The 57671-nt window shown below is 28.4% G+C and carries 56 protein-coding genes and 1 other RNA gene (1 of these 57 running past the window's edge); 9 read left to right on the top strand and 48 right to left on the bottom strand.

Annotation, left to right across the window (positions count from 1 at the left end; all coding sequences use genetic code 11):
* The 7 genes from oraE to glyA form a co-directional block, all read right to left on the bottom strand.
* Positions 1–34: the 5' portion of a D-ornithine 4,5-aminomutase subunit OraE gene (oraE, locus tag ACYUE0_RS00285; protein WP_460269115.1), read on the bottom strand. It extends 2147 nt beyond the left edge of the window; 34 of the gene's 2181 nt are visible here — the first part of the coding sequence; it begins with the start codon at positions 32–34; its stop codon lies beyond the left edge, outside the window.
* On the bottom strand, positions 28–396 hold the full coding sequence (locus ACYUE0_RS00280) for an ornithine aminomutase subunit alpha (protein ID WP_460269114.1): 369 nt from the start codon (positions 394–396) through the stop codon (positions 28–30). Before ACYUE0_RS00280 ends, oraE begins: the two co-directional genes overlap by 7 nt.
* Positions 397–453: 57 nt before the next feature.
* On the bottom strand, positions 454–1875 hold the full coding sequence (ortB, locus tag ACYUE0_RS00275; protein WP_460269113.1) for a 2-amino-4-oxopentanoate thiolase subunit OrtB: 1422 nt from the start codon (positions 1873–1875) through the stop codon (positions 454–456).
* Positions 1876–1884: 9 nt separating this feature from the next.
* On the bottom strand, positions 1885–2178 hold the full coding sequence (ortA, locus tag ACYUE0_RS00270; RefSeq protein WP_061993971.1) for a 2-amino-4-oxopentanoate thiolase subunit OrtA: 294 nt from the start codon (positions 2176–2178) through the stop codon (positions 1885–1887).
* 16 nt (positions 2179–2194) lie between these two features.
* Positions 2195–3241 (bottom strand): 2,4-diaminopentanoate dehydrogenase, encoded by a 1047-nt coding sequence (ord, locus tag ACYUE0_RS00265; protein WP_460269112.1) that lies wholly within the window; start codon positions 3239–3241, stop codon positions 2195–2197.
* A gap of 332 nt (positions 3242–3573) precedes the next feature.
* Entirely contained in the window at positions 3574–4935 is a 1362-nt protein-coding gene (locus ACYUE0_RS00260; RefSeq protein ID WP_061993969.1) for a sigma-54 interaction domain-containing protein, read from the bottom strand.
* Positions 4936–4947: 12 nt separating this feature from the next.
* The gene (gene glyA, locus ACYUE0_RS00255; protein ID WP_010292934.1) at positions 4948–6183 is read right to left on the bottom strand and encodes a serine hydroxymethyltransferase; all 1236 of its coding nucleotides are present in this window, start codon (positions 6181–6183) and stop codon (positions 4948–4950) included.
* A gap of 503 nt (positions 6184–6686) precedes the next feature.
* On the opposite strand from glyA, the gene ACYUE0_RS00250 reads away from it, so the two are divergent.
* The 4 genes from ACYUE0_RS00250 to ACYUE0_RS00235 all read left to right on the top strand — a co-directional run bounded on the left by ACYUE0_RS00250 (position 6687) and on the right by ACYUE0_RS00235 (position 9437).
* Complete coding sequence (locus ACYUE0_RS00250) at positions 6687–7457, top strand: threonine/serine exporter family protein (RefSeq protein ID WP_199869182.1); 771 nt, start codon at positions 6687–6689, stop codon at positions 7455–7457.
* Entirely contained in the window at positions 7457–7924 is a 468-nt protein-coding gene (locus ACYUE0_RS00245) for a threonine/serine exporter family protein (protein ID WP_199869183.1), read from the top strand. The genes ACYUE0_RS00250 and ACYUE0_RS00245 overlap by 1 nt, the downstream gene beginning before the upstream one ends.
* A gap of 296 nt (positions 7925–8220) precedes the next feature.
* Positions 8221–8988 (top strand): threonine/serine exporter family protein, encoded by a 768-nt coding sequence (locus ACYUE0_RS00240; RefSeq protein ID WP_061993966.1) that lies wholly within the window; start codon positions 8221–8223, stop codon positions 8986–8988.
* Positions 8988–9437 (top strand): threonine/serine exporter family protein, encoded by a 450-nt coding sequence (locus ACYUE0_RS00235; protein ID WP_061993965.1) that lies wholly within the window; start codon positions 8988–8990, stop codon positions 9435–9437. The genes ACYUE0_RS00240 and ACYUE0_RS00235 overlap by 1 nt, the downstream gene beginning before the upstream one ends.
* A 108-nt stretch (positions 9438–9545) precedes the next feature.
* Here ACYUE0_RS00235 and ACYUE0_RS00230 read toward each other — a convergent pair whose 3' ends face one another.
* From ACYUE0_RS00230 to ACYUE0_RS00130, 21 genes are all read right to left on the bottom strand, one after another.
* Complete coding sequence (locus tag ACYUE0_RS00230; protein ID WP_061993964.1) at positions 9546–10115, bottom strand: DUF3867 domain-containing protein; 570 nt, start codon at positions 10113–10115, stop codon at positions 9546–9548.
* A gap of 434 nt (positions 10116–10549) precedes the next feature.
* Positions 10550–10730, bottom strand: a non-coding RNA gene (gene ssrS / locus ACYUE0_RS00225) — 6S RNA.
* Positions 10731–10869: 139 nt separating this feature from the next.
* Complete coding sequence (gene aspS / locus ACYUE0_RS00220) at positions 10870–12660, bottom strand: aspartate--tRNA ligase (RefSeq protein WP_460269110.1); 1791 nt, start codon at positions 12658–12660, stop codon at positions 10870–10872.
* 253 nt (positions 12661–12913) lie between these two features.
* On the bottom strand, positions 12914–14167 hold the full coding sequence (hisS, locus tag ACYUE0_RS00215) for a histidine--tRNA ligase (protein WP_460269109.1): 1254 nt from the start codon (positions 14165–14167) through the stop codon (positions 12914–12916).
* A gap of 12 nt (positions 14168–14179) precedes the next feature.
* Positions 14180–15628 (bottom strand): coproporphyrinogen III oxidase, encoded by a 1449-nt coding sequence (locus tag ACYUE0_RS00210; protein WP_460269108.1) that lies wholly within the window; start codon positions 15626–15628, stop codon positions 14180–14182.
* Between the two features lie 27 nt (positions 15629–15655).
* Positions 15656–16261 carry an MBL fold metallo-hydrolase gene (locus ACYUE0_RS00205; protein WP_061993960.1) on the bottom strand — a complete coding sequence of 202 codons (606 nt, stop codon included), beginning with the start codon at positions 16259–16261 and terminating at the stop codon, positions 15656–15658.
* 19 nt (positions 16262–16280) lie between these two features.
* Complete coding sequence (dtd, locus tag ACYUE0_RS00200) at positions 16281–16736, bottom strand: D-aminoacyl-tRNA deacylase (RefSeq protein WP_061993959.1); 456 nt, start codon at positions 16734–16736, stop codon at positions 16281–16283.
* A gap of 19 nt (positions 16737–16755) precedes the next feature.
* On the bottom strand, positions 16756–18933 hold the full coding sequence (locus tag ACYUE0_RS00195) for a RelA/SpoT family protein (RefSeq protein WP_061993958.1): 2178 nt from the start codon (positions 18931–18933) through the stop codon (positions 16756–16758).
* A gap of 351 nt (positions 18934–19284) precedes the next feature.
* Complete coding sequence (locus tag ACYUE0_RS00190; protein ID WP_061993957.1) at positions 19285–19803, bottom strand: adenine phosphoribosyltransferase; 519 nt, start codon at positions 19801–19803, stop codon at positions 19285–19287.
* 331 nt (positions 19804–20134) lie between these two features.
* Positions 20135–21010, bottom strand: a complete 876-nt coding sequence (locus ACYUE0_RS00185) for a DHH family phosphoesterase (RefSeq protein ID WP_460269106.1) — start codon at positions 21008–21010, stop codon at positions 20135–20137.
* A gap of 156 nt (positions 21011–21166) precedes the next feature.
* Positions 21167–22036, bottom strand: coding sequence for a protein translocase subunit SecF (gene secF, locus ACYUE0_RS00180; protein WP_199869188.1), 870 nt, complete (start codon positions 22034–22036; stop codon positions 21167–21169).
* 1 nt (position 22037) lies between these two features.
* Complete coding sequence (gene secD, locus ACYUE0_RS00175) at positions 22038–23282, bottom strand: protein translocase subunit SecD (protein WP_061993954.1); 1245 nt, start codon at positions 23280–23282, stop codon at positions 22038–22040.
* Positions 23283–23375: 93 nt separating this feature from the next.
* A complete protein-coding gene (scfB, locus tag ACYUE0_RS00170; protein WP_460269105.1) occupies positions 23376–24749 on the bottom strand; it encodes a thioether cross-link-forming SCIFF peptide maturase in 1374 nt (457 codons plus the stop codon).
* Positions 24750–24812: 63 nt separating this feature from the next.
* Complete coding sequence (gene scfA, locus ACYUE0_RS00165) at positions 24813–24950, bottom strand: six-cysteine ranthipeptide SCIFF (protein ID WP_010292964.1); 138 nt, start codon at positions 24948–24950, stop codon at positions 24813–24815.
* Positions 24951–25104: 154 nt separating this feature from the next.
* A complete protein-coding gene (locus tag ACYUE0_RS00160; protein ID WP_061993952.1) occupies positions 25105–25473 on the bottom strand; it encodes a TIGR04086 family membrane protein in 369 nt (122 codons plus the stop codon).
* A gap of 56 nt (positions 25474–25529) precedes the next feature.
* The gene (yajC, locus tag ACYUE0_RS00155) at positions 25530–25823 is read right to left on the bottom strand and encodes a preprotein translocase subunit YajC (RefSeq protein WP_061993951.1); all 294 of its coding nucleotides are present in this window, start codon (positions 25821–25823) and stop codon (positions 25530–25532) included.
* A 223-nt stretch (positions 25824–26046) separates the two neighbouring features.
* The gene (gene tgt / locus ACYUE0_RS00150) at positions 26047–27174 is read right to left on the bottom strand and encodes a tRNA guanosine(34) transglycosylase Tgt (RefSeq protein ID WP_460269103.1); all 1128 of its coding nucleotides are present in this window, start codon (positions 27172–27174) and stop codon (positions 26047–26049) included.
* A gap of 62 nt (positions 27175–27236) precedes the next feature.
* Complete coding sequence (gene queA / locus ACYUE0_RS00145) at positions 27237–28262, bottom strand: tRNA preQ1(34) S-adenosylmethionine ribosyltransferase-isomerase QueA (RefSeq protein WP_061993949.1); 1026 nt, start codon at positions 28260–28262, stop codon at positions 27237–27239.
* A 320-nt stretch (positions 28263–28582) separates the two neighbouring features.
* The gene (ruvB, locus tag ACYUE0_RS00140; RefSeq protein ID WP_460269102.1) at positions 28583–29584 is read right to left on the bottom strand and encodes a Holliday junction branch migration DNA helicase RuvB; all 1002 of its coding nucleotides are present in this window, start codon (positions 29582–29584) and stop codon (positions 28583–28585) included.
* Positions 29585–29641: 57 nt separating this feature from the next.
* Positions 29642–30232: a Holliday junction branch migration protein RuvA gene (gene ruvA, locus ACYUE0_RS00135; protein WP_061993947.1), complete on the bottom strand. Its 591-nt coding sequence runs from the start codon at positions 30230–30232 to the stop codon at positions 29642–29644.
* Positions 30233–30452: 220 nt separating this feature from the next.
* Positions 30453–31073: a hypothetical protein gene (locus ACYUE0_RS00130; RefSeq protein ID WP_061993946.1), complete on the bottom strand. Its 621-nt coding sequence runs from the start codon at positions 31071–31073 to the stop codon at positions 30453–30455.
* 213 nt (positions 31074–31286) lie between these two features.
* On the opposite strand from ACYUE0_RS00130, the gene ACYUE0_RS00125 reads away from it, so the two are divergent.
* The 3 genes from ACYUE0_RS00125 (at position 31287) to ACYUE0_RS00115 (ending at position 34944) form a co-directional block, all read left to right on the top strand.
* Positions 31287–32570 carry an ATP-binding protein gene (locus tag ACYUE0_RS00125; RefSeq protein WP_460269099.1) on the top strand — a complete coding sequence of 428 codons (1284 nt, stop codon included), beginning with the start codon at positions 31287–31289 and terminating at the stop codon, positions 32568–32570.
* 2 nt (positions 32571–32572) lie between these two features.
* Positions 32573–33433 carry a response regulator gene (locus ACYUE0_RS00120; protein ID WP_460269098.1) on the top strand — a complete coding sequence of 287 codons (861 nt, stop codon included), beginning with the start codon at positions 32573–32575 and terminating at the stop codon, positions 33431–33433.
* A gap of 482 nt (positions 33434–33915) precedes the next feature.
* A complete protein-coding gene (locus tag ACYUE0_RS00115) occupies positions 33916–34944 on the top strand; it encodes a PTS sugar transporter subunit IIC (RefSeq protein WP_460269097.1) in 1029 nt (342 codons plus the stop codon).
* A 218-nt stretch (positions 34945–35162) separates the two neighbouring features.
* Here ACYUE0_RS00115 and ACYUE0_RS00110 read toward each other — a convergent pair whose 3' ends face one another.
* The 6 genes from ACYUE0_RS00110 to hflX form a co-directional block, all read right to left on the bottom strand.
* Positions 35163–35324, bottom strand: a complete 162-nt coding sequence (locus tag ACYUE0_RS00110) for a hypothetical protein (RefSeq protein ID WP_157450810.1) — start codon at positions 35322–35324, stop codon at positions 35163–35165.
* Between the two features lie 236 nt (positions 35325–35560).
* On the bottom strand, positions 35561–36082 hold the full coding sequence (locus tag ACYUE0_RS00105; protein ID WP_460269096.1) for a hypothetical protein: 522 nt from the start codon (positions 36080–36082) through the stop codon (positions 35561–35563).
* A 164-nt stretch (positions 36083–36246) separates the two neighbouring features.
* Entirely contained in the window at positions 36247–36987 is a 741-nt protein-coding gene (locus tag ACYUE0_RS00100; protein WP_061993940.1) for a YebC/PmpR family DNA-binding transcriptional regulator, read from the bottom strand.
* Between the two features lie 129 nt (positions 36988–37116).
* A complete protein-coding gene (locus tag ACYUE0_RS00095; protein WP_061993939.1) occupies positions 37117–37770 on the bottom strand; it encodes a YigZ family protein in 654 nt (217 codons plus the stop codon).
* 14 nt (positions 37771–37784) lie between these two features.
* A complete protein-coding gene (locus ACYUE0_RS00090) occupies positions 37785–38432 on the bottom strand; it encodes a HEAT repeat domain-containing protein (RefSeq protein ID WP_061993980.1) in 648 nt (215 codons plus the stop codon).
* Positions 38433–38558: 126 nt separating this feature from the next.
* Entirely contained in the window at positions 38559–40352 is a 1794-nt protein-coding gene (gene hflX, locus ACYUE0_RS00085; RefSeq protein ID WP_460269095.1) for a GTPase HflX, read from the bottom strand.
* Between the two features lie 470 nt (positions 40353–40822).
* Here hflX and hpt point away from each other — a divergent pair, with 470 nt between their 5' ends.
* Positions 40823–41347, top strand: coding sequence for a hypoxanthine phosphoribosyltransferase (gene hpt / locus ACYUE0_RS00080; RefSeq protein ID WP_460269094.1), 525 nt, complete (start codon positions 40823–40825; stop codon positions 41345–41347).
* A 50-nt stretch (positions 41348–41397) separates the two neighbouring features.
* On the opposite strand, the gene yunB is transcribed toward hpt, so the two are convergent.
* Complete coding sequence (gene yunB, locus ACYUE0_RS00075) at positions 41398–42030, bottom strand: sporulation protein YunB (protein WP_460269093.1); 633 nt, start codon at positions 42028–42030, stop codon at positions 41398–41400.
* A 183-nt stretch (positions 42031–42213) separates the two neighbouring features.
* Here yunB and ACYUE0_RS00070 point away from each other — a divergent pair, with 183 nt between their 5' ends.
* Positions 42214–44628: a transglycosylase domain-containing protein gene (locus ACYUE0_RS00070; protein ID WP_460269092.1), complete on the top strand. Its 2415-nt coding sequence runs from the start codon at positions 42214–42216 to the stop codon at positions 44626–44628.
* A 30-nt stretch (positions 44629–44658) separates the two neighbouring features.
* On the opposite strand, the gene spoVAE is transcribed toward ACYUE0_RS00070, so the two are convergent.
* The 13 genes from spoVAE to ACYUE0_RS00005 all read right to left on the bottom strand — a co-directional run bounded on the left by spoVAE (position 44659) and on the right by ACYUE0_RS00005 (position 57475).
* Positions 44659–45015, bottom strand: coding sequence for a stage V sporulation protein AE (gene spoVAE, locus ACYUE0_RS00065; RefSeq protein ID WP_061993934.1), 357 nt, complete (start codon positions 45013–45015; stop codon positions 44659–44661).
* Positions 45016–46038, bottom strand: a complete 1023-nt coding sequence (spoVAD, locus tag ACYUE0_RS00060; protein ID WP_460269091.1) for a stage V sporulation protein AD — start codon at positions 46036–46038, stop codon at positions 45016–45018.
* A 4-nt stretch (positions 46039–46042) separates the two neighbouring features.
* Positions 46043–46504, bottom strand: a complete 462-nt coding sequence (gene spoVAC, locus ACYUE0_RS00055) for a stage V sporulation protein AC (RefSeq protein WP_061993933.1) — start codon at positions 46502–46504, stop codon at positions 46043–46045.
* 109 nt (positions 46505–46613) lie between these two features.
* Positions 46614–47369 carry an RNA polymerase sporulation sigma factor SigF gene (gene sigF, locus ACYUE0_RS00050; protein WP_061993932.1) on the bottom strand — a complete coding sequence of 252 codons (756 nt, stop codon included), beginning with the start codon at positions 47367–47369 and terminating at the stop codon, positions 46614–46616.
* Positions 47370–47378: 9 nt separating this feature from the next.
* Positions 47379–47810 carry an anti-sigma F factor gene (gene spoIIAB, locus ACYUE0_RS00045; protein ID WP_061993931.1) on the bottom strand — a complete coding sequence of 144 codons (432 nt, stop codon included), beginning with the start codon at positions 47808–47810 and terminating at the stop codon, positions 47379–47381.
* Between the two features lie 13 nt (positions 47811–47823).
* Positions 47824–48159 carry an anti-sigma F factor antagonist gene (gene spoIIAA / locus ACYUE0_RS00040; protein WP_010293002.1) on the bottom strand — a complete coding sequence of 112 codons (336 nt, stop codon included), beginning with the start codon at positions 48157–48159 and terminating at the stop codon, positions 47824–47826.
* A gap of 520 nt (positions 48160–48679) precedes the next feature.
* Positions 48680–50431 carry an Eco57I restriction-modification methylase domain-containing protein gene (locus ACYUE0_RS00035; RefSeq protein WP_061993930.1) on the bottom strand — a complete coding sequence of 584 codons (1752 nt, stop codon included), beginning with the start codon at positions 50429–50431 and terminating at the stop codon, positions 48680–48682.
* 196 nt (positions 50432–50627) lie between these two features.
* Entirely contained in the window at positions 50628–51263 is a 636-nt protein-coding gene (locus ACYUE0_RS00030; protein WP_061993929.1) for a cyclodeaminase/cyclohydrolase family protein, read from the bottom strand.
* 16 nt (positions 51264–51279) lie between these two features.
* Positions 51280–52521, bottom strand: a complete 1242-nt coding sequence (gene hutI, locus ACYUE0_RS00025; RefSeq protein WP_345968942.1) for an imidazolonepropionase — start codon at positions 52519–52521, stop codon at positions 51280–51282.
* Between the two features lie 275 nt (positions 52522–52796).
* On the bottom strand, positions 52797–53693 hold the full coding sequence (gene ftcD / locus ACYUE0_RS00020) for a glutamate formimidoyltransferase (protein WP_199869201.1): 897 nt from the start codon (positions 53691–53693) through the stop codon (positions 52797–52799).
* Positions 53694–53722: 29 nt separating this feature from the next.
* Complete coding sequence (hutH, locus tag ACYUE0_RS00015; protein ID WP_061993927.1) at positions 53723–55294, bottom strand: histidine ammonia-lyase; 1572 nt, start codon at positions 55292–55294, stop codon at positions 53723–53725.
* Positions 55295–55554: 260 nt separating this feature from the next.
* On the bottom strand, positions 55555–56985 hold the full coding sequence (locus ACYUE0_RS00010; protein ID WP_061993926.1) for an MFS transporter: 1431 nt from the start codon (positions 56983–56985) through the stop codon (positions 55555–55557).
* Positions 56986–57037: 52 nt separating this feature from the next.
* Positions 57038–57475: a MarR family winged helix-turn-helix transcriptional regulator gene (locus ACYUE0_RS00005; RefSeq protein WP_460269090.1), complete on the bottom strand. Its 438-nt coding sequence runs from the start codon at positions 57473–57475 to the stop codon at positions 57038–57040.
* Positions 57476–57671 lie beyond the last annotated feature (196 nt).

Raw genomic sequence — 57671 nt, 5'->3', positions numbered from 1 at the left:
CTTCCACATTGATTTTTTTATCCTTTTCTAACAATTTTTATCCCCCCTAAACATTTCAACAGCTTCACTCCAACCATTACCCTCTGCCAAAATTCTACCTGCTTCTATATACCCTATATCCTTTTTATTTGCATATTTTAAAACTACATTTCCAATACCCTTTTGCAATAAATTTAATTTATTGCCTTCTGCTACTATTTTTCCAGCTTCTATACTAGAAAATCCCATTCTCAAAAGAACAGACCTTTCAATTGATGGTGAGGTATTTTTGTATGATAAATCCACAAGTGGTTTTACTATTTCCTCTGTTAAGCTCCAAAATTTTTCGTAAAGCTCTTCATCACTTAAATTTTGCAAATGCTTTCTTCTTAATTGAAAATCATCTTCTCTTTTCATTGTCCATCCCCCCATTTTAATAAAAATTAAGCTTAAATACTATTATGAATTATTAGTTTATTTCACATATACCTTAAATTCTTTAAGAATATCTAACAAATCCAGTTTTGACAATTTAGTCTCTTCACATAAAAAGTCTAAATCTATCATGGCTATAGTTTTATCCTGTAAGTTTTTAACACTATTTTTTATAAGAGACTTTCTATAACGATTTAAATCTTTTTCTGATATAGATATTTTAGATGGATTTTCTGGAAGAATAATATTCTTACCTGGAATTTCTTCTTTAGGATTACCAACTATAATATCTATTCCATTTTCTTTTGCAAAGGTTAATTGTGGTAAGATATGCTTTCCAGCACCAGTATATTCTGTTTCCTGAACAACTAGAATATCATCATCTTCCATCTCTTGAGCTATTACAAATGCCGCTGCTAATGACGTATTTCCTGCTGGTCCTCTTTCTAAACCTTCTATTTTTGATAATAATTCAGTAACATAAAAAACCTCTCCTTGACTCAAGGTAACATATCTATCTAAATACCTTAATGGTCTAGCAGCACTTCTTGGTACATCACTTCTATCTGGCCACACCATAAATGGTATTCCAAAACCAGTATGTCCAGTAGTAAAAGATTTTCTATTAAAATCAGTATCACTTGCCATATGAAGTCCTTCCAAATCAACAGAAGCTCCTATGACTTTAGTATCAACTGCACCTGCCTTTATAAGCCCTCTTGCTGTACCAGTGACATTACCACCACCAGCATGTGTTGAAATAACAGCTACAGGATCTTTACCAAACCTTTCTCTACACTCAGTAGCTATTTCATAACCTAAAGTTTCAATTCCTGCTACTCCATAAGATGAATATAATGAAGCATTATAAAACCCTGTTTCCTCTAAGACTTCTAAGAATGTATAAAATAATTCTGGTCCTGCTGTAAGTTGTATAACTTCAGCACCTAAACAATCACATTTTCTTCCTTTTTCTATTATTTCAGGTTGTCCTACCTTCTTTGAATCATAACATTCCTGAACTATTATAGATTTCAGTCCTTGCATAGATGCTTGAGAAGCAACTGCTGCACCATAATTTCCAGATGTTGCTGATACAACGCCCTTATACCCTCTTATTTTTGCATCATAAACAGATACGGATGCTCTTCTATCTTTAAAACTTCCTGATGGATTACAACTTTCATCTTTTATAAAAATTCTAGCCGCTTTTCCCGTCTTAGATACTTTACGTGCTAAATTAGTTATATTTTTCAATTCTAATAAAGGTGTATTTCCTACTCCTACTCTGCTCTGAATCTTCATTACTTCTCCTAATGAATATCCTATATCTCTCATCATTCCTTCATAATCAAAGGCAATTTTTCCAATTTCATACTTTGAAAAATCTATACCTACTGATTTAATCATTATTTCATTCTTTCTAGACATTAGCTCTTCATATTTGTTCAAAATTTTCACCTCCTAAAACTAATTTTCAAATAAAATTTCTTTAGCTTGCTTTCCTATATAGTCAATTTCACTTATATGTTTACCAAAACTATGATTATAGTTAGGATTTTCTTCAACTAATACACCTCGTATCTTTCTTCCTATAATAGTTTCAATTTCAACTTCCTCCCCAATATTGCAATCCATAAGAACATGTCCTCTTACCCACATTTTCAGTGGAGTCGATTTTGTATCTTCCGGTATATTTTTAGCTCTATCCTCACTAGATAATACTATCTTTGATATTTCAACATAACTTCCTTTTTTTATCATATTTCTCCTCCTTAATTTATTTTAAATAATAATTTAATTGATCTACAAAATTATTCTCTATAACATGAGGGATTTGCATATCTATCATCGTTTTTAAACCACTCTTACTTGCTAAAACCTGTGGAATCATATTAATTGTAATAGCTGCTGTTCCTATATTACCTGGAGTCTCCGGTGTTATATGAAGATGTAAATTCCCCTCTCCATAAATATCTATATAATCACCAGTTTCAAAACCTTCACATTGAGGATATATTTGCTGTGTATGCTCTAAAACTATTATTTTTTTATTATTTTTATAAGCTATAGCTAAATGGTTACACCCTGCAACCATTCCTGGGTGTACTATAACGGTGTCTGTTTCTCTATAAGTATTTGATATAATAGGTTCTTTACTTTCAACTATCTCATCATATTTTAGTCCTAATGTATTAGCTATCATAGGTATGGATTGAGCAAAACCTATATGTCCCTTTATAGTCCCTATTTCTGTGCCTTTTTCAAATTCCTGAATTGTAGTACCTACCCCTTGACTTTTTATAATTGTTCTTCCAAGTTTTGATAAATCACTAACTCTACTGGCTCTTATTGATTTTATATTTTTACAAGAAGCAGTGAGCATTATAATAAGAGAATCTAGTATAAATCCTGGGTTAATACCTGTGCCAAGTATTGTAACATTATTTATTTTTGCCAAATTATCAATTTGTTTAGATATATTTGGTTCTATTGAATAAGGATATGTCATCTCTTCAGCAATTGTTATGCAATTTATTTTATTTTCTATTATCAGTTCTATTTCTGGAAATATAGATTTTACAAATGAATCAATAGATAATACAACAATATCTGCCTTTACACTTCTAATTATTTCTATAGGATTATCACTAATAACAACATCACTATTACCATAATTTAAATATTCGCTCAATTTTAACCCAACTTTTAATTTATCCTTATCTATAGCTCCTACTATTTCTAAACCCACCTTATCTAATGTCATTTTTACCATTTCACTGCCTATAACCCCTAATCCCCAGAAAATTATTTTTATGCTTTCCATGCTCATTCCCCCAATTAATGGAAATATAATTTTTAGCTATTTTATATTTAAATGTTTATATTTAAATTAATGTAAATTATTATAATCTACTAAATTATTAAAGCAATTTCAATGCCATATTTAATAGTAATATATGTTAGTTTTTCTATTAAAATCTCTATTTTGTTTTAACAAACTTTAAACTTTCTTTGAATAATGACCATTTTTTTGCACTAAATGCAAATTTTTTTCACTTATTAAAGATTAAAATACCATTTTTTATTAAGCAAACATAAAAAAACTAGAATAAATGCAAAAATATATGCACTCATTCTAGTTCATAAACATATTTACTAATTTATAGAATATTTTTTTAGTTTATATTGAAGATTTTGCCTAGATATCTTAAGTTCTTTTGCTGTCCTAGTGATATTTCTTCCATTTTTCGAAAAAATTCTTTCTATAATTTCTTTCTCCAAGTTATCTAAATAATCACTAATTGAAATATTTCCTTCCCAAAAACAAAGTTTTTCACTTTTATTGTTAAATATAGCTTTATTTTCAAAGTATTCCTTACTTAATATTTCACCTTCATCTATCATATTCATTGCTGCTTCTATGACATTTTTAAGTTCTCTTATATTTCCATGCCATTCATAATTTAAAAAATCTTCTATAACCTTTTCGTCTATTAACTTAATATTTTTATTCAAAATATTATTATAATAATCCAAAAAGTAAATAGCTATTTTTTCAATATCCTCTTTACGTTCTCTTAGTGGCGGTATGTTAATTCTTATAACACTTAACCTATAGTAAAAATCTTTTCTAAGTTTACCACTATCAATAAGTTTTTCAGGCTCCTCATTTAATGTTGCTATGATTCTAACGTCTATATCTACTATTTTGTTACTCCCTATTGGTCTTATATATCCATCTTGAAGAACTCTTAAAAGTTTAGATTGAAGATAAGGTTCCATAGAATTAACTTCATCTAAAAGTATTGTTCCTCCATTAGCTTCTTCAAATAAGCCTTTTTTATTTTCCGCTCCAGTAAAACTTCCTTTTACAGTTCCAAACAACATAGCTTCTAATAGAGCACTAGGTATAGCCGCACAGTTTATAGGAATAAATGGCTTGTCTTTTCTAGCTCCACCATAATGTATACTTTGAGCAAAAACCTCTTTACCAGTTCCAGTTTCTCCATATATTAAAACCGATGAACTACTCAAACTAGCCCTTAAAGATTTATTTACTTCATTTTTAAGAATTAAATTATCTCCTATTATATCTTTAAATTCATAATGATTTCTTTTAGCTTTTTTATTATTTTTCTCTAAATCACATAATTTTTCATTTAAACTTTTTATTTGAGTCATATCTTTTGCAATCTCTATAGCTGCTATAACCTTATCATTCGCAATTACTGGAACTGTTGTATTTATAGATGTTATTTTTCTGCCTTCTTTATTAAAATAATTCTGTAATACATCCTTATATTCTTTTTTCTCTTTAAGTGCTTTCATAAGTGTAGAGCCATTTTCCATTGCTTTTAAGTATTCATAAACTTTTTTACCTAATACTTCTTCTTTTTTCAAGCCTTCTATTTTTTCCATTGCACAATTATAATAAATAGTTTTCCCCTTATTATCTACAATGTGTATTCCCTCGTTAATATTGTTTATTAAATACTGTAAAATATGCTCACTTTTCATTTTAACTCACCACTACATATATAATGGATGTTTATTACAAAGTATAGCTACTCTTTCTTTTATTCCTTCTAAATCTTTTCCTCTATTTTCTACTACATCATTTATTAAAGAAGCTATTTCTTTCATATCTTCTTCCTTAAATCCCCTTGTTGTTACTGCTGCAGTACCAACTCTTATTCCACTTGTTATAAATGGACTTTTTGTTTCAAATGGTATAGTGTTTTTATTTACTGTAATTCTTACCTCATCTAACATAGCTTCTAATTCTTTACCTGTTAAATCCTTACTTGTTAAATCCACAAGCATAACATGGTTATCTGTACCACCAGAAACTATTCTAAATCCATAGTTTTCAAGTTCTTCACCTAAAACTTTTGCATTTTTTACAACTTGGTCTATATATGTTTTAAAATCATCTTCCATTGCTTCTTTAAAACAAACAGCTTTTGCTGCTATACAATGCATTAAAGGTCCACCTTGCATTCCTGGGAATATAGATTTATCTAATTTTTTAGCAAATTCTTCTTTACAAAGTACAGCTCCACCTCTTGGTCCTCTTAAAGTTTTATGAGTTGTAGTTGTTACAAAATCTGCATATGGAACTGGTGATGGATGATGTCCTGTAGCAACTAATCCTGCTATATGAGCCATATCTACCATAAAATATGCTCCTATTTCATCAGCTATTTCTCTAAACTTTTTAAAATCTATAACTCTTGAATAAGCACTTGCCCCAGCAACTATTAATTTTGGCTTATATTCTAATGCTTTTGCTCTAACATCTTCATAATCTATAGTTTCTGTTTCCTTATCTACACCATAAGATACAAATTTATATAATTTTCCTGAAAAATTAACTGGACTACCATGGGTCAAATGCCCACCATGACTTAAATCCATTCCAAGTACTGTATCTCCTGGATTTAAAACTGTTAAATATACAGCCATATTCGCTTGAGAACCTGAATGTGGTTGAACATTTGCATGATCTGCATTAAATAATTTTGTCATTCTATCTCTTGCTAAATCTTCTACCTTATCTACAGCAAAGCATCCACCATAATATCTTTTTCCTGGATAACCTTCTGCATATTTATTAGTTAGTACTGAACCTAATGCTCTTATAACTCCTTCTGATACAAAGTTTTCTGATGCAATTAGTTCAATATGATCTTCTTGACGTTGTGTTTCCTCATTAATAAATTCTAGTAACTCTTTGTCATTAAGTTGTAAATTATTTAAATTCATTCTTTTGCCCCCCTAAATATATTGAATATTAAATTTTTAATTATGCAAAATAATAATGTTTTTAAAATCTTATTAATTTTAGCATTATTTTATTAACATTGTAACAAATTCTTCTATATTTCACAAACTTTAAATTTAAATTTTTTTTTATAATTTACATACAAATTTAAATAAATTATGTAATCGATATAATTAATAATTCATTTAAAAAATACATAGTTTATTACATATTTTATTTTTAAATATACAATAAATATTAATCTATATTTTTCCAAATGAAAACGAATACCATTCTATTTTTTTACATTTATTAAAATATTATTCAATTTTTTAGTAAAAATATGGAATCCCAAAAAACTTGTTAAAAAATTATTAATAAATTTTAAATTTAAAATTAACAGAAAAATAAATTTTAATTCTTAAATATTTTCATATCCTATTGAATTTTGCAAATTTTTATATATAATTGAATAAGCATAATTTTTTCATCGAAAGGAGTAGCCATGTATACTGATAATATTATTCATATAGCAGCAGATGCTGGTAAAATAATGCTTGAAAATGGTGGCGAGACTTATAGAGTTGAACAGACTATTTCTATGATATGTCAAGCTTTTGGATTTAAAGATGTAGAGAACTTTGTTACTCCAACAGTTATAGTTCTTTCTATAACAAATAAAAATTCTGAAACTATAACTACGGTTAGGCGTTTAAAAAATAGAACAGTAAATCTTAAAAAAGTTGCCCTTATAAATGATTTGTCTAGAAATCTCTATACGAATACTTTATCTATGGATGATATAAGAAAAGAATTACATTACATAAATAATATCCCTGCATATAGTTCCGACGCAAGTTTAATAAGTTCTACTCTTACAGCAGGATTCTTTACATTACTATTTGGAGGAAATTTAAAAGACTTCTTTATTTCTTGCTTTATTGGACTTCTCATAACTTTTATAGCAAGGCTTTTTGATAAATATGAAGTAAATAATTTTTTTAGTAATGTTTGTGGTGGGTTAATCTCTTCTTCTATTGCAGTTATTATAAATCATATTAATCCATCTTTTAATGTAGATACTATAATAATAGGTTCTATAATGCTCTTGGTTCCTGGATTAGTTATTACTAATGCTATTCGCGATACTTTATCTGGAGATTTACTTTCTGGTATTTCTCGTTCTGTAGAAGCTTTAATAATAGCTGCTAGCATAGCAATCGGAACTGCAATTGGATTTAAAGTCTGGATATTTATCTTAGGAGGTACATTATAGTGAAAGTATTGATATTAGCCTTTATATATGCATTTATAAGTTCTTTAGGATTTGGAATATTATTTAATGTTAGAGGTAAAGATTTATTTTTTGCCTCTCTCGGTGGCGGTCTGTCGTGGTTTGTGTATAAATTAGCTATTCTAAATGGACTTTCAGATGTATTAGCTTTGTTTTTAGGAACATTAATGGTTAGTATTGTTGCTGAAATATGTGCTCGTGTGTTTAAAAATCCAGTAACTGTATACCTTATTTGTGGATTAATTCCTCTTGTTCCCGGAAGTGGAATGTATTATACAACCTTTGAGGCTGTTAAAGGAAATTATTCAGCCGCTCTTACAAAAGGTATACAAACTTTGTTTAATGCTGGTTCAATTTCTGTATCAGTTATGTTTGTTTCTACATTAAGTAGACTTTTAACAAAAATAATTTTAAAATCCAAATTTAAAAAAGCGGAGAGTCAGCGGTAATCTTTATTAATAAACTAAATAACTTCTTATACCAACATATTTGGAGAATATATAATTGAATTTCTTCAAAATGTTGGTTTTTTTATTAAAAATTCAAAAAAATGAAGGATTTTGAAGTTCGCATTTTTTATATACTATATTTTTTTAACTACTATAAAATTTTAATAATACAATATATACAAAATATATTGTATTATTAAAATTTTGCAATTTTTTTATATCCTATTGAACTTTCTTTATATTTCTAGCTATAATTATGAGGAGCATTGTTAAATTTATAATAGAAAGGAGCATAAATGGATACTGATAATATTATTCACATAGCTGCAGATGCTGGTAAGCTGATGCTTGAAAATGGTGGAGAAACTTATAGAGTTGAACAAACAATTTCCACAATATGCAAAACATTTGAAATACATAACGTAAACAGTTTTATAACACCAACAACTATTGTAATTTCTATTAACAATAATGGTGAAACTGTTTCTACTGTGAGAAGATTAACAGGAACAACAGTGAATTTAAAAAAGGTTTCATTAGTGGCTGATTTATCAGAGCGAATATCTAATAAATCTATTCCAACAAGTGAAATTAAAAGAGAATTAAGATACATATCTACCCTTCCGCCTTATAGTGATGATACTGTTTTAATAAGCTCAATGTTTGCTGCAGGATTCTTCGCATTACTATTTGGAGGTGCTTTCAGAGATTTTTTCATTTCTTTTTTTATAGGAATGTTAATTACATTAAACGGTAGAATTTTCAAAAAATATAATGTTAACAGTTTTTTTGCAAATGTATGTGGAGGATTTACAGCTTCTTCAATTGCTGTTATTGCACATCATTTTAATCCGAACTTTAACATCGATAAAATAATTATAGGAGCTATAATGCTTCTTGTCCCTGGACTTTTAGTTACTAATGCTATTAGGGATACTCTTAATGGAGATTTAATTTCAGGTATCTCTAGGGCTGTCGAAGCTTTAATTATAGCAGTAAGCATTGCTATAGGAACTGCAATTGGATTCAAGTTATTCATATTTATTTTAGGAGGTACTCTATAATGCCTCAATTATTATTAGATTTTATATATGCATTTATGAGCACAGTATGTTTTGGTGTTATATTTAATATCAGAGAAAAGCATTTATTCTTTACTGCTTTTGGTGGCGCATTGTCTTGGGTAGTGTATAAATATTTATTATTTTTAGGCTACTCAGCTGTAGTTTCCATGTTTTTTGGTACAATAGCTGTAAGTATGGTATCAGAAATTTGTGCAAAAATTTTTAACAAACCAGTGACCTTGTACTTAATTTGCGGATTAATTCCTTTAGTTCCTGGAAGTGGAATGTATTATACTACTTTCGAAACTGTAAAAGGAAATTATGCGCTATCTTTAATCAAAGGATTAGACACATTATCTTACGCTGGTTCAATAGCTGTAGCTGTAATTCTTACCTCTACAGTAGCAAATCTTTTAACTAGTATATTTTCAAAAAAACGCACTTATTAAATTTTTTAATATAAAAACGTCCCCAACTTACAAATTGGGGACGTCCATAAATTTGAACATATGCTCAAATTTCAAGCCTTTAAAGATAGATTTTGTTATATTTTGGTTTTAATATTCATACTCTTTCGCATTTTCACATATAGAGATTTTAAGTACTTTTCCTTCTAACAATTTTTTATAGGAGCACAAAAACTCATTTAACTCTATATCTTGAATATCTATTTTATTAGAGCTTCTTAATATAACATTTTCTTGTTCTAATAAAATATCTAAATCATTAATATCATTAGTTATTTTATATATCATAACAGCAGAACTTTGGGTTTTACCTTGATATTTTTCTTGAAAACTAATAGTTTTTCTTAAATTTTCATATTCTTCGGTTATATTTCCAAGACCCATAGAATTTAAATCAACACCAAAATCTTTCATTTGATTTTGTAAATCCTCAGTATCAAATCCATACCTCTCCATAAGTTTCTTTTGGATATTCATTAATTTTTCATTAGATATAGAATTTTTATCCATATATTCTTTTAAACTCTTTGTAAAATCACTTATATTCATTTTTCCTTGTGACATTGAATAATACAACTCATATATATAATTTTCAAATTTATCGATATCTTTATCACTTGCTTTAGTTTTTAACTCATTAAAATTAATTATATCACTCATATACTTGTTAACTAATTATTTAAACTAGTTAGTCCTCCTTTTTTATACTTATATGTATTGTAACATGATATTAAGCCTCACAGCCGTAAAAATCCATTATGTTTCAGCTATATTAAAATATATAATAAATTTTTTAACCATTATAAAACTTAAATACCAAATCACCATTTACATTCTATTATGGTTAGTAGAATGCTCCATTCTAATTTTGAACTTATTTCATTTCAAACATAATGCACTACATTACCTCTTATTAGCTTGTAGCTTCACAAAACACTCTTAGCCAACCTAATATAGTATTAATAATTTTCATGTCAAAAATACGTTGTTTTAGCTAACCCCTAGCAATAAACTATTCTTAAATTTTCATATAACGAACGCTTTTTATTTAGTATAAAAAAAAGGTTACATAAATGCAACCTTTAATTCTTTAAATTAACCCCACTATGCCGTCTCCAAGGCGTATTTGAACCCGTGCTACCACGGGTGGAATCCTCCTTTATTTTTCTGGTACTTAAGCCGTACTCAAGTCAACACTCCAAATAAAGAGCAGTGATTCCTATTGTTAAAATGTTGGCTCAATATAGGCCTTTTCCACGCACACAGTAGGAAAATTAATTCAACTTATAATTCTATTATATACTAACAGTAATATTTTTTCAAATATTTATTAATACTTTTTAACAAAGTTTATTATACTTTTATTTTGTCCATAATTTTGAAATATATGCTCAACATATAATTTCTTTTAATATTAATTTTCTTCTTTTTTTACATCAGTTTTAATACATAATTCTTGCAATTGTTTATCATCAACAAGATTTGGAGCCTCACTCATTGGACAATACGCATTTTGATTTTTAGGGAATGCTATAACATCTTTTATGTTATCTGTTCCAGCTAAGAACATAACCATTCTATCAAAACCATATGCAAGTCCGCCATGTGGAGGTGGTCCATATTTGAATGCTTCTAATAAAAATCCAAATCTCTCCCATGCACTTTCTTTACTAAATCCTAAAAGTTCAAACATTTTTTGTTGAAGTTTAGTATCATGAATTCTTATACTACCTCCACCAAGCTCTTCTCCATTTAAAACTATATCATATGCTTTAGCTCTAACACTTAAAGGATCTACCTCTAAAAGTTCTAAATCTTCATCCATAGGACATGTGAACGGATGATGTAATGCTACATGTCTTTTTTCTTCTTCATCATATTCTAATAATGGGAACTCTGTTATCCACACAAAATTAAATTCATTATTATCTTTTAATATTTCAAGCTGTTTTGCAATCTCTAATCTTAATGCTCCTAATGATTGTAATACTATATTATCTACATCTGCAACTATTAATACTAAATCTCCAACTTTAGCTCCTGCAGCATTTAATAAATTTTGCATTTCTTCTTCACTAAAGAATTTAGCTATTGGTGATTTAATTTCTTCTTCTTTACATGCTATCCATGCTAATCCTTTTGCTTTATATGTTTTAACAAATTCTCCAAGTTTATCTATTTTTTTTCTTCCCATATCTGAAGCACCTTCTACTGTTAAGGCTCTTACAGAACCACCATTTGCTATTGCATTTTTAAATACTGCAAACTCACTACCTTTGACAGCATCTGTGATATTCTTAATTTCCATACCAAATCTTAAATCAGGTTTATCAGAACCGTATTTTTCCATAGCTTCCTTAAATGGCATTCTTTTTATTGGAAGTTGTACATCTATTCCTTTTATTTCTTTAAATACTTTTTTAATCAGTCCTTCATTTAATGCTATTACATCATCAACTTCTACAAATGACATCTCTAAGTCTATTTGTGTAAATTCAGGTTGTCTATTTGCTCTTAAATCTTCGTCTCTAAAACATTTTACTATTTGATAGTACTTATCAAAACCTGAAACCATAAGCAATTGCTTAAATATTTGTGGTGATTGTGGTAATGCATAAAACATTCCAGGATAATTCCTACTAGGAACCAAATAATCTCTAGCTCCTTCTGGAGTACTCTTAGTTAACATAGGTGTTTCCATCTCTAAGAAACCATTTTCATCTAAATAATCCCTTACAATTTTATTTGCTTTATTTCTTATCATAAAGATATTTTGCATATCTGGTCTTCTTAAATCTAAATATCTATATTTTAATCTTATATTTTCTGCTGCATCTAAATTTTCCTTTATATATATTGGAGGAGTTTCTGATTCAGATAATATTTTTATACTTTCTCCCTTTAACTCTACCATTCCAGTTGGAATATTATTGTTTGGAGATTCTCTTCTTACCATTTCACCAGTTACAGCTATACAATACTCTGATTTAGCCAAATCAGCTTTTTCAAAAGCCTCTTTATTTATTTCCTCTCCAAACATTACTTGTAGTATGCCAGTTCTATCTCTTAAATCTATAAAAACTAGACCACCTAAGTTTCTTTTTCTTTGGACCCATCCCATTACAGTAACCTTTTGAGAAACATGTTCCTCTCTAAGTTCACCGCACATCATGGTTCTTTTAAGCCCATTTAATGCTTCTCCCATATTTGTACCTCCTAAAAATTACTTATCCTTTATGTATAGATATACAAAAAATTATTAAATATTTATAACATAAATTTTATTCCGATTGTAGCAATAGTAGCTACAACTTCATTATATGGGTTTCACATCTAAAGTAAAATCTGTTTAGATATGAAACCCAATTAAAACAAAAACTTAAAATTATATTAGTTTTATAGTACTCAAAATCTTCAAATTATAAATTAAGAAGTAGTTTTTCATTCCTATAGTAAAACTAATTATTTTTAATTACATCTGATATTTCATCTATACTATCTAAACTAAGTTCGAATTGATTTCCATCATCCATTCTTTTTAGTTTGAATATTCTATTATTTATTTCTTCTTCCCCTAAAACTGCTGTAAAACTTGCTCCCATTTTATTAGCAAACTTCATCTGAGCTTTAACACTTCTTCCAATATGATCACAATCAGCTTTTATTCCTAAGTGTCTTAAGGCATTAACAAGTTTAACAGCTTCTATCTTAGAACTTTCACCCATTGATACAATATAAGCATCAATGTAATTTGGCTTCGGTATTTCTATACCTTTTTCTTCAAGAGTTAATAATAATCTCTCCATTCCCATACCGAAACCTACAGCAGGTATATCTTGACCACCAATTTCTTTAATTAAGCCATCATATCTACCACCGCCACAAAGGGTGAATCCATTATCCATAACTTCGAATATAGTTTTAGTATAATAGTCTAGGCCTCTAACAACCATCGGATCTATAACATAGCTAATTCCTATAGCCTCTAAATATGTTTTTAAATTTTCAAAGTGATTTTTACAATCATCACATACATAATCTAGTGTTATAGGCGCATCTTTTACAATTTCTTTACATGCTTCAACTTTACAGTCTAATATTCTTAATGGATTCTTTTCTAACCTACTATGGCAAGTTGGACATAATCCTTCTTTTTTTAACTCTAAATATTCTTTTAATGCATTATTATATTTTTGTCTACAATTTGGACATCCTAAATTATTTATATGAAGCTCTAATCCTTCTATTCCAAAGTGTTTATAAACATCCATAATTATACTTATTATTTCAGCATCTACGGAAGCCTGTTGCGAACCAAAAACTTCAACACCAAATTGATGATGTTGTCTTAATCTACCTTTTTGCATTTTTTCATATCTAAATGCTGGTGTAAAATAATATAACTTTGTTGGTTGCGCATCTGCATAAAGTGCATTTTCAACAAATGCTCTAACAGCCGGTGCTGTGCCTTCAGGTTTTAATGTTATACTTCTTCCACCTTTGTCTTCAAAAGTATACATTTCCTTTTGCACTATATCTGTTGTTTCACCAACACCTCTTTTAAACAAATCTGTACTTTCAAACATTGGAGTTCTTACTTCTAAACAACCGTATTTAGCAGCTATATCTCTCATTAAGTTTTCTACATAATGCCACTTATACACCTCTGATGGTAATATATCCTTAGTTCCTTTCGGCGCTTTAAAGTTCATGAAATTCCTCCTTTATACTCCATAAAGAGATTCTAATAAATTTATTTTCTTTTCTATCATCTCATCTATTCTTTTTATATATTCTCTTACATCTTTTACATTTCCAAAACGTTCAATTCTATTATCATTTAGAAAAACAACTTTTGAAACAGCATCTGCTCCTAATGCTACAATTGTTTGTTTTTCTTCTATCATCTGTATATTATATATGCCTTCTTTATCATTTTTTGAATACCCTATATTCTCCATATTTCCTACCATATTTTTTTGTCTATACATATAATATGGATTCATATCAAGTTCCTTTGATAATTCAACAGTCTTTGCATACATATCATTAAGCTCATCTTGGCTAGGTATTTCAAACTTCTTATTATTTATTAAATTCTCATAAAGTTTAGATGCTCTTTTAATAGACATACCGTGCACTGTCAAACTTTGAGGATTTAACCTTTTAATAGCTTCACAAGTTTTATTTATATTGTTTAAATTTTCTCCTGGAAGCCCTACTATTATATCCATATTTATATTGTCAAAGCCTAATTCACAAGCTAAATTGAACTTTTCAACTACAGATTCAACGTTATGATTTCTTCCTATAAGTTTTAGTGTTGAATCATTCATTGTTTGAGGGTTTATGCTTATTCTTTGAACTTTATATTTTTGCATCGTTAAAAGCTTTTCTTTTGTAATGCTATCTGGTCTACCACATTCAACGGTAAACTCTTTTATATTTTTATTCTCTATAAAAGAACTATATATATGTCCCATTATATACTCAAACTCTTCATTATTTACAGCAGTTGGAGTACCCCCTCCAAAATAAACGCACTCTATTTTAAGCTCTTTTTTTGTTATATACAAACTTAGTTCTGATATTTCTTTATGTAATGCTTCTAAATAAGGTTTAACTATATTTTTACAACTTGATATTGGATTCGAAGTAAATGAACAGTATGCACATCTAGTTGGACAAAATGGCATTCCTATATAAACACTAATAGTTTTTTCATCCTTGTTTATTATATTTCTTTCCCATTTCGCAACATCTATGCAAAGTTGAGACTTTTCTTTAGATGTAAAATATCTATCATCAAATTCTTTTATAATATCATCTTCGCTAACACCTTTTTCCAAAAGTTCTATAGCCTTTTTAGATGGTCTTATCCCAACTAAAGTTCCCCAAACTAAATCCTTGTTAGTTAAATCAGTTAGAAAAGCAAAAACTGCTTTTCTAACTTCTTCTTTAATTTTATAATTATCATTTATAGTATAATTTTTAATAATATCTTCATGTTTTATAGATATCTTTTCTTGAAAAATATCTATTTTTATGTGTTCTTTTTCATCAACAAATTCTATATCACCTAAAGTATAAAACAAATTTATTATTTGAAAAATATCATATCTAAATTGTAAATTATTTAAATTAACTCTTATTTCTGTATCCTTGTTATACAATTTTTATCAAGTCCTTTTTCTAAAATTCTATCTTAAAAATGGATTAGTTGCTTTCTCTCTTTCCATTGTAGTTCTTGGACCATGACCTGGAAACACAATAGCAGAGTCTTCTAATATCATAAGCTTATTTTTTATAGAGTTCATAAGAGTTTCTGTATCTCCACCCTCTAAATCTGTTCTTCCTACAGAACCTGTAAATAATGTATCACCTGTGAACACATTATTTCCTATTTTAAATGTAAGTCCTCCTGGTGTATGTCCAGGTGTCTCTATACATTCTATTTCAAAGTTTTTCAATTTAATTTTATCACTTTGTTTTAGATAGATATTTACACCATTAAAGAAAACATTTCCATAAATATAAGTACCTTTTTTCATAAACTTATAATCTTTCTCACTTATTCCTATCTCTCCACCTACAAGTTTAAAAAGTTCATCTACTCCACCTACATGGTCTACATGACCATGTGTTAGAAGAATATACTTTACATTTGCACCTAATTTAGTAATTTCCTTTTCTATATCATCTACGTCCCCACCAGGATCTAAAACAACAGCTTCTTTAGTTTCTTCATCCATAATTATATAGCAATTTGCTCCATATATTCCTGCAACAACTCTTTTTATTACCATAATTAACACCTACCTATAACTAAAACTCTTTTTTACTTTCTAATAGTAATGTTACAGGTCCATCATTTTGTATATAAACCTGCATATCAGCTCCAAATTCACCAGTTTCAATTTTATCTTCACCTAGTTTATTCTTAAACTCTAAAACTAACTTATCATATAATTCTTTGGCTTTTTCTCCACCTTGTGCCTTCATAAAGTCAGGTCTTTTACCTTTTCTGCAATCTCCATATAATGTAAACTGAGAAATTAAAAGTATACTTCCACCTATATCTTCTACCGAAAAGTTCATTTTATCATTTTCATCTTCAAATATTCTCATTCCTAAAACTTTTCTTACTATATAATCTATATCTTCTTCTGTATCTTCTTTACTTATCCCAATAAGAACATTTAATCCCTTTTCTATTTTCCCTATGATTTTATCTTCAACTTCAACTCTAGAGTTTTTAACTCTTTGAACTATAGCTCTCATCTTTATCACCCTATCCAATTTAATTTTTTATTCTATAAACATCATATACACCATTTAATGATCGTATTTTCTTTTGTATTTTAGTTAATTGTTCAACAGTGGCTATAGATATTTTAACATTTATAATAGTTTCTCTAGCCTTTGTTGTTTTTGCATTTATTGATATAATATTTACACTACTGTCATTTATAATTTGAATTATATTTGTAAGTACTCCAACTTTGTCATCAGCTTTAATTTGAATTTTTGTTAAATACTCACCAAAGTTCTTTTCATCTTCCCAGCTTACATCTACAATTCTTTCTTTTTCTTTATTTTCTAAAGCTATAAGATTTTTGCAATCTTTTCTATGTACTGAAACCCCACTTCCTTTAGTTATATATCCTATTATTTCATCCCCTGGCACTGGGTTACAGCACTTAGCAAACCTTACTAATAGATTTCCTTCTCCTTTAACTTGAATATGTGAAACCCCTTTATTGTTTGCTCTAATTTTTATAGTATTTTTATCTTCAATTGACTTTATTTCATCATCTTTATTTTGAATTTGATTCTCATTTAAAGACTCTTTAAGTTTATTAACAATATTAGTAGGTATAATTTCATTTACACCTATAGCTGCATATAAATCATCTAAGCATTTCAAATTGTACCTTTTTAAAATTTTTTCTAGGGCGGAAGCTTTTAAAATTTCATTTAACGTAAATCCATGCTTTTTACATTCTTTTTCTAAAAGTTCTTTTCCTTTTTCAATGCTCTCATCTCTTTTAGCACGTTTAAGCCATGACTTAATTTTACTTTTAGCCCTATTACTTTTAGCTATATTTATCCAATCCATTCTCGGTCCTTTAGAATTGGAAGAAGTTATAACATCAACAATTTCTCCAGTTTTTAAATGATATGTTAGTGGTACAATCTTGCCATTAACCTTTGCCCCAGTACACTTATGACCTATATCTGTATGTATACTATAAGCAAAATCTATAGGTGTAGATTCATATGGAAGACTAATTACATCACCTTTAGGAGTAAAAACAAAGACTTCATCTGAAAATAAGTCTATTTTAAATCCTTCCATAAACTCTTCTGCATCTGAAGTTTCCCCTTGCCATTCTAACATTTCTCTAAGCCATGAAAGTCTTGATTCTAAAGAGTCACTGTTATTTGATATACCCTCTTTATATTTCCAATGGGCAGCAATACCATATTCTGCTATTCTATGCATTTCATAAGTCCTAATTTGAATTTCAACAGGCTTTCCAAAAGGTCCTATAACTGTAGTATGTATAGATTGATACATATTAGGTTTAGGCATAGCTATATAATCTTTAAATCGTCCTGGTATAGGCTTATAAATAGTATGAACTATGCCTAAAGCAGCATAACAATCTCCTATATCATCTACAAGCACTCTAACTGCAGTTAAATCAAAAATTTGATCTATTGTTTTATTTTTCTTAACCATTTTTCTATATATAGAATAAAAGTGTTTGGGCCTACCTTCTATCTCAGATTTAATCCCAACTTTGTCTAAGTTATCTTGTAAATTTTTAATTATATTCTCTATTTGAATTTCTCTCTCTGCCCTCTTTTGGCTTATTTCTTTTACTAGCTCATAGTATTCTTTTTCATGTAAATATCTTAAAGATAAATCCTCTAGTTCCCATTTTATTTTAGATATTCCTAGTCTGTGTGCTAGTGGAGCATAAATATCTAACGTTTCTTTTGCTTTTTCCTTTTGTTTAGCTTCTTTTTTAAATCTTAAAGTACGCAAATTATGTAACCTATCCGCAAGTTTTATAAGTATTACTCTTATATCCTTTGCCATAGCAAGAAGCATTTTCCTTACATTATCAGCCTGTTGCTCTTCTTTAGTTTTATATTTAATTTTACCTAATTTAGAAACCCCTTGTACTAAATCAGCTACCTCAACACTAAACATTTGGCATATATCTTCATATGTATAATCTGTATCTTCTATAACGTCATGTAGAAGTCCAGCCACTATAGTTGATGTATCTAGACCTAACTCTGCCAATATACAGGCTACCTCTAACGGATGAATTATATAAGGCTCCCCGGATTCTCTCTTTTGCTCTTTATGTGCTTCAAAAGATAATTCAAAAGCTTTACGAACTTCTTCTATATCAACATTTGTACAATTTTTATTTATTTTATCCAATAACTTTTCTAGCATCTAGATTACACTCCTAAAACTAAAGGCTGGTTAAGTAACCAGCCACTATTTTTATCAATGATATTATTATATAATAACAATTTTATTAATGCAATTTGCTTTAAACATTTTATAGAAATAATGTCAGCTTTTATTTGTAATATTATATTTATTATTAATGTAGTGATACAAGCTCAAAATTAAATTTATTCAAGAACTTAAAAGTACTTCATTCAAAATTCAGTATTGAGTTTAAATACTTATGATCCTACATCACTCTTTTAGGTATCCAAGTTTTAGAACAAATAATTTTTAAAGCTCACCTGAAATCCTGTAATTAAGCTGTTAATTTTCACAAATACAATTTTCAAATTAAAGATTATATTCTACTAAAGACATTACATCATAGTCCTTTATTTTTTCTTTTCCATTTAATTCTGTAAGTTCAATTACAAAATCTAAAGAAACTACTTCTCCGCCCATTTTTTCAACAAGACTTGCCACTGCAGAAACAGTTCCACCTGTTGCTAATAAATCATCTACTATAGCTATTCTTTGACCTTTTTTTATAGCATCCTTATGGATTTCTAATGTATCACTACCATATTCTAAACCATATTTAGTGTTATATGTTTCATATGGTAACTTACCTGGCTTTCTACATGGAACAAATCCAACTCCTAATGCATAAGCAACAGGTACCCCAAATAAAAATCCACGGGCTTCTGGTCCAACTATTAAATCTACATTTTTATCCTTTAAATGTTCTACAATTTTATCTATGGAAAACTTTAAGGCCTCTCCATCTTCAAGTAAAGTCGTAACATCTTTAAAACTAATTCCTTCTTTAGGAAAATTATCTATAACTCTTATTTTTTCTTTTAAATTCATTGTCGTTTCCCCCTTTTTATAATTTATCATATTTCTAGAATTTAAATTATCTCAAAATCCTAAAAACCACAAATATACCTTGCCAAATGCAATACATTAAAACAAAATGTTATTATGTCCTATTTTATATTCTAAACCGTATATTCAAACTATATTAACCATCACCAAAATTATACATTTAGTATATATAAAATATAATATTTTATTCATTTAAATATTACTTAATAACAGAACATATAAAACATTCTACAAACTCTCATTTTTTAAATTAATATAGTGAAAAACTCAACCTTTAGGATATACAAGCATTTTAATTATACCTTTATATACATTATACAAAGATTTTTGATCTACCATTAAAATTTTGCTTCTTACTTTTTTTTATTTCATTGTACAGATATTTAGATATCTGCTTTGCTCTATGTTTTTCATTAGTAGTAAATAATTCTATAGCTATTCTTGCATTATCTATTCTACCCATAGAATTTGTCCTTTGAAATATATCCATAGTCAAATTATTATGTATAAATTCCTCTATGTCATCTACATTATTATCATCAATTAAAGCTCTTATACCATAATTATTGCTACATTCTAATTGTTTTAATCCTTCATCTACTATAAAACAATTCTCACCAATAACAGGCACTCCTTTAGATATAGTCCCTAACATAACAAGATCTATGTACTTATTTATACAAGTCATTTTATAATATTCTGATACAGTTTGTACCAACTTGTAAGCCACTCCAGATGCTGAAAGATTTTTAAATGGATAGTTGCACCCCTCTTTATTAGGATTTATAACAACAACCTCATCGTAGCACTTACAATCTTTATGATAATCTGTAACAATAATATCTATATCCAGGTCCCTGCATAGTTGAATTTCTTTTTCTGAGCTTACAGTAGAACCTACAGTTATTATCAGATCTGCACCTAAGTACTTTATGTAATTTTGTATATCATTATCTTTTAAATTTCTATCTTCTCTAATTTCATTAGGTTGAAAATACTCCACATCAGCATTTAAGTATCTTAATACTAATATTAAAAGCGAAATTGCAGTAATACTATCAAAATCATAATAACCATAAATTACTATTTTTTCTCTCTCATTTATCGCTTTTATTATTCTTTTAAGAGCACTCTTCATACCTTTTAGTAATAGAGAATTATAGGTATTTTTAACGTAGTGTTCATCCATAAACATGCTCCTCCAAAACAATAGAAAACAACTAATATTATAATTTAAAATCTATAACATTACAAATATTTTTGTAAAAAAAAGCAGGAGATATGCCTTTTTTTTTACAAAAAACCTATCCCCCATAATATATATTATATTTTTTTACAATTTATGTTATATTTTTGCTGCTTTTTTTCTATTTTTTAAGATAACCCAAATTGGACTAGCTATAAATATTGATGAATATGCTCCCATAGCTATACCAATTATTAATGGTAATGAAAATTCTCTTATGCTTGGAACAAATACATATACTGCAGTTATAGTAAATAATGTTGTAAGTGCAGTATTTATAGATCTAGATAATGTTTGATTTATACTTATATTTGCGATCTCAGAGATTTCTACTTTTCTCATTTTCTTTGAATTTTCTCTAATTCTATCAAATATAACTATTGTATCATTTATAGAATATCCTATAATAGTAAGGACCGCTGCTATAAATGGTGTATTAACAGGTATTCCTAAAACTGCGTAAACTCCTACAGTTATTAAAACATCATGTAATACTGCAATTATAGCTGCTGCTGCAAAATTAAACTCAAATCTAAACCCAATATATATAAGCATAGCTATATTTGCAACTATGGCAGCTATAAACGCTTTCACTTTCAGTTCTCTACCAATAGTTCCACCTAGATTTTCTTTTCCTAAAATTGCTGAATCATCTAATGAAAACTCTTTTTTCATATCTTCAATTAAGTTATCAGTTGTTTCATCTGTAAGTACGCCATCTTGAACTATTATTTCAAGTTCTTTTCCATTATCTACAACTTTAGTAGCATACTTATTTTTTGCATATTTATCTAATATTTCATCAGCTTTACTTTTTTCGAATTTATCATTTAAAGCTATATCAATAATTGTACCACCTGTAAAATCTATACCATAATTTAACCCTCTAAACACTACTGTACCCATTCCTATAATTATCAGTATAAGGGATATAGTAAACCAAATTTTAGTTTTTTCTATAAATTTCATTTTAATTTACCCCCTTTTTAACACCAAAGTGGGATGGTTTGTTAAGAATACCAATATTCACTGCCATATTTATTAAGAACTTTGTAACAGTTAACGCAGTAAATATACTTATTACTATACCAATTATAAGCGTTAATCCGAATCCTTTAACAGAACCAGTTCCTATTATATATAAAGAAACGGCAGCTATTATAGTTGTTATATTTGAATCTAGTATAGTTGCTAAAGCTTTACTAAATCCAGATTCTACTGATGATTTTACTGATTTTCCAGTTCTTAATTCTTCTCTTATTCTCTCAAATATAAGTACATTAGCATCAACAGCCATACCTACTGTTAATAAAAATCCTGCAATACCGGAAAGAGTTAATGTTACTTCAAATATAGCAAAAGCATATAATAATAGGCATACATATAATACAATGGCTAATGAACATATAACTCCAGGACGTTTATAGTATAAAGACATAAATATCATAACAAAAGCTATGCCAACTACTGCTGCTTTTTTACTCAATCCTACAGCTTCCATACCAATAGTTGGTCCTACTGTTTTAACAGAAAGAGTTTGAACCGGCACCGGAAGTGCACCAGATTTAATTATATTAGCTATTCTTGTAGCATCTTCTAAAGATTCCATACCAGTTATAACTGCTTTTCCATCAGTTATAGCTTGATTTACTTGAGGATTAGTTAAAACCTCATCATCCATTGATATTGCAATCTGTTTACCTACATTTTTAGTTGTAGCATCTGCAAATTTCTTAGTTCCTTCATCATTGAACTCTAATCCAACTACTGCTTTTCCTTCATTATCATATTGGGCAACTGCATTTTTTACATCTTGCCCTGAAAGAATTATATTTTTTTCAGAGTCTGTAAACTTTAACTCACCTGTTTTTCCAACAGTATCAAGTACAGATTTTGTATCAAATTGACCTGGAATTTCAATTCTTATTCTTTTATCCCCTTCACGAGTTACTGAAGTTTCACTGACTCCTAATTTATTCACCCTCATAGAAATTAATTCAATAGTTCTATTGATAGTGTCTTTGTCTACTTCATCAGCTTTTATCTCCATAAGTATAGATGAACCACCTTGAAGATCAAGACCTTTATTTATTGACTGTCCAAAAGATTTGAACCTATATCCAAAGGCCTCTGCCCCAAAATATCCAATATAAGCTAATAAGGCTATAATTACCACAGCGCCAATAAATAAGGACACACTTTTACCTCTCTTCATGTCTATCCCCTTTCTTACATTAGTAAATTTATGTTTTTTCCAATGTTATTTATTATATATCTTCCAAATTTCATAGTCAATCACAATTTTGGATTAGTTTTCTTCCATTTCCATAATTTTAGTCTTTAATGCTATAGCGCATTCAACTCTCTTTTTCTGCATTTCACAACCAATTTCGTATGGTATATGCATATCACCATTAAAATTAAAGTTATTTGCTTGGCATCCACCACTACAATAAAATCTCGCCCAACATTTTTTACAAGTTGGTTTGTTGTATATATGAGCCTCTTTAAATTGTTGAACTATTTCATTTTTCTTTATTCCATCATATATATTTCCTAGTAAATAATCTTCATTTCCTACAAATTGGTGACAAGGATAAATATCTCCATCTGGAGTTACTGCTATGTACTCATGTCCTGCTCCGCATCCAGATATCCTTTTATATACACAAGGACCACCTTGAAGATCTATATTAAAATGATAGAATCTAAATTCGTTTCCTTCTTTATGTCTCTTTAACATTTCTTCATATAATTTATCATATTGCCCAAATATTGTAGGTAAATCTTCTTTTCTTAAAGAAAGTTCATGTTCATCTGGAAGTACAACAGGCTCTATAGAAATTTCATCAAAACCTAAATCTGCCATATGCTTTACATCTTCAAAGAAATCTGTATTTTCTCTTGTAAATGTTCCTCTCGCATAGTAAGTTTTAGATTTATCTCTCATATTCACCATAGACTTTATTTTAGGTAAAATACTCTCATAACATCCTGAACCATCTACTCTAACTCTTACTTTATCATTGACTTCTTTTCTACCATCTATACTTAAAACTAAGTTACCCATGTTTTCATCTAAATACTTCATATTCTCTTCATTTAAAAGTGTTGCATTTGTTGTCATTGTAAATCTTATATTTTTATTATGAATTTTTTCTTGTTCTTTTGCATAATCTACAATTTCCTTAATTTGCTCAAATGCCATTAATGGTTCCCCACCGAATAAATCTACCTCTATATTTTTTCTTGGTCCTGAATTTTCAATTACAAAATCTATTGCTTTTTTACCTACTTCTGGAGACATTGCTTTTCTACATCCATGATATTCACCTTCATCTGCAAAACAATATTTGCATCTTAAGTTACAATCATGAATTATGTTTAGACACATTGCTTTAACATATGATTGCGCTTGTCCACTTTTTTTTGCTATATTTTCATATAAATCTAATGAATATAACATTCCTTCACTTACTAATTCTTTTAATTCACTATAAACTTCTTCTATAGTTTCTACAGAATATTTGTTTTTAAAGTCTTTAACTAATTCTTCTTTACTTCTTAACTTATTTTCATCTAAAAGATCATAAACTAATTCGTCAACTACATGAACTGCTCCTGAGTTTACATCTATTACATAATAATCATTACCTTGTTTAAATTTATGAATTAACGCCATTTTATTCCTCCTACTAAACACAAAGCAGCAACTATATAGTTACTGCCTCTTTTTTACTATTAATTAGTTTTCACAAGCTAAGTTAGCTACTGTGCATGAAGTTTTACATGCTGATTGACAAGAGTTTGCACACTCTTTGCATCCTGGCTTCTTTAAACTTTCTTTTATGTTTGATTTGTTAACTGTTTTAATGTGTTTCATTGTAAATTCCTCCATCCTTTAGGTGTTTTAAATAATTTATATATATATTATAATTTCAAAACCTAGTATTGTACAATAGTATATACTAAGTTTTAAAAATTATTTTTTATATCCATTATTTCCACCAATGTTATATCTATAATAAATTTTAATTTTATAGATTCACAGCAATCATTCCTGATAATGCACCTACTAAAGTAGCCATAATCACTCTTGTAATTTCCTTTATTCCAAATGCAAATTCTTTACCACATAATATTGAAACTATAAATAATGCTACAATGTAAAATAATCCAACTAAAATTCCCATAAGCCAACCATTACTTCCGGCTTTAATAGTAGCACATATAGTTCCATATATAATACTGATTAAAGTTAGTATTATATAAAATATAGAATTCACCTTCGGACCTACTGATATGACACTTATAAGTAATGAGTATACTATTAAAGCAAACATTGTTAATATAAATGCTCTAAGTACGCCATGTCCAACACAGGAATACTTTATTTTTTTCCCCATTATAATCCCCCCCTATATTGTAATATATTACAATTAGGGGGCTTTTATTCATTGTTTTATTCTGATTTAGTGTCTTTTTCCTCTTTTGATTTTATAACATAACTAATTCCGTTTTTAGCTAGTTTTATCCTTGCTCTATCCGGACCACTCTCTAATATTATAAATTCTTCTTGGATATTAACCACTCTTCCCATGATTCCACCTTTTGTCATTATTTCATCATTAAGGCTTAAATCACCTAACATATCCTGATACTTTTTCTTTCTTTTCTTCTCTGGCAAGAAAATCATAAGATAAAATAACCCTAACATTAATACTATAGGTACAATGTTAAATAAAATAGCTTGCATCCTTATTCCTCCTTATTCACATGACTAAACTTATAATCATGTTAAATTTTTTAATTTAATTTTAATTAAATTTCATCTCATAGTACTTATCGTAAAATGATACATGGAGCATTTTAACATATTTCTTTATAAAAAGTTATATGTTTTTTTAAAATTAATGAATTTTTTTTAATATTTATCTATCTTTTATATTATAACCATAATATATAAATAGTAAAACCTATTATTTTGAGCCCCACGCTTTTAATTTTTCTGCTTTAAATTCTTCAAAATAATCGCCATCTATTGCATTTCTTATATCTTCCATAAGCTTATTATAAAAATATAGATTATGTAATACACAAAGCCTCATAGCTAACATTTCTTTAGCTTTAAATAAGTGCCTTATGTAAGCTCTATTATAATGCTTACATGTTGGACATTGACATCCTTCATCTATTGGTGCATCATCTAATTCATGCTTAGCATTCATAAGATTTATTTTACCATGTTTAGTAAATACGTGTCCATGTCTTCCATTTCTTGCTGGTAAAACGCAATCAAAGAAGTCTACTCCTCTTGATACTGCCTCTAATATGTTTTGCGGTGTACCAACCCCCATTAAGTATATAGGCTTATCTTGAGGTAAATAAGGCACTACTGCATCTATAATCCTATACATATCCTCATGACTCTCACCTACAGCTAATCCACCGATAGCATATCCATCTAAATCCATCTTTGTAATAGTTTTAGCATGTTCTATTCTTATATCCTCATAAACTCCACCTTGGTTTATTCCAAAAAGCATTTGTTCTTTGTTTATAGTATCTGGTAAAGAATTTAATCTATCCATTTCTACTTTACATCTTTCAAGCCATCTTGTTGTTCTAGCAACAGATGCCTCTACATATTCTCTTGAAGAAGGATTAGGTATACACTCATCAAAAGCCATAGCAATAGTAGATGCTAAGTTGCTTTGTATTTGCATACTTTCTTCTGGTCCCATAAATATTTTTTTTCCATCAATATGAGAGTTAAAATAAACTCCCTCTTCTTTTATTTTTCTCATTTTAGAAAGGGAGAAAACTTGAAATCCACCTGAATCTGTAAGTATAGGTCTATCCCAGTTCATAAATTTATGTAATCCACCCATTTTACCAACAACTTTATCTGTTGGTCTTAAATGTAAATGATATGTATTTGATAACTCTACTTGACAACCTATGTCTTTTAGGTCCATAGATGATACAGCACCCTTTATAGCTGCTAGTGTACCAACATTCATAAATACAGGAGTTTGTATAACTCCATGAGGTGTTGTAAATTCACCTCTTCTTACCTTTCCATTTTTTTTTAATAATTTGTACATAAATCCAACCATCCTTTTGTAATTTTATTACACATGTTTTTATAATAGTTATGTATCAAGATCTAATGTAAAAACATTGCATCTCCAAAGCTAAAGAACCTATATCTATTTTCCACAGCCTCTTTATATGCATTCATAACAATATCTCTTGTTGAAAAAGCACTTATTAACATTATAAGCGTTGATTCTGGAAGATGAAAATTAGTTATAAGAGCATCTACTATTTTAAATTTATATCCTGGATATATAAAAATACTTGTATATCCTGATTGTTCTTTAACTCTTCCACTTTCATCTGCAATGCTTTCTAAAGTTCTATTGGATGTTGTTCCTACTGCTATTACTCTTTTACCTTTATCTTTTGCAGCATTTATTGTATCAGCATTTTCTTTATTTAAATAATAATACTCTGAATGCATTTCATGTTCTTCAACCTTTTCTGTTTTTACTGGTCTAAATGTTCCAAGACCAACATGTAAAGTAACAAATGCTATATTAACACCTTTTTCTTTAAGTTTTTCTAAAAGTTCTTCTGTAAAATGCAGACCTGCTGTTGGCGCTGCTGCCGATCCAACTTCCCTAGAATAAACTGTTTGATATCTTTCCTTATCTTCTAATTTCTCTGTTATATATGGTGGTAGCGGCATTTCCCCTAAAGCATCTAGTACCTCTTCAAATATTCCTTCATATTCAAATCTAACTTTTCTATTTCCATTTTCAAGTACTTCTATTACTTCAGCCTTTAATTTACCTTCCCCAAATTCAAATCTGTTTCCAATTTTAGCTCTTTTTCCTGGCTTTACTAATGTTTCCCAAACATCTTTTTCTAATCTTCTTAAAAGAAGGAATTCCATTTTAGCACCAGTTTCTTCTTTATGTCCATATAATCTTGCTGGCATAACCCTTGTATCATTTAAAACCAAGCAATCGCCTTCATCTAAGAAATCTATAATATCCTTAAATGTTCTATGTTCTAACTCTCCTGTATTTTTATCAACTAGCATAAGTCTTGATTCATCTCTTTTATCTAAGGGCACTTGTGCTATTAATTCTTCTGGTAAATCAAAATAAAAATCTTTTACGTTCACTGTCTACACCGTCCTAATTTTTAATTTTTTTAAAATAAAAAATTCAAATTATATTTATATAATATAAGATTTTAACATAACCTTTAAATTCTTACTTTTATCATATGCGGAACCTTTATATAATCAAAAAAGTTACATTAAGTGGCTAGTTCTAGAAATAAACTTTCATATATAACTTTCTACTAGCCACTTTTTTGCTCTCATATAGTATTACTATTTTAAACGCCATCTTTAATCCCTATATAATAATTTATTTTTGTCTCTAATACACATTCTCTCAAGGTTATTATTTTACCACTTTATAAACTATATCTCAAATATTATTTTTCTGGCATTTTAATGTCTAAATGTCTATAAGCCTTTTCTGAAGCTATCCTTCCGCGAGGTGTTCTTATTATAAACCCTTTTTTTATCAAATATGGTTCATATACTTCTTCTAAAGACCCTAGTTCTTCTCCTATATAATAGGCTAAAGTTTCTATTCCTACTGGTCCACCACCAAAATTGTATATTATTGCTTCTATTATTTTATTATCTATTTGATCAAACCCTTCACTATCAATCTCTAAAAGATCTGATGCATTATTTGCTACTTCATAATCAATTATTCCATTTCCTTTTACAATGGAATAATCTCTTACTCTTTTTAATAGCCTATTTGTAATTCTAGGAGTACCTCTAGACCTTTTTGCAATCTCTAATGCAGCATCTTCTTTGATAGACACATTCATAATCTCTGCTGACCTAACAACTATTTCTTTTAATTGATTTTCACTATAATATTCCATAGGACAAAGTACTCCAAATCTATCCCTAAGTGGAGCTGTTAAAAGTCCTACCCTAGTTGTAGCACCTATTAAAGTAAATTTAGGTAAATCTAGTCTTATAGACTTTGCTGATGCACCTTTTCCTATAACTATATCTAAAGAGTAATCTTCCATTGCTGGATATAAAATTTCTTCTACAGCCCTATTTAGTCGATGTATCTCATCTATAAATAAAACATCATTATCACACAAAGATGTTAAAATAGATGCTAAATCTCCAGCCCTTTCTATAGCAGGTCCAGAAGTAACTTTTAAATTCCCACCCATTTCTTTTGCAATAATATTAGCAAGAGTAGTTTTTCCTAAACCTGGTGGTCCATAAAAAAGAGTATGATCTAAAGGTTCCCCTCTCATTTTAGCTGCTTTTAGAAATATATCTAATCGTTCTTTAACCTTATCTTGACCTATATATTCTTTTAATCTTTGCGGCCTTAATGAGTACTCTCCATCGCCATCTTCTTCTATAAAATCAGAAGTAACAATTCTATCCTCCATACAATCACTCCTTTCTTAAAATTATATAGTAACTTTATATACTATTTTAAATTCAGATTATTTCATTAAGTATCTTAAACACTTTTTAATCATATCTTCAACATTTGCTTCTTTTCCAACAGCTTTAACTGCTTTTTCAGCTTCTTTCTCTGAATAACCTAAAGCTAGTAAAGCCCCAAAAGCTTCGTTATGAATAACATCCATTTCTATTATAGTCTCATCTATTCCATTTTCCATAACCTCTTGCAAATCTAGCTTATCTTTTAATTCTAAAATAATTCTTTGAGCTATCTTCTTTCCTATTCCAGGAGCTTTTGTAATAGTTTTTTCATCACTACTTAATATTGCATATTTAAGATTTGCAACTGTACATATAGATAATAATGATAATGTGGCCTTTGCCCCAACTCCATTTATTGTAAGTAGTAAATTAAACATTTCAACCTCTTCTTTTGTCAAAAATCCATAAAGACCTATAAAATCATCCCTTACAATTTGAACAATATTTAACTTCACTTCCTCATTGGTATTGGGCATCTGAGCCATTGTATTTCCTGATGTAAATATTTTATATCCAATTCCATTATTCTCTAGAACTACATAATCTTTATTTATAGAAATGAATTTACCCTTTATATATTCATACATTTTTATAAATCCTTCCTAACATTTTATAATTTTTTACTAATAAATTATAACATTAAATTTATATAGTATTTCACTATATTACTTTAACATCAACAGATTTTCAATTCAACCTTAACACTTTTAAATTACATCAATGTATGGCCTTAGTTAATTTTTATATGCATATATAAAAAATGCATAGTAAAATTACTATGCATTTTAGACTTAATTATTTTATATTTTAGGAACTACATAATGCTTTTGCATATTCTAACGCTGATTCTTTATCATCAAATTGATATTCTTTTTTTCCTTCATAAAAGCTTTCTATTAAATTACCTTTATCCTTAAGATTTTCTAGCGTTATAGGTCTCTTATCTTCACTTCTTACATTTGGAATCATATTTTCAACAACTACTAAACTGTTATCTTCTTTTTTATTGTATATAACAACCTTATTTTCATTTACCCCTATGAAATACTTTCCACTTTCATATGCATATCCCGGTATCTCTTTAATAAAAGTAATTTTGTCAGAAGTATGTTTATCTAACTTATATCCATATCCTTTATATATTTCTTCCAATTGTTCTTCTTTTAAATCTTTAATTTTATCTTTATCCTTTTCTACTAACTTCATCATTTTATCATCAGTTATGAAGTTGTTGCAATTAGAGTATTTTATAAAAAATTCCACCACTGTATTATCTTTTATATTTGTAGAACTAACTTCCTTTGTTAATGTATCTATTTGTTTATTCTTAGCCATATTTATATAAAATGAATATCCACAAAAAAATAATGCAAAAACTATTATTAATGATGATAAAATTTGAAACTTATATTCCTTTAATTTGTTCATTTTTAAATTCACTCCTTTGTATAAAAGTCTTTATTAAGATTTTTATCCATTTTTATACTTTTTATACAATTACAATGAATTTTTATAATTTTTTATTTTTAATTATAATTAGTTATGATTTTTATTTATGAAAAGTTTAGATAATTTATATTTTGTGATAAAATTAATAGTGTGAATTTTTCAACATTTCAAATGATTAAGAAGGGTTTTTATATGATGAATTTAAGTTTAGATAATAATATAAAAAGAACTATTTTAGTTAGTTTTTTTATCTCTATTGGGGCACAATTTCATATCAACTTATTTTTAACGAATTTCAAAATTTCATTTGCTATAATATTGCTGCCTATATTTATATATTTTCTAGGAAGTTTTAATGTTGCCTTAACTACATTATTGTCTTCACTAGGAGTTTTTTTTCTAAGAATAATTGTTCATTTTCTTACTACAGGTAGTTTTGACAATTCAATTTCATCATACTCTCCTGAAATATTTTTTTATATATTTTATGGATTAGCTTTTAATTTTTATATAAAAACTATTAACTATAGCTTGAAAAATAAGTTTTTTCTACTTAATTTAATAATCATAGATTATGTTTCTAACTTTATTGAAGGATTTATTCGTGTTGGTACTATAGTTTTTTCCTTTAAAGTTCAAGAAAGTATTATTTTAGTTGCTATTATCCGTTCTCTTTTAGTGTATATAGTTTTCGTTGCTATTGATTATTACAGTATTATCCTTTTGAAAAAAGAACATGCTGAAAGATATAAAAAGCTTTTATGGGTAACAGCTAAATTAAAAAGTGAAGTTTTTTGGATAGAAAAAAATATGCATGCTATTGAGAATGTGATGTCTATATCTTATGGCCTTTTCGAGAAAATATCTAAAAATGCATCTAGCGATACGTGGGCTAACGATTCATTAATAATTGCAAAAGACATTCATGAAATAAAAAAAGAATACTCTTTAGTTGTTAGAGGAATTAAAGACGCTTTAGAAGATAACCTTAACGATAATGGTATTGATTTTGAAGAAATTATAAAAATTCTTCAAATTAGTATGATACGAGAAGTTTCTTCTTACAAAAAAAATATTTCCTTATCTTTCTCTATAGAAAAAAATTTTTTTACAAATAAACATTACTTTCTTATGTCTATTCTTAGAAATTTAATTATGAATTCAATAGAATCTATTAATGATGATAAAAAGCATTATATTAGTGCTATTCATTATACAGATCAAAAAAATCATATTTTTAAAATTAAGGATGATGGATCTGGCATAAAGAAGGAAAATTTGAATTATATATTTTCACCAGGTTATTCAACTAAAATCAATTACGAAACAGGTGAAATTAATCGCGGCCTAGGATTAAGTTTAGTAAAAGACATAATAACTGATGAATTACAAGGGTCAATTGATGTTACTTCCCTTGAAGATATAGGGACAACCTTTTTAATTCGAATACCAAAGAATATATTGGAGGAATTATAACCATGAAATTTTTTTTAATAGATGATGATGTAAACATAATAAATATATTAAAATTAATTATAGAAAATAGAAATTTAGGAACAGTTATCGGTTATTCTACTAACGGAATAGATGGATTAGACGATATAAAAACCTTGACCCCTGATATTGTTATAGTGGACTTATTAATGCCTTTGATGGATGGTATATCTTTAGTTCATGAATGCAAAGAAGAAAATTTAGACATCAGTTTTATTATGTTATCTCAAGTAAATTCAAAAGATATTATAGGTAAAGCATATGAATCTGGTATTGAATTTTTCATTCAAAAGCCTGTAAATGCTATAGAAGTAGAAAATGTTATAGATAAAGTCTGTAAATCACTGTCGATAAATAGAACTTTTTACAAGATGCAGAATTTGTTTATAAAAGAAATATCAACAAACATAAATGATTCTGCTCCTAAAGATGAGGAAGAGTCTAAAGAAAATAGTTTTATGTTAAAACTCCAAGCAGTACTTCAAAAATTAGGTATTATGGGTGAATTAGGCAGTAAAGATATTTTAACTTTAGTTGAATATTTAATAAAAACTAATCAGAGTGTATATGATTTTACACTGAACAAACTTTGTAAGAAATTTACTGATAGTCCAAAATCAATGGAACAAAGAATTCGTAGAGCAGCAAATGCCGGAATGATTAACCTTGCTAATCTTGGCCTTGAAGATTATATGAATGATAGCTTTAATGAATATTCTAATACTCTTTATAATTTTGAACAAGTAAAAAAAGAAATGGATTTTATAAGAGGGAAAGTTTCTTCTGGCGGAAAAACGAACATAAAAAAATTTTTAAATGCATTAATGTTTTATAGTAACGATTAATACTTATAATTTTCATTTTTACTTATTAATAAGTATAGAAATTTACAACATGGGATTTAACAAAATAAAAAACTTAATTTAAATGTTATAATATAAACTTAAATAAAATGTATGTGTGAAGATAGCTTCTATTTTTTATACATACATTTTATTTTAATTTTTTGAAACATCAATTATACTTTTAAATTTTTTATTTTTTAACAACCTATTAAAGCTTTATATATTTTTTTAAATTATTATTAATTGCATTTATAAAGCCATGTACATTATTTAAATTTTTAGTATATTCTAAAAATTTAAATAACTTTTTTGTAATTATCTGTAGTTTTCTGTAACTACCTATTATACTTATAAATAAGTTAAAAGAAACCTATTTGTTTTAAAAATTGTTAATATTTTTTTACCTATGGAATTCATTCTTATTATCATATTCTGCTTTAAAATATCTTTCACATACAAGCTTTAATTTTAGGAGGGGTTTTATGTTAATACTAGTTAAGGGTATAGGACTTTTACTATTAACTTTAGTTTTATTCTCACTATTTAGTTTAAAAATGCCTAAAGGACAAAAAGCAATGTCGGGACTTGCTAATGCAGCTGTAGCTACTTTTTTAGTAGAGGCCATCCATAAATATATAACTGGTGATTTATTACAATTAACTTTCTTTGGAACTGTCGGTAATGCCGCTGGCAGCTTAAGCGGAGTTGCCGCTGTAATATTGGTATCATCGAACATGGGTGCTAATCCTGTTTTTGCTGTAGCTGGCGGTGTAGCCGTTGGTGGATATGGTATATTACCTGGATTCATAGCTGGATATATTGTTGGGCTTATATCTCCCTATATAGAAAAATATTTACCAGAAGGGTTAGATGTAATATTAGGTGCCTTAATCATTGCTCCACTTGCGAGATTTATTGCTGTAGGTATAGATCCTGTGGTTAATTCTACTTTAGTTAGTATAGGTGGAATGATATCTGTGGCAGCTGAACAATCACCATTATTAATGGGATTCTTACTAGGTGGGATAATGAAAATGATTTGTACATCTCCATTAAGTTCTATGGCTCTTACTGCAATGTTAGGGCTCAAAGGTCTAGCAATGGGTATTGCTTCTATAGCTTGTGTAGGAGGGTCTTTTACAAATGGATTAATATTTAAAAAATTAAAACTAGGCAATAAAAGCAATATTGTAGCAGTAATGCTAGAACCATTAACTCAAGCTCATATAATAACAATTAATGCAATCCCTATATATGTTTCAAACTTCTTAGGTGGAGGTCTTGCTGGACTTTCAGCCGCAGCATTTGGAATAATCAACAATGCCCCTGGTACAGCATCACCGATTCCCGGTCTATTAGCGCCATTTGCTTTTAATAATCCTAAAAATGTAATCTTCGCTATAATATTTGCTATAATTGGTGGAACTGTTGCTGGATTACTTGGTGGCTCTGTATTTAAAAATAAAGGCAGACAACCTGCTAATGCTACCGGAACTGAAGAAGTAGCCTAAAATATAAAAGATAAATTAAGACAGACTGTGAAAATAGCCTGTCTTTTATTAATTCTATTTTTTAATTATTAATTATCTTTGAATATATTGCTATACTAATATATCGTTTTTCTATATTATTAAAATAATGTTCTCTTAAAACTCCCTCTATTATTTTTATAAATTAAAAGCAATAACTATATAGAATATTAGTTATTGCCTTTGTAATTTATTTAATATTATGATAAAAAGTAAAAACCTATTGCAATACCAACTATAATAGCTCCTACTATAATTGCATTTGCTTTAGCATTTGGTTTTAAAAAATATTTTTTAGTGTCATTTGGTTCTCCTCTAAATTCTGCTTCTCTAGCTGAAGTTCTTTTAAAACTATCCAACATAAATAGCACCCCCCTACTTAATTATATGAATTGATTTCATATAATTAACCATAAATTGACTTTCATATTATTATATATATTATCAAAATATTCTAAATATAGCAACTAAAGCCATTGTTTTTTGTATCCTTTTTTCATTCTAAACTGAACCTAAAACAATAATATATTATAAATATCTAATTTACTGAAACACATCCCTAAATTGAATTATATTTTTATAAGCAACTTTTTATAAATTACATATGACTTTCAAAAACATAAATACAACTTTCTCTTTCATCTAAAAGAAAAGTAACCCAATCATAATTGTTATTTTCAAACTTATGAAAATATAAATACTTCTTTTTATTATCTAGCACTAAACTTTCTTTTTTATAACTTTCATTACTATCACTATAAAACCTTTGCATATCCTCTACAATATATTTATTACATTGTTCCCATTTAAGCTCTTTTTCTATATTAAGTAGTTTTTCTTTAGAATATTGTAATATAACCACATCTTCTCCATCGCCATGAAAACTTGAACCACTGTCTAAAACTTTTAATTCCTTTTCAGCCTTTGGAATGTTCAAATTCCAATTTATATTTAAAGATCCAACATAAGTTCCAAAATTCATTCCTCTTATAAAACTACTTCCAATAATAAGAACTATTATAAATAAAAACAAAATCCCCCTTATAATTCTATTTATATTTTTTCTTAAAGATATAAATAATATAATAGCTATTATGCTAGCTACTATTGTATAAATCATACAAACACCCCATTCTTATAATTTAGACATTTAAATTATAATTTTTTTAATTTACTATTACATTATGTACCAATAAAAAACTTATCAACTAAAAAAATCTACCTTTCATTACAAATAGCTACTATGTAATGAAAGATAGATTTTCTAATAGTTTATTACAACTATTAACCTTCCCATCCTTCTGGGAATTCAGCATTATGGTAAACTTCTTGAACGTCTTCATCATCCTCTAAAACATCAAGCATTTTTTGGAATTTCACAGCTGTTTCTTCATCTATTTCAGTATATGTATCTGGTATCATTTTCACTCCAGCTTCTAAGAATTCAATTCCACTTTCTGATAATGCTTCTCTTACTTTTCCAAAGTCCTCTGGTGCAGTTGTTACTACAAAAACTTCTTCTTCTGCAGCAAAATCTTCCGCTCCTGTATCTAAAGCTAACATCATTAATTCATCTTCATCTGTGCTATCAGTTTTTTCTATAACTATTTCACCTTTAGATTGAAACATAAATCCTACACATCCTGTTGAACCCATATTCCCACCTTGTTTAGAAAATGCATATCTTACATTTCCTGCTGTTCTATTTTTGTTGTCTGTTAAACATTCAACTATAACAGCTGTTCCTTCAGGACCATATCCTTCATAAACAATTGTTTCATAATTAACAGAATTTAACTCTCCTGCTGCTTTTTTTATAGCTCTTTGAATGTTATCATTTGGCATATTTGCAGCTTTTGCTTTTGCTACAACATCTCTTAGTTTAGCATTTGTGTCTTCACTAGGTCCACCATTTTTAACCGCAACAACTATTTCTTTACCTATTTTTGTGAATATTTTTCCTCTTTTAGCATCAACTTTACCCTTCTTAGCTTGTATGTTATGCCACTTTGAATGTCCTGACATTTGAACTCCTCCTAACTAAATATATAAATACTGCCTATAATGGCTTATTTTAAATATTACTGCAACATTATAACATAATGAAATATTCCTTTCAAATTTAAGAATATATAAATTCTTATCAAAATCAAGTTAAACATTGCACTCTTTATATAACCTATTTCCCATTTTAAAGTAAAATTCTTCATCTTCTTCACTTATTATAACTTTTCCACTTGTTGCTTCTACAAAACTATTAGAAACTTCTTCATAGTTACTACTTTCACAGTACATTATCAATTCAACTTTATCTGTGTAAATTGTATCCTCTATATACCAATTGTTAGTTCCACATATATACTGTATTTTTCCTAATAAATCATAATCCAATATAACTCTTATCTCAAACCCCTTAACCTTTTCAACAATTCCAGCTTCTTTTATAACTTCAGAAGCTCCCTTAGAATAAGCCCTTACAAGCCCACCAGCCCCTAAAAGTATACCACCAAAATATCTTGTAACAACAACTGCTATATCTGTTAAATCATTTTTCTTTAAAACTTCTAATATAGGTATTCCTGCTGTTCCTTGAGGCTCTCCATCATCACTATACCTTTGAATATTCTTATTTTCTCCTACAATATATGCAGAGCAATTATGTGTAGCTTGTTTATGCATACCTTTTATTTTACTCACAAATTCTTTTGCTTCATCTTCTGTTTTTACCCTTTTTGTATATCCTATAAAAACCGATTTTCTTTCATTAAATTCTGCCTTTGCTTCATCTTTTATAGTAAAATAACTCATATCCTCACTCCATTCTATATACCTAAATATTCTTCGCAAGCCTTTTGTATATAGGCTTTATCTGTAGAATTATATATTTCTTTTATTCTTTCCTTATAATCTATAGCATTAATTTTCTTTAATGATTTTATGGCATAGCTAACTACTTGACCATTATCATCCTTTAATGCTCTTATAAGTGCTGATTCGCACTTGTTATCTCCAATTTTTCCCAGTGCCGAAATAGACAATCTTCTTATGTTTACAAACTTATGAACCGTACATCTTATAAGAAAATCAACAGATTTATTAGACCTTAGCTCCCCTAACATCCACACTGCTACTTCTTTTTCCTTTAATGATATATTTAGATGGTTATTTAATATGTAATCTATAAGCTTAGTTTTATTAACAACATCTAAGCTGTTTAGTATATATACTCTTTCATTTTTAGCTACTGTAGTTAAATTTTTAAATAATTGTTCAATGTTTTCACTCTTATTCAAATATCTATATTTCATCTTTGACGATATAAGATGTCTTTGAACATCACTTTTGTCAATATTTCTAATTTTACTTATGGCATCTAAAGATTTTCCTTCTAAATGTAGAAAATATGATATTTCCTCTTCAGAATATTTTTCTATAAAATTCCAATCGAATTTTACTAATCCTTTGCTCATCTTCTCACCACCTGTACACATTTTATTATCTCCATTATAATATACCATTTTAAAATTTCATAGCATGGCATAATTAAAAGGTGTCTCAATTTCATTAACAATGAATAGAGACACCTTTTAAAAATATTATTCTACTATATATTTTTTGCACTTATTGTAAACTTCTTCATCCCCTTGAACTTCCATCAAAGTTCCTTCTGCTTCATAACTCTCACTATCCACTTTTCCATTTCTATGAATATATGCAACAGTACTTGAGTCACTATATGGAATTAAAACTTTAAATCCTTTTAACTTATATGGAAGTAACTCTGTACACTTATTTAAAAGCAAATCTAAATTTATATTTTCTCTTGCAGACACTTCTATTATCTCATAATTATCATACTTTTCTTTTAAGTTATTAATCATATCTTCATCTGCATTATCTATCTTATTTAAGATTAACATAGTAGGTTTATCATCAGCTTTAAGTTCTTTTAAAACTTCTTCTACAACTTCTATTTGCTTTTCAGCATCACTATTAGCACTGTCAACAACATGAAGTACTAGGTCCGCATATATAACCTCCTCTAATGTAGATTTAAATGCTTCAACTAAATCATGAGGAAGTTTTCTTATAAATCCAACTGTATCTGTTATTGTACCTACTCTATTATCTGGAAGAAGAATTCCTCTTGTAGTAGTATCTAAGGTAGCAAATAACATATCTGCTTCAAAAACTTTTTCTTTAACGGTAGCAGATTTCAAAGGATATAAATCACATAGCTTATTTCTTAATGTTGATTTCCCTGCATTTGTATAACCTGCAAGGGCTATTTTAGACACAGTATCTTTACTTCTTTTTTCTCTTTGTGTAACCCTAACGTGTTTTATTCTATCAAGTTCTTTTGAAAGATCTAGTATTCTTTCTCTTATATGCCTTTTATCTGTTTCTAATTTTTTCTCTCCTGGTCCTCTTGTACCTATACCTCCACCAGTTCTTGAAAGAACAGTTCCAAGTCCTGCAAGTCTTGAAAGTCTATATTTAAGTTGAGATAGTTCTACTTGTATTTTTCCTTCTTTTGATTTAGCACGTCTTGCAAATATTTCAAGAATTAATGTAGTTCTATCAATAACTTTAACACCTAATGCTTGCTCTAAATTTCTAACCTGTGCCCCAGAAAGTTCTTCATCAAATATAACAACATTAGTCCTTAATGATTGTCTAATTAAAGCCACTTCTTCAACTTTTCCTCTTCCTATATAAAAAGCCGGATCTATTTTATTCTTACTTCTCTTTTGAAGTGTTGAATATACAGGAACTACCTCACAAGCTTTAGCAAGTTCTTCTAATTCCTCTAAACTTTCTTCATCTTCAGTACCTACTAAAACTGCTCTTTCTGTATTATCCTCAACAACATTATTATTTTTAATAATGTCTTCTATATATTTTATTTTTTCTAAAAGATTAAAAGTTAAAAGTTCCTCACTACTTTTTAAATGTATTTCTTCTTCTACTAATATATTGTCAGTTACATCACAAAAGCCAATGTTATAATTAAGTTCTTCTTTTTCACTGACAGCTATTGCTACCATTGCATCTAATTTTAATTTTATTAATGCCGATATGTCTAAGGCAGAAAGTTTAGGATTTCCATTGGGGTGAGTATGTATTACTCTTACACCTGAAAGTTTTCCTTCACGAACATCAATTAGTGGTACGTCAACAGTGCTACTATCTCCTACAGCTATTGAAACTATATTACCCTTTCTATCTATCGCAACACTAACTTCCCTTTCAATCTCTAACGTAACCTCTTTTAATATATTTACTATATCTAAAGTAACAACAGTATCTCTAGGCACCTTTAAATCCTGTATAATTTCTAATTTATTTAATATGGATTTTTTTACTCCATCTATATTTCCATCTATCATGCAAATCCCTCCTTATAAAAGCTAACTAGCATACTTTTTTTAAATCACATAATAATAGTATAGCATCTTAAGTTAAATATCTACTAATATTTATAGCCTTTCCAACTTCCCATTAATTTAATACCATAAATTCTAGTAACGTAAGCACATAGCCTATAGTACTATTACACATGTTTTTTTAAATTGTATATCTAGTTAAATTCATAAGTTGATGTTTAAAATTTTAAATTTAACTATAATTTTTTCAGTTATTAAACACTAGGATTATAGCTTGTTTTATATATTTATTGAAAAAGTTTATAATTGTTGTTAATATAAATAATATATCATTTTCATAATACAATTTATTGTTATTTAAAATTCAATATATTATTTACACTAAGGGCATAATATTTAACGTATATATTATTTTCAAAAGTATTAATTAAACAATAAATTTAAACAAAATATTTATATAGGGGCGTGTTCAAATGGAAAACAAGAAAGTTAATGTATTATTTTCTAAAGAAGAAATTGAAAAAGCAAATGCTAGATTAGGAAAAGAAATTTCTGCGGCTTATGAAGGAAAAAAACTTTATGTTTTATCACTTCTTAGAGGTAGCTTTATATTTGCTGCTGATTTAGTAAGATATATATCTGTTCCTACAAAAATAGGTTTTATGACAACATCTAGCTACGGCCATAATGAAGAATCATCTGGTATTGTTAAAGTTGTTAATGATGTTCCTGATAATATAGAAGGATTTGACGTTTTAATAGTTGATGACATCATTGATAGTGGAATAACAATGGATTTTGTTGTAAATCATATAAAAAGCTTAGGTGCAAATTCTGTTAAATGTTGTTCTTTACTTGATAAGCCATCAAGAAGAAAAGTAAATATAAAACCAGACTTTTGCGGATTTGCTATTGAAGATTTATTTGTGGTTGGTTATGGTTTAAACTATGGTGATTATTATAGAAACATCCCTTACATATTTAATTGGGAATCATAATTAATATTTAATTTATTTAATTTTAAAACGAGTGAAAAATCACTCGTTTTTTATTGTTTATTCATATCCATTTGTATTGAAGTTTCAGGTATTTTTCCTACTATAATTGTTTCTGCTATAGGTACCTGGGTAACGACTTGTACATCCTCATTAGCCATAGGTAATATTACTTTAATATTTGTCTTTACCTCCACATATATTTTATGTCTTACTTGATTTATACCTGCAGTTTCAAAATCTGAACTGTATTTTGTTTCTACATGCCCTATTGGTTGCATTTTAGCTGTTATTTTCGGTCCGAAATTTGCCAATATATTGTTTTTAGTTATATATCCTGTTGGAATTTTTACATCTTGATAACTTAAATTATTTAATTCCTCTTGAATTTCTAAAGACACTTCATTAGCAATTTTGTTCATCTTTAATGTATCTGCTTGTACCAATACAATATTGCCATTCTCATCTTTTTGAAATTTAATAATATCTTCATAATCAAACTCATCTACATATTTTTCTAAAATGGATTTATTCATAACTTGCACTGCTCTTGCCCTCATTTCTCCATCACAGATTGCAAGAACACTTGGTAGTATGATTTCATCAAAATAATATATAAATGAACTAAGTATGGCGAATACAAATATAATTACCATTACTATTTTTAATTTCGTGTATTTTTTCATATACAATTATCCCCTTCTTCTAATAAAATTTTCTTAATATGTTTACTTTCTAGTAAAATAGTAATAATAAATTATATGTACTATTATTTATATAAAGAATATTTTTATAAATTTTATTAATTTTATATAGTATGATATAATACAAAAATGATAATCAACAGAATAATCCTAAGGAGGATGCTTATGAGTGAAAAAAAGCCTACGGTTGAAAATAAAAATAATAAAACAAGTAGAAAAAAAATACTTAAAGGTATATTTATTGTATTTATTATATTATTCTTATCATGTGCAGCAATAGGTACTGGTGTAGTTTACGGTATGATAAAAACAGCACCAACAATAGATGTAGAAAAGTTTCTTGATATTGAGGAAACTTCTACTATATATGATTCTAAAAGTAATCTAATAGATGAATTCTTAACTCCAGAGCGACGAATATCTATAGATATAGATAAAACTTCTGAAAATTTGAAAGATGCTTTTGTTAGTATAGAAGATGAACGTTTTTATTCTCACAAAGGTATTGATTTTAGAAGAATAGGTGGCGCAATATTTCAAGATGTTAAAATCATCTTCGGTATGTCTGAAGGTAATTTACAAGGTGCATCTACTATAACTCAACAGTTAGTTAAATATAGATATTTCTTAGAGGATTCCTTAGAAAATAGAACATCCATAAAAAGAAAAGTTCAAGAAATGTACTTATCCTTAAAGCTTGAAAAAGAACTTAGTAAAGGTGAGATTTTAGAATCTTATATGAATACTATATACTTAGGGGGAACTTCCCATGGTGTAGAAGCTGCATCTCAAATGTATTTTAATAAATCTTCAAAAGATTTAACATTAAAGCAATCAGCTTTTATAGCCGGTGCTGCACAGAATCCATCTGTGTCTTATTATAATGCTTATGAAAATTTTAAAAACAATATACCTTTTGATTCCCCTAGAACAAAAACTGTTTTAGATAAAATGCTAGAACTTGGCAAAATAACTAATTCAGAATATGATGCTGCAATTGAAGATCCTTTGACATTTGATTTTAATATTAATTCTAACAATGGGATGAACTTTGAATATTTTTCAAGACCTGCTATAAATCAAGTTGTAGACGATATGGTAGAGATTTATAAAATTTCTAAATCTGAAGCCCTTGATAAGCTAATGTATGGTGGTTACAAAGTTTATACCACTATGGATACAGAACTTCAAAATGAGGTTCAAGAAATAGTGAATGATTCTAATGGATCCATATTAAATATTTATGATAATCCAAATTTACAAGCATCGGCAACAATTATAGACTATAAAACTGGTGATGTTAAATGTATAGTTGGTGGTCGTGGTGAACAAGAACCAAACTCTTACAATAGAGCTGCTTCTGAAAATTTCTTACGTTCTCCTGGTTCTTCATTAAAACCGCTTACAGTTTATGCTCCAGCTATAAATGAGCAGATTTTAACTGCTGGTTCAATGATTGAAGATTCTCCAATTCCAACTTCAATAGGTTCAAAATATGGAAACCCTCCATATGATCCTAAAAATGCACAGTTAGACTATGAAGGTTATATGACACTACGAGATTCTATACGTAGTTCTAGAAATACAGTTGCTACTAAAGTAACAGATACTATTGGTCTTGCTACTTCTGCAAAATATGGTGAGAATTTTGGAATCCAACTAGATGAAACGGATAAAAGCTCAATTTCGGCTCTAGCTCTCGGACAGCTAGATGGCGGTAGTTTAGCTGGAACTAATCCTTTAGCATTATCTGCAGCTTATGGAACCTTTGGTAATAATGGAGTTTATACTAAGCCAAGATTATATACAAAAGTTTTAGATAGACATGGAAAAGTAATTTTAGAAAATAAAATTGAAACGAACACTGTATTATCATCTCAAGCTTCATATATAGTTTATGATATGCTAAAAGAACCTGTAATTGGAACTGGTCCTAGTGCTGCTTTTGGTAATATGGAAGTTAGAGGTAAAACTGGTACTTCTTCCGATTCTACAGATTTAACTTTTGCAGGATTAACTCCTTATCTTTCTGCTGCAGTATGGATTGGAAATGATGATTATACTCCAATCTACAATATGAACAGTGATAAACCTGCTGCACTTTGGGGTAGAGTTATGGCTGCTGCTCATAAGAGCTTAGAATATTCGGAATTGGCACGTCCTGATGGAATTGTTAGTGTAGATATCTGTAAAGATTCAGGTACTCTTCCTACACAATTATCTTATAAAGATCCTAGAGGAAATCGTGTGTACTCAGAATTGTTTATTGAAGGAACTCAACCTTCCTCTTTAGATAACATTCACGTAGAATCTCAATATGTTTTAGGTGCGGATGGTAAATATTACTTACCATCTGAAAATACACCAAAAAATAAAATAAAAACAGGAGTATTTATAACTAGGGATTATTATCCATATGTATTCCTTAATGATTCAAAATGGTTAGTTCCTACTGAAACGGACCCAACTTCTTATAAAACTAATGATAAAGATAAAAACAATGACAAGAACAAAGATAAAGATAAAAATTCAAATTCAAATAAGGACAAAAATAAATCTAGTAATAGAAAATTATTTTAAAAACAAAGTAGAGCTTTGAAATTCAAAGCTCTACTTTGTTTTAGCATTAGACAAAACTGACATTATGTACCCAAATACAATAGCTGCACTTATTCCTCCAGCTGCACCTTGAACACCTCCAGTAAATATTCCTAGAAAACCATCCTTATCGATAGCCTTCATCACACCATTCGCTAGTGAATATCCAAAACCAGGTAGTGGTACAGTAGCACCAGCTTTTCCTATTTGTACTATTTTTTCATATATTCCAAGGCCCTGTAGTATAACACCACTTGTAACAAATAAAACTAATATTCTTGCTGGAGTTAACTTAGTTGTATCCATTAATATTTGACCAATGACGCATATTATTCCACCAACTATAAATACAGATAAATATTCGTTCATTTAATCACCATCCATTTCAATAGCTATAGCATGTGCAATACCTGGTATAGTTTCACCTTGAAGGGTTGATATAGAGTTTAAAAGTGCTCCTGTTGAAATTAGAAGAACTTTTTTCAATTCTCCTTTAATCATCTTCTTATAAATATAACTTCCCATAACAGCTGCGGAACAACCACAACCACTACCTCCAGAATTGGTATCTTGCTTTTTGCAGTCAAATATTTCCGCACCACAATCAATGTAGTTTTTTCTAACATCTATTTTATATTCCAATAATAATTCTTCTGTTATTTTTTTCCCTATACTACCTAAATCTCCAGTAACAATCAAATCGTAATAATTAGGTTTTAAATCTGTATCAACAAAATGTTGTTTAATTGTATCTACTGCTGCTGGTGCCATTGCAGCTCCCATTTCGTTAGGATCTGTTATTCCATAATCTTTGACCTTGCCTGTTGTAATATATGTAACATATGGTCTATGCTTAACATTTCTGTTTGTTAATATCATTGCTCCGGCTCCTGTAACAGTCCATTGACAACTAGGCGTTCTTTGACTTCCCATTTCTAGTGGAACTCTAAATTGTCTTTCTGCTGATGAAAAGTGTGAGGATGTAGATGCAATAGCATAATTAGCACATCCTGCTTCTACAGCCATTGCCGCAACTGAGAGAGTTTCTGTCATATTAGAGCAAGCACCATACATACCTATAAAAGGTATACAAAGATCTCTAGCCATAAAACTTGAAGAAAATAATTGATTTAGTAGATCTCCACTAAATATATAGTCTATATCACTTTCTTTTAAATTTGCATCTTTTATACATCCTTGAACTGCTGAATAATGTATTTTACTTTCTGCTTTTTCAAAGGTTTCACACTGACACATATCATCATCTAATATTTCGTGAAAATAATCTTTTAATGGCCCTTCTCCTTCCTTCGGACCTACAACTGTATATGTAGAGAGAATTTTAGGTTTACTTTCTAATTTTACTGTTTGTTTTCCCATTCTAACTGCCAAAAAATCACCACCTAATAAAATAGTATAAAAGTCCTAATATTACTGAAGCCGTTGTTCCATATGCCAAAACTGGGCCTGCAATTGTAAATATTTTTGCTCCAACACCTAAAACATATCCTTCTTTTTTAAATTCAATAGCTGGAGATACTACAGAGTTAGCAAACCCTGTTATTGGAACTACAGAACCAGCGCCTGCATAATCGCCAATTTTATCATAAACACCAATTCCTGTTAGACTGGCTCCTATAAATATCATTATTATAGGTAAATACACTTTAGCTTGCTCAACAGATATTCCAAATCTAAGTAACACATTATATATTGCTTGACCTATAGTACAAATTAATCCACCGGTCCAAAATGCCCTAAAACAGTTTTTTATTAAATTAGGTTTAGGCGTTTCTTGTTCATATAACTGCTGAAATTTTTTTTTCAGTTTATTTTCCTTCATATTATTTTTCTTCATAAAGTTCACCTCTTTTATAACTATTATTCTTTTATATATTATTAGTAACTAATCTTACTATTATTCTTTAATATCTAAAAATTAAAAGTGGTTAAGATATTTTTACATCTTAACCACTTAATTTTTCCTTCATAATTTTTAATACTTTTTTCTCTATTCTAGATACTTGAACTTGGCTTATACCTAACATTTTAGCAACTTCAACTTGTGTTTTATCCTTAAAATATCTTAACATAATAATTTGTCTTGATTTTGCATCTAATTTACTTAGTGCTTCTTTTAATGCTAATTTATCTAAAACCTCTGTGTCTTCTTCATAATCCTCACTTAATTTATCAATTAATAATACTGGTGCACCATCATCATGGTGAATAGTATCATATAAATATTGCATATTATTAGATGCCTCTAGTGCAGTGATTATCTCTTCTTTAGGTATTTCCGAAAATTTAGATAATTCTTCTATCGTTGGATCTCTTCCTAATTTTTTTGCAAGTGTATCTTTATCATAATGTATCTTTTTTGCAACAGTTTTTATGCTTCTACTTACTTTTATTATTCCGTCATCTCTTAAAAATCTTTTTATTTCTCCTACAATCATTGGAACCGCATAAGTTGAAAACTTAACATTAAACCCATCGTCAAAATTGTTTACAGCCTTTACAAGCCCTATACAGCCAATCTGAAATATATCGTCATACTCATAGCCCCTATTTAAAAATTTCTTACTTAACGCAGATACTAATGGTAAATTCATTTCAATTAGAAAATCCAGAGCTTCCTTATCGCCACCTTTAGCTCTTCTTATAAGCTCCATATTATCATCGTAATTATAATTATTCACCTTATAATTTTTTTCCCCCATATTAGTCACCTATACTGCTGAGTTAAAAGTTTTCTTCATAATAACTTTAGTTCCTTCACCTTGTGTTGATATTACCTCTAAACTATCCATAAAGGTCTCCATAACAGTGAATCCCATACCTGACCTCTCTAAGTCTGGTCTTGAAGTAAACAGTGGCTCTCTAGCTGTCTTCACATCATTTATACCCTTTCCTTTATCTACAACAATTACAGTCAATTCATTATCCTCTATAGTTGCTTCTACTTCAACCATTTTTGTTGAATCTTCTTCATATCCATGTATTATAGCATTAGTAACAGCCTCTGATATAGCAGTTTTTATATCATTTATCTCCTCTATTGTTGGATCCAATTGAGCTGCAAATACCGATACCACAACTCTTGCAAAACTTTCATTTTCAGATTTACTTAAAAACTCTATTTTCATTCTATTGTGACTCATCTTAATCCCTCCATTAAACATTCTTTAATGCTTCATCAACATTGTCATAAACATCAATAATTTTAAATAAACCTGACAACTCAAAAACCTTTTTTATAGAAGGTTTTAAATCTGTCACACATAGACTTCCACCATGCATAGATATTTTTTTATACCTTCCTATAACAGCTCCTATTCCTGAACTATCCATAAAAGATACTCCTGAAAAATTTAATATAAGCTTCATAGTTCCTTCCATATCCATTCTGTCATCTATCTTATTTCTTAGTTCTGAAGCACTATGATGGTCTAGTTCCCCATTAAGTTTTACTATTAGCTTTTCATTTAATTTTTCAAATGTTAATTGCATAATATTCCCTCCAACCATTACTATAATTCTAATATTAATCTATTTAACTTACTATTATATTCTTTTAAATATGTTATATTACACAAACATTATAACACAAATTAATATTTTTTACATTATTTTACTATTATTTTATAACAAAACTTATTTATTATAAGTAAAACATAAAATAATTTCTAACTTAATCCAATACTTTTAGTGTTATAGATTTTATAAATAAAGACTTTTTATTAACATTTGTATAGTACTCCAAACTGAGGTTTCAACTTATTCACTTATTTAACATGTTTTCAGTGACAATTATAACTTTAAGTTAGCTACTATTTTTAGTTATTAAATAGAACCTGGAAATAATTCTAGGGAAACAAGCTCAAATTTAAATTTATTCAATAACTTTAAAATATTTTTATGCAAGATACATTGTTGAATTCTAAGTGATTTGGAGCATGCCTCACTATTTTGGGTATCCAAGCTTTGGAATGGATAATTTTAAATACCAACTTAGAACTTTATCTCCATTCTATTGTTCATTTATTAGTTTAATTTCTTTATCATTAAAATTAAAATATTCATATAATTGCTGTTCATTTGAAAGTTTTTCTACTTTAATATTAGGTATATATAATCTCATAAGATTATTAGGATAATATTCATATAAGTCTTCTCCAAGTTTTTTGGCAAAAGTTTTAAAATAAAAATCATAAATCTTACTATTTAATATAAATAATAAATCTTCATATTTGAAATTTTTATTCTCTTTAAGCCTTAGTGCATAAACATCTGCACTAAAATAACTACCATTATCTAAAGAAAATTTATTAGCAGATGCCTTGAATGGAAATATTATTTTTTCTTCTTCAAAAATTTCTTTATTTCTTCCCCATTGAAGCTGATACCATTTTCTAACCCCTTTTATACACTCTCTTCTTTTACTTAGTTTTTCTTTATACTGTCTTATGTGATTTATAGCATTAGGCTGCATTTCTTCATCTTCTATTAAATCCGAGTATATTATATAGTTTTTTCTTCTATTTACTTGATTTTTCTTTATAAAGCTACCTTTTATCCAAGGTCTTAGTAATTCTCTTTCTATATTTTCATTTTCTATAGTTTCTTCATCAACAACAAAAGCTTTATCGCATCCAGTAATAATTCCTTGATGACTTGTACAAATATCTGATAGTTGAAACTGGCAAAAACTTTCTATTTTTTCTATAATAGATTTTATATCATTATTTCTTAATATCCATCGTTCTCCGTTCAATGTAGACTCACTTATCAAAAATTTTTTATAAGCATTTCCTTCATTTAAAAATAGCGAATTATAAAATTTATCATCCTTACGTCCTTTGTCAGATAATGGCTTTATAATTTCTACATCTCTCAAACTATTTTTTTCTTTTTCCATAAAAATAATTACTGGGTCTATACCTACCCCTTTAAAAGGCCTAACCCCATAAAAGTCTATTATTCTTATTATGTGAGTATTTTCTCTTAAGGTTTTTCTTAATTCTTTACCACTAGATGATTCTAAAAAATATCGCGATGTTATAAATGATAATTTTCCTTTTACTCTCAATAAATCTAATGACTTTTTAAAAAAGCAATATGATAAGTCACTTTTATCTTTAAATATAGCTTTAAATCTTTCCTTCAATTTTAATGAATATTCTTTATCTATTTGTTTAGGTCCTACATAAGGAGGATTGCCTATAAATATATCAAATCTTAAATCTTCTTCTAAAAATAAAAAATCCTCATTACTAAGATTTTTATCATATATATAATTACTATAACTGAACAAATCTATTTGCAAAATTTTCAGCGCCAATTCATCTATATCAAAACCATATAAATTGTTCTCTATAATATGTGTAGTTATATCTTTTTCTAAAATATTTATACCATTAGCTTTATTTATATTAGGTAAATTCTCCTTGTACATTTTATATAAATGTGTAAAACACGGAATAATCAAATTTCCAACACCACAAGAAGGATCTACTACTTTAATATATGGATTACTTAATATATCTTCTTTAGTTATACTATTTTCAATTATATATTTAGCTATAGGATATGGAGTGTATACAATCCCCTTCTCTTTATTTTCTTTTAGCCCTTCATAATAATATTCTCCAATTAAATCATCCTCTTTTAATTTAATATCTTTTTTAAATTTTACTATGGCAGTTTGTTTAAAAATTTCATCAATTGGAGTTGTTAAAAGGTTATACAACTCCATAATTTGCCTTTTAAAATCAAAATCCATAACTTCCCCTCATCTTTTCTCAATATTCAAACAATTTCTTTAATTTAGTATATCATAATTTGTAAAATTATTGAAGTAATTCTGTAAATAAAAGGGTTTATATCAAAATGGTAATAAAAAAAGTCCCCTTGAAATAGATTTAGTTTTCTATTTCAAGATGACTATTTTTACATTTATAAATTTATTAAATTAATTTTTATAACTTACTTTCAACTATAGCTAATATTTCATCTCTTCTAGCTCGTCCATCATTAACCAAATGCTCTATTTCTGCTTTCACATTTTTTACATATTCTTCATCTTTTATAGAAGTTACGTTGATTTTTACATTTAATATAGCTGATTCTAACCCACTTTGAGCCATTAGTGCAGCTACCCCTGCATCTGAAACTGCATTTTTATTTCCATATTTAGCAACTGCTAATATATAGTCATATAAGCTAAATGTTTTTTTAGCGGTTTTTAAAGGTACTTCTAATGACCCCTTATAACCTAATTGTATTTTTGCACTTCTAGCTTTCTTTTCTTCATCACTTTCTTTAGGCATTTTAAATGCTTTCATAAGTTCTAAAAACACTTCAGTATCTTCATTCATTAAATCTAGGAATTCATCTTTCACAACATCGCAAACTTTTAAGCTATTATCTACTTGAAGCTTTTCTTCTTCACTAAGTGCTTCATAAGATTTCTTTCCTATTGTTAAATTACACACCATAGATACTAATGATGCTGATAGTGATGCTGCTACTGCTGAAACACTACCACCACCTGGTGCTGGTGAATTTGATGCAAGTTCACTCATGAATTCTCTAATTGTTTTTTTGTCTAACATATTTTCGCCTCCCTAATTAATTTTCAACAACAATTTTACCATCTTTTATAACTTTGTCTACTGCATTTACACCAAAATGATAAATTAGGTAATTTAAATTTTTAGAATTAAATATAACTATGTCTGCCTTCTTGTTTTCTTCTATACTTCCAATCTCTCTTTCACGATTTATTGCTGCTGCTGCATTTATAGTCATTGCATTTATTATTTCTTCTGGGAACATCCTCATTCCAAATGCTGCAAATGTCATAACTGCTTGCATAGATTCTGTTGGTGAAGTTCCAGGGTTGCAATCTGTAGCTAAAGCAACCGCAACTCCATTTTCTATCATATCTCTAGCTCTTGCAAAGCTTCCAACCATAAGGTAAAAAGCTGTGGATGGAAGTAGTACTGCTACTACATTATTATCTGCTAAGGCCTTTATTCCATCATCACTTGCTGCAATAAGATGTTCTGCTGAGATTGCCTTAACTTCTCCTGCAAGTTCTGCTCCCCCCATTGGTTCAACTTCATCGCCATGAACCTTTGGTATAAGATTAAACTTCTTTCCTTCTTCTAAAAACTCTCTACACTCTTCTACTGAAAATACACCATCTTCACAAAAACAATCTATAAATTCAGCTAAGTTTTTGTTTGCAATCTCTGGAATCATTTTCTTGGCAATTTTTAAAAACTCTTTTCTATCATTTTTAAATTCTGCTGGAAGTGCATGTAATCCCATGAAAGTTGAAACTACATCTATTGGATGGCTTTCATTTAATATTTTATTTGCATTAAGCATTTTTAGTTCTGTTTCTAAATCAAGACCATATCCTGATTTACTTTCAACAGTAGTTGTTCCATATTTTAGCATTATATCTAATCTAGTTTTACTTTCATTAACTAAATCCTGTAATGAAGCTTTTTTCGTATTTTCAACAGTACTTAAAATACCCCCACCAGCATTTAAAATTTCTATATATCCTACCTTATTTAATTTTAATGGCAATTCTTTTTCCCTTGATCCACTATAAACTAAATGAGTATGCGGGTCTATAAGTCCTGGTGTAACAGTTTTTCCTTTTCCATCAATTAACTTATCACAATCATTTAAATGTTTTTTATAGCCATCACCTTGTCCAACTTCAACTATAACATCATCTTTTATAATAATATATCCATTTTCTATGATATGAGCATCGTTCATATCACCTCTAGTCTTTTTATGACTACCTTTACAAGTTACCAAACAGTCAATTTCTTTTATTATCATTGACATATTAAACACCTCAATTTTAAATATACATCTTCAAAGTAAAGCATACGAAAAGAAATAATGTACTATAGGGTTCCAAGTTGACTTTTGAAATTCCCCATTTCAAAACTTGGATACCTAAAATAGTGAGACACGCTCCAAATCACTTAGAATTCAACACTGAATTTTATATAAAAATATTTTAAAGTCATTGAATAAATTTAAATTGGAGCTTGTTTCCCTATAAATATACGAGAATACTGGTCTATTATTCATTTGATTATGCCTTAATTTATAAACTATTCGCTAATTCTTTTTTCTAATATTTGATCCATTGAAAAGTTTTCTATTTGAAGATAATATTCTGCACAATCTATTAAAGATTTCATTGGTACAAGTCCTATAACTTCACTGCCTACCACTGAAACACCGTATCTTCTTGCTTCCATTTTAATCATTTCAAATGCTCTATAAACTGCTGTTTTTTCATAGTTTACAAGATTCATAGAAACTTGAGCTATATTTCTCTCTTCTAACATAACTCCCATAGCTTTAACAAATCTTAACCCACCACCTAAGTGTCTTACTGTTTTAGCAATTTTATCTGCAATTTCAACATTTGATGTATCTAAGTTTACATTAAAGGCTACTAATGGTTGTCTTGCTGCTATTGCAACACAGCCACCTTTAACATTAACTTCTTTAGGACCATAATCTGGTGCCCACATTTCTTCTTTTATTTTTTCAAAAAATCCTTCATATTGTCCTTTTCTAACTTTTGCTAAATTTTCTCTATGTGATGCTGTAGCAGCTTTTTCATATAGATATACTGGTATATTAAACTTTTCTCCTATTGTTTTACCAACTCTATTGGCAATTTCAACACATTCTTCCATAGTTACTTCACTTATTGGAACAAATGGAACTACATCTAATGCTCCCATTCTAGGATGTCCACCTTCATGTGTACTCATATCTATTAATTCATAAACTTTTTCAGCCATATTTATTATTACTTCTTCTACTTTGCTTGGTTCTCCAACTAATGTAACAACACTTCTATTATGGTCTGTATCACTAGAGTAATCTAATAATTTGACCCCTTCTTTACCTCTAACAGTGTCCATTATTTTTTCAATTTTTTCTCTGTCTCTTCCTTCACTAAAGTTTGGAATACATTCAATAATTTTTGCCATACTATTACCCCCAAATATTTTTTATATCATTAGTATTTTATATCTACTATATTATTTACAGCAGATAATATTTCGCCTGATTTTATTAAATCTAAAACCTTATCCAATTCTTTATACATAACAACATCATTTTCTATAAATTCCACATTTTTTCTTATTGTATCATAACAAGCTTTAGTACCTTTTCCTAAATTTAAATCATTCCTGAAATCAATAGCTTGACATGATGCTAATAGCTCAGTAGCCAATACTCTTTCAGCATTTTTTAGTATATCTCTAGCTTTTCTTGCTGCTATTGTTCCCATACTAACATGATCTTCTTGATTAGCTGATGATGGTATAGAATCTACACTAGCTGGATGTGCTAAAACCTTATTTTCAGAAACTAATGCTGCTGCTGCATATTGAGTAATCATAAATCCTGAATTTAGTCCACCATGTTTAACTAAAAATGCAGGTAGATCATTTAATTGATAGTTTATAAGTCTTTCTAATCTTCTTTCTGAAACATTTGCTACTTCAGCAATTGCAATTCCTAAGAAATCAGAACTTAATGCAACTGGTTGTCCATGGAAGTTTCCTCCAGATATAACATCCCCCTCTTCTGTAACTATTGGATTATCTGTAACAGAATTTATTTCTGTTTCTATAACAGATTCAACATATCTTATAGCATCTTTAGATGCACCATGTATTTGTGGAACACATCTTAGTGTATAAGCATCTTGAACTCTTAATTCTCCTTGGCGAGTTACAAATGTACTACCATCTACTAAGTTTAATATGTTTATAGCTGTTTTTTGTTGTCCTGAATGATTTCTTATTCTATGAGTTCTGTTATCATAAGCATCTTTTATTCCTCTTAAAGCCTCTAATGTCATTGCTGCTGATATATCACTAAGTTTTAACAAGTTTATAGCATCATATGTTGTTATAGATGCTACTGCTGTCATAACTTGTGTACCATTTATAAGAGCTAACCCTTCTTTAGAAACAAGTTCTATTGTTTCTATTCCAGCTTTTTTCATAGCATCTTTTCCTGATAAAATTTCTCCATTTAACTCTGCTTCACCTTCACCTATCATTGGTAAAACCATATGAGAAAGCGGTGCTAAGTCTCCTGAAGCGCCTAATGAACCTTTTTCTGGTATTAATGGATGTACTTTTTTGTTTATCATATCTATTAAAGTTTCTAATGTAGATAATCTTATTCCTGAATATCCTTTTGAAAGGTTATTTGCTCTTAATAACATTATTGCTCTAACATACTCTCTATCTAAATTCTCCCCAAATCCACATGAGTGAGAGATTATTAAATTTCTTTGTAATGTTTTACAATCTTCCTTTGTTATTGTTACATCTGCAAATTTACCAAATCCTGTAGTGATACCATAAACAACCTTTTCATCCTCAACTATTTTATCTACTATGTTTCTAGATTTTATAACTCTTTCTTTTGCCTCGTTTGTTAACTCTACAAAATAATCATTTCTTGCAACATCTATAATTTGTTGTAAATCTAAATCTTTTCCATTTATAATAACCTTTTTATCATTTTCTAAAATAGTTCTACCTTTTTCTTGTTCTGTAACATTGCTCATATCTGATTGCCCCCTTTTAATATTATATATAAACTAAATTTAGATAAAATATTGCATATAATTTAGATAATCCCCTAAACTTCCAAATTTTGCAATTAGCTCTTATTTTATATCTTTATACTACATATTCTTTATATTTTTTAATTCCCCTTCAAAAAATAAAAACTAAATTGTCTGAATATTTTTAACTTAGTAAAGTTATAAATTATTTTTACAAAAAACAAGGTTTTACTATACCCAGCTAAACCTTGTTTTTAAACTTATTTATTTATTTTCGATTTGAATTTTGTTTTATCTATTAAAGATATTAAAAATCCAGTAAAACATCCTATTGCTGCAATAATATAAACCCATCTCATGCCATATATGAATACATCTTCTCTTCCTTCTACATAACTTAATACTCTATAACCGATTTTGTAGCTCATTCTGTTATATAAGATAGATGTTGCAATTGAAACCCCAAACACAAATCCTAAATTTCTAATAAGAGCATTGATTCCACCAGCTATTCCTAATTTACTTTTTTCAACTGAAGACATAACTAAATTATTATTAGGAGATTGGAATAATCCGCTTCCTACTGCTACTACTGCAAGTATAGAAATAATAATTATAAAAGTTGAGTTTTCATTTAATGTAGACATTCCTATTAACCCTAAAGTCGTTATAATAAGTCCAATTAGTGTAAGTATTTTACTTCCTATTTTATCTGATAAGTATCCACTTAATGGTGCTACAATAGTTAATACTATAGGATATGCCATCATCATAAATCCTGTTTTAGCAGGTGACAACTTTAATACATCCTGAAGATAGAATGGTTGAATTATGTTTATGCAACTAATTCCTATAAATGCTACAAAAGCACAAAATATGTTAATTGAAAAAGTTTTATTTTTAAATATAGACAGATCTACCATTGGATTTTCAATTTTTAATTCTAGCCTAATAAATAAAATAAAACATATTACAGCTATTACAAAGGATAATATTATTTTTATGTTTCCATATCCTATTTGTTGACCTGTAAGCATTGCCCAAAACAATGTAATTACGCATACTAAGAAAAGTAATGCACCTTTTATATCTAAAGTTTGGTTACTAGTTGTTGTATCTTTAGGTAAATATTTTAACGCTGCTATAAATGCTACTATTCCTATAGGTACATTAATCAAAAATATGTATTCCCAACTTACTACAGATATTATAAGTCCACCTAACGGAGGTCCAAGTAATGTTCCTAGTGCTACAAATGTCCCTGATATTCCAATCGCTCTTCCTCTTTCATTTAGTGGAAAAATCTGAGTTATTATTCCTTGACTAGTGGACATAGTCATTGCTGCACCTATTGCTTGAATAACTCTAGAAAATATTAAAAAATTTAATGTATTTGATATTCCACATAATAAAGAACCTAAAACAAATATTAAAAAGCCATATTTAAATACATTAGTTTTCCCTTTTATATCTCCAAGTCTTCCAAATATAAGTATTGTAGCTGAAATTATTATAAGATAGCTTGTAACTACTTGTTCTATACCTGCCATTGATGTGCCTAAATCTTTTGCCATAATTGGCAGTGCTACATTTATTATACTACTATCTATACATGCCATAAATGGAGACATAACCACTATAGCAAGTATTAACCATCTATTGTTATGTATATATTTTTCATCTTTTGTCATATTTTAATTTACCTTCCTTAATTAATTTAATTTTAAACTCTTATCCCTTTATTTAATCCTTGGTATTAAATTGTTCAACATTTTTGTACATATTTTCTAATAGGGATTCTGCATTTTTTTTCTCTGTTTCTTCTAATCCATCAGTTATCATATTTAACCATCCATCAAGTTCATTTAAAACACCTGGAACTATATCCTTAGCATTCTCAGTAAGATATAATTTATAAGCTCTTGAATCTTCATTATTAACTATTTTTTCTACATAGCCAATTTCTATAAGTTTTTTTATAGCTCTTGCTGAAAAAGATTTGTCTACTTTCACATACTCACTTAAGATATTCTGACTTATTCCTTCATTGTTATATAAAGCTAAAAGAAAAGGATATGTTCCAAAGCTTAAATTATACTTTTTTAATACTTCATCTATGTACCTCTGAGATTCCCTATATATTATAGCCACATATTTTAGCAAAAAACTTCTTTTATCCATCTATACACCTCCTTATTTTTTATTTTAAATTTAACTTTATTTCTGTATAGGGAAACAAGCTCCAACTTAAATTTATTCAATAACCTTAAAATATTTTCATACAAGATGCAGTGTTAAATTCTAAGTGATTCTGAGCATGTCTCACTATTTTAGGTATCCAAGTTTTGGAATGGATAATTTTAAAAGTCAACTTGTG

Source organism: Clostridium sp. CTA-19, from assembly GCF_054767855.1.
Note: the sequence above shows the minus strand (reverse complement) of the source record. Positions and strands in the feature narration are given on the sequence as shown.

What these genes read in the sequence shown, in the direction of transcription:
- ACYUE0_RS00280 (WP_460269114.1), bottom strand. Translation starts at nt 396, where the DNA reads ATGAAAAGAGAAGATGATTTTCAATTAAGAAGAAAGCATTTGCAAAAT.
- ortA (WP_061993971.1), bottom strand. Translation starts at nt 2,178, where the DNA reads ATGATAAAAAAAGGAAGTTATGTTGAAATATCAAAGATAGTATTATCT.
- ord (WP_460269112.1), bottom strand. Translation starts at nt 3,241, where the DNA reads ATGGAAAGCATAAAAATAATTTTCTGGGGATTAGGGGTTATAGGCAGT.
- ACYUE0_RS00260 (WP_061993969.1), bottom strand. Translation starts at nt 4,935, where the DNA reads ATGAAAAGTGAGCATATTTTACAGTATTTAATAAACAATATTAACGAG.
- glyA (WP_010292934.1), bottom strand. Translation starts at nt 6,183, where the DNA reads ATGAATTTAAATAATTTACAACTTAATGACAAAGAGTTACTAGAATTT.
- ACYUE0_RS00250 (WP_199869182.1), top strand. Translation starts at nt 6,687, where the DNA reads ATGTATACTGATAATATTATTCATATAGCAGCAGATGCTGGTAAAATA.
- ACYUE0_RS00240 (WP_061993966.1), top strand. Translation starts at nt 8,221, where the DNA reads ATGGATACTGATAATATTATTCACATAGCTGCAGATGCTGGTAAGCTG.
- ACYUE0_RS00235 (WP_061993965.1), top strand. Translation starts at nt 8,988, where the DNA reads ATGCCTCAATTATTATTAGATTTTATATATGCATTTATGAGCACAGTA.
- ACYUE0_RS00230 (WP_061993964.1), bottom strand. Translation starts at nt 10,115, where the DNA reads ATGAGTGATATAATTAATTTTAATGAGTTAAAAACTAAAGCAAGTGAT.
- aspS (WP_460269110.1), bottom strand. Translation starts at nt 12,660, where the DNA reads ATGGGAGAAGCATTAAATGGGCTTAAAAGAACCATGATGTGCGGTGAA.
- hisS (WP_460269109.1), bottom strand. Translation starts at nt 14,167, where the DNA reads ATGAACTTTAAAGCGCCGAAAGGAACTAAGGATATATTACCATCAGAG.
- ACYUE0_RS00205 (WP_061993960.1), bottom strand. Translation starts at nt 16,261, where the DNA reads ATGGTAATAAAAAGAGTTGTTGCAGGAATATATGGAGCAAATTGCTAT.
- dtd (WP_061993959.1), bottom strand. Translation starts at nt 16,736, where the DNA reads ATGAGAGCTATAGTTCAAAGAGTTAAAAACTCTAGAGTTGAAGTTGAA.
- ACYUE0_RS00195 (WP_061993958.1), bottom strand. Translation starts at nt 18,933, where the DNA reads ATGCTAGAAAAGTTATTGGATAAAATAAATAAAAATTGTACAAATGTT.
- ACYUE0_RS00190 (WP_061993957.1), bottom strand. Translation starts at nt 19,803, where the DNA reads ATGAATTTAAAAGAAAAAATAAGAGTTATAGATAATTTTCCTAAAGAA.
- ACYUE0_RS00185 (WP_460269106.1), bottom strand. Translation starts at nt 21,010, where the DNA reads ATGGATGAACACTACGTTAAAAATACCTATAATTCTCTATTACTAAAA.
- secF (WP_199869188.1), bottom strand. Translation starts at nt 22,036, where the DNA reads ATGAAATTTATAGAAAAAACTAAAATTTGGTTTACTATATCCCTTATA.
- secD (WP_061993954.1), bottom strand. Translation starts at nt 23,282, where the DNA reads ATGAAGAGAGGTAAAAGTGTGTCCTTATTTATTGGCGCTGTGGTAATT.
- scfB (WP_460269105.1), bottom strand. Translation starts at nt 24,749, where the DNA reads ATGGCGTTAATTCATAAATTTAAACAAGGTAATGATTATTATGTAATA.
- scfA (WP_010292964.1), bottom strand. Translation starts at nt 24,950, where the DNA reads ATGAAACACATTAAAACAGTTAACAAATCAAACATAAAAGAAAGTTTA.
- ACYUE0_RS00160 (WP_061993952.1), bottom strand. Translation starts at nt 25,473, where the DNA reads ATGGGGAAAAAAATAAAGTATTCCTGTGTTGGACATGGCGTACTTAGA.
- yajC (WP_061993951.1), bottom strand. Translation starts at nt 25,823, where the DNA reads ATGCAAGCTATTTTATTTAACATTGTACCTATAGTATTAATGTTAGGG.
- tgt (WP_460269103.1), bottom strand. Translation starts at nt 27,174, where the DNA reads ATGTACAAATTATTAAAAAAAAATGGAAAGGTAAGAAGAGGTGAATTT.
- ruvB (WP_460269102.1), bottom strand. Translation starts at nt 29,584, where the DNA reads ATGGAGGATAGAATTGTTACTTCTGATTTTATAGAAGAAGATGGCGAT.
- ruvA (WP_061993947.1), bottom strand. Translation starts at nt 30,232, where the DNA reads ATGTATGAATATATAAAGGGTAAATTCATTTCTATAAATAAAGATTAT.
- ACYUE0_RS00130 (WP_061993946.1), bottom strand. Translation starts at nt 31,073, where the DNA reads ATGAACAAATTAAAGGAATATAAGTTTCAAATTTTATCATCATTAATA.
- ACYUE0_RS00125 (WP_460269099.1), top strand. Translation starts at nt 31,287, where the DNA reads ATGATGAATTTAAGTTTAGATAATAATATAAAAAGAACTATTTTAGTT.
- ACYUE0_RS00120 (WP_460269098.1), top strand. Translation starts at nt 32,573, where the DNA reads ATGAAATTTTTTTTAATAGATGATGATGTAAACATAATAAATATATTA.
- ACYUE0_RS00115 (WP_460269097.1), top strand. Translation starts at nt 33,916, where the DNA reads ATGTTAATACTAGTTAAGGGTATAGGACTTTTACTATTAACTTTAGTT.
- ACYUE0_RS00110 (WP_157450810.1), bottom strand. Translation starts at nt 35,324, where the DNA reads ATGTTGGATAGTTTTAAAAGAACTTCAGCTAGAGAAGCAGAATTTAGA.
- ACYUE0_RS00105 (WP_460269096.1), bottom strand. Translation starts at nt 36,082, where the DNA reads ATGATTTATACAATAGTAGCTAGCATAATAGCTATTATATTATTTATA.
- ACYUE0_RS00100 (WP_061993940.1), bottom strand. Translation starts at nt 36,987, where the DNA reads ATGTCAGGACATTCAAAGTGGCATAACATACAAGCTAAGAAGGGTAAA.
- ACYUE0_RS00095 (WP_061993939.1), bottom strand. Translation starts at nt 37,770, where the DNA reads ATGAGTTATTTTACTATAAAAGATGAAGCAAAGGCAGAATTTAATGAA.
- ACYUE0_RS00090 (WP_061993980.1), bottom strand. Translation starts at nt 38,432, where the DNA reads ATGAGCAAAGGATTAGTAAAATTCGATTGGAATTTTATAGAAAAATAT.
- hflX (WP_460269095.1), bottom strand. Translation starts at nt 40,352, where the DNA reads ATGATAGATGGAAATATAGATGGAGTAAAAAAATCCATATTAAATAAA.
- hpt (WP_460269094.1), top strand. Translation starts at nt 40,823, where the DNA reads ATGGAAAACAAGAAAGTTAATGTATTATTTTCTAAAGAAGAAATTGAA.
- yunB (WP_460269093.1), bottom strand. Translation starts at nt 42,030, where the DNA reads ATGAAAAAATACACGAAATTAAAAATAGTAATGGTAATTATATTTGTA.
- ACYUE0_RS00070 (WP_460269092.1), top strand. Translation starts at nt 42,214, where the DNA reads ATGAGTGAAAAAAAGCCTACGGTTGAAAATAAAAATAATAAAACAAGT.
- spoVAE (WP_061993934.1), bottom strand. Translation starts at nt 45,015, where the DNA reads ATGAACGAATATTTATCTGTATTTATAGTTGGTGGAATAATATGCGTC.
- spoVAC (WP_061993933.1), bottom strand. Translation starts at nt 46,504, where the DNA reads ATGAAGAAAAATAATATGAAGGAAAATAAACTGAAAAAAAAATTTCAG.
- sigF (WP_061993932.1), bottom strand. Translation starts at nt 47,369, where the DNA reads ATGGGGGAAAAAAATTATAAGGTGAATAATTATAATTACGATGATAAT.
- spoIIAB (WP_061993931.1), bottom strand. Translation starts at nt 47,810, where the DNA reads ATGAGTCACAATAGAATGAAAATAGAGTTTTTAAGTAAATCTGAAAAT.
- spoIIAA (WP_010293002.1), bottom strand. Translation starts at nt 48,159, where the DNA reads ATGCAATTAACATTTGAAAAATTAAATGAAAAGCTAATAGTAAAACTT.
- ACYUE0_RS00035 (WP_061993930.1), bottom strand. Translation starts at nt 50,431, where the DNA reads ATGGATTTTGATTTTAAAAGGCAAATTATGGAGTTGTATAACCTTTTA.
- ACYUE0_RS00030 (WP_061993929.1), bottom strand. Translation starts at nt 51,263, where the DNA reads ATGTTAGACAAAAAAACAATTAGAGAATTCATGAGTGAACTTGCATCA.
- hutI (WP_345968942.1), bottom strand. Translation starts at nt 52,521, where the DNA reads ATGTCAATGATAATAAAAGAAATTGACTGTTTGGTAACTTGTAAAGGT.
- ftcD (WP_199869201.1), bottom strand. Translation starts at nt 53,693, where the DNA reads ATGGCAAAAATTATTGAATGTATTCCAAACTTTAGTGAAGGAAGAGAC.
- hutH (WP_061993927.1), bottom strand. Translation starts at nt 55,294, where the DNA reads ATGAGCAATGTTACAGAACAAGAAAAAGGTAGAACTATTTTAGAAAAT.
- ACYUE0_RS00010 (WP_061993926.1), bottom strand. Translation starts at nt 56,985, where the DNA reads ATGACAAAAGATGAAAAATATATACATAACAATAGATGGTTAATACTT.
- ACYUE0_RS00005 (WP_460269090.1), bottom strand. Translation starts at nt 57,475, where the DNA reads ATGGATAAAAGAAGTTTTTTGCTAAAATATGTGGCTATAATATATAGG.